This is a genomic window from Stenotrophomonas maltophilia, from assembly GCF_002799245.1.
GTDB lineage: Bacteria > Pseudomonadota > Gammaproteobacteria > Xanthomonadales > Xanthomonadaceae > Stenotrophomonas > Stenotrophomonas maltophilia_S.
In genome coordinates this window covers 1-56,703 of sequence record NZ_NEQV01000007.1, presented here as the reverse complement: position 1 = coordinate 56,703, position 56,703 = coordinate 1, and the positions used below count along the sequence as shown (strand labels likewise).

Below are 56,703 nucleotides of genomic sequence, written 5' to 3'. Positions count from 1 at the left end.
CACGCGTGGCGGCATTGTGGGACCCGATCCAGTCCGGATCGCCATCCCCCAACCCCGCCATGAACATGCTCCCGCTGACCGCCCTGCTCGTCGCCGTTGTCGCGTCCGCCAGCGCATCGCCTGCGCGCGCCGCCGATACCCCTTCCGCCACCAGTGACTGCGTCCAGCTGGGCAGCGATCAGCAACTGGTGCGCGCCGGCGCCTCGCGCAACATCCTGCTGCGCAATGGCCAGGACCACTACGTCGTGCATTTCCAGGACGACTGTTCGGCTGCAGGCTACTCGCGGAAACTGAGCTTCTCCACGGAAGGGCAGCAGGGCCTGCTGTGCGCCGCCGGCCGCAGCCAGCTGCACACCGACTCCGGCCGCTGCACCGTGGCGCAGATCGAGCCTGTCGACGAGGCCACCTTCAAGAAGAAGGCCCGCCAGCGCAGCCGTTGACGGCGCAGGCGACAAGGGCGGCCGAAGCCGCCCTTGTCATTGCAGGTCCACCGGGCCGGGCCCGGCATCAGCTCACTCCACCGTGGCCGGCAGCAGGCGCTCCGGCTCGGCCTGGGTTTCCACCACCAGTTCGTCGTCGCGCACGTCGATGCTGACCTTGCCGCCGTTGACCAGCTTGCCGAACAGCAGCTCGTCGGCCAACGGACGCTTGATCCTGTCCTGGATCACGCGGGCCATCGGGCGGGCACCCATCAGCGGGTCGAAACCGTGGTGGGCCAGCCAGTCGCGCGCGGTCGGCGTGGCCGACAGGCTGACGTGCTTGTCCTGCAGCAGCATCTCCAGTTCGATCAGGAACTTGTCGACCACGCGCAGGATGTGCTCGAAGCCCAGCGCCTGGAACTGCACCACCGCGTCGAGGCGGTTGCGGAATTCCGGGGTGAAGCTGCGGCGGATGGTCTCCATCGCGTCGGTGGCATGGTCCTGCTTGGTGAAGCCGATCGAGCGCCGCGAGGCCTGCGCCGCACCGGCATTGGTGGTCATCACCAGCACTACGTTCTTGAAGTTGGCTTCACGTCCATTGGTATCGGTCAGCACGCCGCGGTCCATCACCTGCAGCAGGATGTTGAAGATGTCCGGGTGCGCCTTCTCGATTTCGTCCAGCAGCAGCACGCAGTGCGGCGTCTTGACGATCTTCTCGGTCAGCAGGCCGCCCTGGTCGAAGCCGACGTAGCCCGGAGGCGCACCGATCAGGCGGCTGATCGAATGCGGCTCCATGTACTCGGACATGTCGAAGCGGACCAGCTCGATGCCCAGCTGCAGCGCCAGCTGCTTGGTCACCTCGGTCTTGCCGACACCGGTCGGGCCGGCGAACAGGAAGTTGCCGATCGGCTTTTCCGGATTGCCCAGGCCCGAGCGGGCCAGCTTGATCGCGGAGGACAGCGTCTCGATGGCCGGGTCCTGGCCAAAGATCACCATCTTCAGGTTGCGCTCCAGGTGCTGCAGCACATCCTTGTCGGTGGCACTGACCTGCTTGGTGGGGATGCGCGCCATCTTGGCGACGATCGCCTCGACTTCCTCGACGTCGATCAGCTCCTTGCGCTGGCCTTCCGGCAGCAGGCGCTGGCGGGCGCCCGCCTCGTCGATCACGTCGATGGCCTTGTCCGGCAGCAGGCGGTCGCCGATGTGCTTCACCGACAGGTCCACCGCTGCCTGCAGTGCCTCGTCGGAATAGGTCACGCCATGGTGCAGTTCGTACTTGGACTTCAGGCCCTGCAGGATCTCGTAGGTCTCGCCCACGGTCGGCTCGACAATGTCGATCTTCTGGAAGCGGCGGGCCAGCGCCCGATCCTTCTCGAAGATGCCACGGTATTCCTGGAAGGTGGTCGAGCCGATGCAGCGCAGTTCGCCGGAAGCCAGCGCCGGCTTGATCAGGTTGGACGCATCCATGGTGCCGCCCGACGCCGAACCGGCACCGATGATGGTGTGGATCTCGTCGATGAACAGCACCGCGTTGGGCACCTTCTTCAGCGAGGTCAGCACGCTCTTCAGGCGCTTCTCGAAGTCGCCGCGGTACTTGGTGCCGGCCACCAGCGCGCCCAGGTCGAGCGAATAGATCACCGCGTCGGCCAGCACCTCGGGCACCGAACCCTCGACAATGCGGCGGGCCAGGCCCTCGGCGATGGCGGTCTTGCCCACGCCGGCCTCGCCCACGTACAGCGGGTTGTTCTTGCGGCGGCGGCACAGGACCTGGATGGTGCGTTCGATCTCGTCAGCGCGACCGACCAGCGGGTCGATGCGGCCGGCGCGGGCCTGTTCGTTGAGGTTGCTGGCGAATTCGGTCAGGGCATCGCCCTTCGGCTCGCCCTCCCCGCCTTCCATGCGGCTCTCACCCTCGGAGGAAGAGGACGGCTGCTCGCCTTCCTCGCCCAGCTTGGCGATGCCGTGGGACAGGTAATTGACCACATCCAGCCGGGTCACATCCTGCTGGTTGAGGTAATAAACGGCGTGGGAGTCCTTCTCACCGAAGATGGCCACCAGCACATTGGCGCCGGTGACCTCCTTCTTGCCCGAAGACTGCACGTGGTACACGGCCCGCTGCAGCACGCGCTGGAAGCCCAGGGTCGGCTGGGTATCGCGGCCGTCATCTTCGGCCAGGCGCGACACGGAGGCCTCGATGGCCTGCTCCAGCTCCTGGCGCAGGCGTTCGGCGTCGGCACCACAGGCCTTCAGTACGGCCTGGGCGGACGGGTTGTCGAGCAGTGCCAACAGCAGGTGTTCGACCGTCATGAATTCATGCCGGGCCTCACGGGCGCGCTTGTAGCACTGGCCGATGGTGTGTTCGAGGTCTTTGCTGAACATGGATTACTCCGGCGGCAGATAGGGACAATATGCGGCCTGACTACGCGATTTCCATCACCCTAGCGGATTGCTGCGTTCAGATGGCGTTAGCAGTGCAAATCGCTTGATCTTCATTCACTCCAGGACAGCCCGCCCAGCATGAGCGAACCCTACCTGAGCCGCTGGCGATTGCGGCGTGATGGCCCGGCCATCCAGACGCCCCATGCCCGGCTCTGGCCGGTACTGACCCCCACCGGCGCGCCGGCGATGCTGAAGGTCAGCAGCGAAACCGAGGAGCAGAACAGCCATCGCCTGCTGCGCTGGTGGGACGGCGATGGCGCCGCCCGCCTGCTGGCCCACGAGGGGCCAGCGATCCTGATCGAGCGTGCCGGCGGCGATTCACTGCGGCAACGTTCGATCGAGGGCGACGATGACGCCTGCACCACGATCCTGTGCCAGGTCCTGCAGCGGCTGCACCGGCCACGGAGCGCGCCGCCAGCGGAACTGGTCTGCCTGCGTACATGGTTCGCCGACCTGCTGCTGCCAAGGGCCGTGCTGCCACCACTGCTGGAACAGTGCAGATCGCTGGCGGAGGGCGTGTTGCAGGAGGAACGGGAGATCCGGCCACTGCACGGCGATCTGCACCACGACAACGTGCTGGATTTCGGCCCGCGCGGCTGGCTGGCGATCGACCCGAAGCGGCTACTGGGTGATCGTACGTTCGATTACACGACGATGTTCAGCAACCCGGATCTCTGCGGACCGGGCATCCACGTTGCGACACGGCCCGAGCGCTTTGCCGCGCGGCTGCAACAGGTCAGTGCCCTGGCCGGGCTGGAACGCACGCGCCTGTTGCGCTGGATCACGGCCAGCGCCGGGCTGTCAGCGGTGTGGTTCAGGGATGATGGCGACCCCGCCGATGTCGACGAGGCGGTGGCACGGATGGCGCTGGAGGCATTGGCGGAAGCGTGAACCCTCTGCCTGCCCTGGTGGCTGCCCACCACCGTGGTGGGCACGCTCTCACGGAGTCGATACGCCCCTGCCCTGGTAGGTGCCCACCTTGGTGGGCACGCTCCATCCGGGGTCGATATGCCTCGGCGAACAGCAGCCGAGCATGGGCTCGGCTCTACAGGGTGCGCTTCATTCGGGGTCGATACGCCCCTGCCCTGGTAGGTGCCCACCTTGGTGGGCACGCTCCGTCCGGGGTCGATACGCCCCTGCCCTGGTAGGTGCCCACCTTGGTGGGCACGCTCCATCCGCGGTCGATACGCCCCTGCCCTGGTAGGTGCCCACCTTGGTGGGCACGCTCCGTCCGGGATCGATATGCCTCGGCGAACAGCAGCCGAGCATGGGCTCGGCTCTACAGGGTGCGCTTCATTCGGGGTCGATACGCCCCTGCCCTGGCAGGTGCCCACCTTGGTGGGCACGCTCCGTCCGGGGTCGATATGCCTCGGCGAACAGCAGCCGAGCATGGGCTCGGCTCTACAGGGTGCGCTTCATCCGGGATCGATATGCCTCTGCCCTGGCAGGTGCCCACCTTGGTGGGCACGCTCCGTCCGGGGTCGATATGCCTCGGCGAACAGCAGCCGAGCATGGGCTCGGCTCTACAGGGTGCGCTTCATTCGGGATCGATACGCCCCTGCCCTGGTAGGTGCCCACCTTGGTGGGCACGCTCCGTCCGGGGTCGATATGCCTCGGCGAACAGCGGCCGAGCATGGGCTCGGCTCTACAGGGTGCGCTTCATCCGCAATCGGACGGTGGGCGGTCAGGCCTTTTCCATCGTGCACAGCAGCGGATGCTGGTTCATCCGCGAGTACTCGTTGACCTGGGCAACCTTGGTTTCGGCCACTTCGCGGGTGAAGACCCCGCAGACGCCGCGGCCGCGGGTGTGGACGTGCAGCATCACCTGCGTGGCCTTGTCCAGGTCCATGCTGAAGAACTGCTGCAGCACATCCACCACGAAATCCATCGGGGTGTAGTCGTCGTTGAGCAGCATCACCTGGTAGAACGGCGGCGGCGCCACTTCCGGGCGCGCGGGTTCCACGGCAACGCCGTGCTCGTGCTGGGAATCGGGGGAGGACTCATGGGGCATCCGTCCATTATAAGGGCTCGGGCAAGCCTGCGTCGGCCCGCCGCAGATTGGACGGCACGCACGCCCACCGTCACAATTGCACCCTCTCTCAACACTGTTTCACAGGATCTTCATGAAAAGGACCCTTCTCCCCGCCCTGCTGATCGCGCTGGCCGCTGCCGGTTCCGCCGCCGCCGCGACCAGCGCCGACAAGTCCGTGGCCCGCCACCTGGACAAGCTGGGCTACACCTACGAAGTCGACGAGGATGGCGACTACCGCATGGTCTTCGACGTCGAGGGTGACCGCACCCAGATGGTCTACGTGCGCTCGGCGGTGGAAGATTTCGGCACCCACAACATCCGCGAGATCTGGTCGCCGGCCTATAGCGCCAAGACCAAGCAGTTCCCGGTGGCCGTGGCCAACCGCCTGCTGGAAGATTCGCAGGATGCCAAGATGGGTGGCTGGGTGAAGCAGGACACCACCGCCATGTTCGTGGTGAAGATCGACGCCGACGCCACCGCCGACCAGCTCAGCGACGCCATCGATGCGGCCATCCGCACCGCCGACGCGATGGAGCTGGAACTGACCAAGAAGGACGAGTTCTGAGTTGAACACCACGCCGGACCCGCGCTGGGCACCGCACGCCACCGTCGCCACCGTGGTGATCGACGGCGGCCGCGTGCTGCTGGTCGAAGAAACCATCGACGGCCGCCAGGTGCTGAACCAGCCGGCCGGCCACCTCGAGCCGGGCGAGAGCCTGGCCGAGGCCGCGCTGCGCGAGACCCTGGAGGAAACCGGCTGGACGGTGCAGCTGACCCACTTCGTGGGCTGCTACCAGTGGACCGCCGGTGACGGCACGCCTTTCCTGCGCTTCTGCTATGCGGCGCGCCCGGTCTCGCACGACCCGGCACGGCCGCTGGACACCGGCATCGACCGCGCGCTGTGGCTGACCCCGGCCGAGCTGCAGGCCGCCGGTGAACGCCAGCGCAGCCCGCTGGTGTGGCAGGTGGTCGCCGATTACCTGGGCGGCCAACGCTACCCGCTTTCCTTGGTCCGGGAGGTCGCATGAGCAGCCCGCGCGTGATGGTTGGCGTTTCTGGTGGCGTCGATTCCTCGGTCGCCGCCTGGCGGCTGGTGCAGCAGGGCGAGGCCGTGGCCGGCCTGTTCATGCAGAACTGGGCCGACGACGGCAGCGGCGACTGCCGCGCCGAGGATGACCGCCGCGATGCGGTCGCCGTATGCGGCCTGCTCGGCATCCCGTTCCACTTCCGGGACTTCTCCAGCGAATACTGGCAGGGCGTGTTCGAGCACTTCCTGGCCGAGTACGCGGCCGGCCGCACACCGAACCCGGACGTGCTGTGCAACCGCGAAGTGAAGTTCAAGCATTTCCTGGATGCCGCCCGCGAGCTGGGCGCCGAGCGCATCGCCACCGGCCACTATGCGCGGGTGACCCAGCGCGGCCACCAGTGGCTGCTGCTGCGCGGCGCCGACCGCTCCAAGGACCAGAGCTACTTCCTGCACCAGCTGGGCCAGGAACAGCTGGCGGCCACCCTGTTCCCGATCGGCGACCTGGAAAAGAGCGACCTGCGCCGGATCGCGCGCGACGTCGGCCTGCCGACCCACGCCAAGAAGGACTCCACCGGCATCTGCTTCATCGGCGAGCGCGACTTCCGTGAATTCCTCGGCCGCTACCTGCCGGCCAAGCCCGGCCAGATCCTCGACCCGGCCGACGGCAGCGTGATCGCTGAACACCCCGGGGTGTTCTATTTCACCCTGGGCCAGCGCGAGGGCCTGAACATCGGCGGCGTGCGTGGCCGCCCGGCCGCGCCGTGGTACGTGGTCGGCAAGGATGTGACCAGCAACGTGCTGTACGTCGACCAGGACCGCGACAGCAAGTGGATGCTGTCCGGCCGCCTGCGTTCGGAAACCGCGCACTGGATCGCTGGCTCGCCACCCGCGCGGCGCTTCGAATGCACCGCCCAGACCCGCTACCGCCAGCCTGATGAGCCGTGTACGGTCGACGTGCTGGACGATGGCAGCGTGCTGGTCACCTTCGCGCGCCCGCAGCGCGCCGTTACCCCCGGTCAATCGCTGGTGCTGTATGACGGTGATGTGTGCCTGGGTGGCGCGGTGATCGCCGCCACCGATGCGCCGCTGGAACAGCGCCTGCGCACCACCCCTTCCCCTTTTGAGGTAATCGCTGCATGAGTTTCACTGTCGACGACCGCGTCCTGGCCTTGGCCGGCATTGCCCAGGCCCTGCAGCAGGTACGCCGCATCGCCGATACCGGCCATTCCGACGCCGCCGCCGTGCGCACCGCCGTGGACAGCGTGTTCCGCGTCGATGCGTCCTCGCCGCAGGAGGTGTTTGGAGACCGCCACGCACTGAAAGCCGGGCTGCGCCTGCTGCACAACTACTTCCGCAGCCAGGGCCAGGACCCGATCCTGCCCAAGCTGGCCCTGTCGGTGCTGCAGCTGGAGCGCCGCTTCGTGCAGGACGGGGCGACCGTGAACAAGGTCGCCTCGGGCATCGAGCGCGCCCAGCGCCAGGCCACCGAACTGGGCGACAGCGGCCACCCGGACGTGCTGGCCAACCTGGGCAGCCTGTATGCCGACACCATCAGCCACCTGAAGCCGCGGGTGATGGTGCAGGGCAACCCGCACTACCTGGGCCAGGCCGGTGTGGTCGCCGAGATCCGCGCCCTGCTGCTGGCGGCGGTGCGCTCGGCGGTGCTGTGGCGCCAGCTGGGCGGCAGCTACTGGGACTTCCTGCTCAGCCGCAAGGCGATGATCGAGGCTGTGGACCGCCAGCTGGCCTGAGGGTGTGGGGTCAGAGCCCTTTTCCCTGGGAAAAGGGATCCGACCCCGCCGCCGGCCCACCCGGGGCCGGACCCCTTTCCTGCCGGGAAAGGGCTCTGACCCCGCCGCCGGCCCACCCGGGGCCGGCCCCCTTTCCTGCAGGGAAAGGGCTCTGACCCCAGAGCACCCGCCAGCGCCGGAAAACCGGCGCATTCAGAATGCACTTCGAGGCACATCGACGTTAAAGAGAAAGGGGGTACGGCCGATACATCCTCCGTGCACCTCCCGAGAACGTCCATGTACTCACGCATTTTCATCCGTCTGGCCGCCCCCCTGGCTTTGACCCTGCTGCTCCCCTTCGCCATCGGTTTCGAATGGCCGGCCGCCCTGCGCTGGGCGATCCTGACCACGATGACGCTGAGCTGGCTCGGCTTTGCGTGGTGGACCACCCGCGCCCAGGCGCACCGTTCCCCGGAACATGCCCGTGTCCTGCGTGAGCAGGACCAGCTGCTGACCGAACTGCGCAGCTTCGTTGGCAACGAGATCGACGGTTCGCGTGGTGAAGTGGAACGCGCCCGCGACCTGATCCGCCAGGCAGTCTCCAGCCTCGGCGGCAGCTTCGATGCGATGAACCGCAAGTCGCGCCAGCAGAGCCAGGCCCTGTCGCGCATCGTCGACCGCGCCGGTGATGAAGGCAATGCCGGCCTCGACGTTGCCCGTTTTGCCCAGCACGCCAGCCATCGCATGGAGCAGCTGGTGGAAGCGCTGGAACAGGTGAGCGGCCAGAGCAGCACCACCGTGCAGCACATCGACCAGATGGCGCAGCACCTGGATGGCATCTTCGCGCTGCTGGAAGACGTCAAGTCGATCGCCGACCAGACCAACCTGCTGGCGCTGAATGCCGCCATCGAAGCGGCGCGCGCCGGTGAAGCCGGCCGTGGCTTCGCGGTGGTTGCCGACGAAGTGCGCAACCTGTCCGAGCGCTCGACCACCTTCAACGAGCAGATCCGCAAGCTGGCGCACAGCTCCAAGGACGCCATCGCCAAGGTGCGCGAGACGGTCTCGCACATGGCCTCGCGCGACATGGACCGCTCGCGTGAAGCGCGCCAGGAAGCGGCGGCCATGCTCGACAACGTCGCGCAGATCAACGCTTCGCTGGGTGACGGCATGCGCGAAGTCTCCGAGTGCGCCCGTTCGATCGATGGCAGCGTGGCCGAAGCCGTGCGCGCCCTGCAGTTCGAAGACATCGCCACCCAGGCGCTGGGCGGCGTGCACACCCACCTGGACCGCCTGACCGCGATCAACCGCGAAGCGGTGGCCCTGCAGGAACTGCTGCACCGCAATGGCGGCGTGTTCGACGAAGAGATCGCCACCGCGCTGCAGCGCACCGGCAGCCGCCTGCGCGAACTGCGCAGTGAGTGGGAGCGCCCGCCGCACAAGCCGGTTGCCCAGCAGACCATGGGCGCTGGCACCGTCGAGCTGTTCTGATCCTGATGTCTGCTGCCGCTGCCGGCAGCCCGCAAGGCCCCGGTTCGTCCGGGGCCTTTGCCTGTGACCCGCCGTTGGATGCATCCTGTACGCGCACCATGACCCTGATCCGCGCCCTGCCCTCCCTCACCGACACCGAGCGCCCGCGCAACGCGAGCGTGCGTGAGCAGCTGCAGCAGCTGGAAGAGGTCGCCCGCGAAGAGATCCGCGAACTGCAGCAGCTGGCGGATGCGCGCCCGGCGCCGTCCCGTGCGGACGAGGCACTGCTGGGGCTGGCGTGGGACCTGGGGCTGGATGGGGAGGCGCTGAAAGGCGACTGATATTAGGATGCCGGTCACTCCTCAACGTGCAGGTGCTCCCGAATGACGCATATCCAGGTGAAGCAGATGCTGGGGCGAGGCAGAAGCTTCGCCGGACGCGACTGGTGGTACGACTTCAGGGCACTTCCGCAGTTCACCAAGGACGCTGAAGTGAAAGCGCGTTCCGGCGATCTCATGAGGCAGTTCTCTACGCTGACGAAGAACTGGAACTCCGACCTCAATTCCGAATGGGTGGTGCGGCACTTCTTTGCGGTCAAGATGGTGCTGGGGTCTTCCGTCATGGCCCAGAGCCTGCGGTATGCCGAAGCCAACAACCTGCGCCCGGTGGTCTCCTACCTGAGCTACTACACGGTCATGCACGCATTGAGGGCCATCCTGTTCACCAGCCCGCAGGCCAGATGGAACGACGGGGAAATACTCCAGACCACCCATACCAAGACCATCAACGTCGCCTGTGATGCGATCGCGCATCTCAACAAGGATCTGGCCAACCAGGTCAAGGCATCGACGCTGCACCTGAAAGCCTTCAGAGAGCTCATCTCCTATCGCGCGCCCTCCAGTGGAGACAACTTCGAGAAGCCGGACTTCGACGTGTACGCGTACTGCAGGCTGTTCCTGGAGATCGCCCAGATGCAATCCGAGTTGCTTGAGGCCTCGATCCAGAAGAACGTGACTGAAGCCTTCGAGCTCGACCAGAACTTCACGCAGCACGTGTACGACGTGGAAATGGATGGCGTCAGCTTCTTTGATCGCGAGGACTGGCATCGGATCGGCTATCTGGCGCGCAAGCATCCGGCGCCCCTCAACATCCTGCACATGATGTCAGACGGTCACGTCGAGGACTTCTTCGGATCATGGTGCGGGGAAGACGACGACCCTGCCGCGTTCAATCCGGACAACGACTGGCGCATTCTTTTCGACGTCCCCTGACATGCGGCTGCCCCACGGCAGCCCGGCACCCAGGCCGGCAGCCGAATGCCGCCGACGGATCCACACCGCCCGCTCACGGAACATCCTGCATGGCATGATGCCGCGGACATGTTCAAGGAAGACCGATGGCCATTGCCCTGATCGCCTTGATGCTGCTGGAACTCCTGCTGCTGTTGTTCTGGGCGCCACTGTTCTTCCGCACCGGCATCGTCCTGTTCAACCAGCGCATCGCCGCCTCTCCGGCTGAACTGGCCCAGCTGTCGCTGATCGGGCTGGAATATGACCTTCCCACCGACAAGTGGCTGAGCTTCGTGTTCCATGCGCTGCCCGACGGCAGCACGGCGTTCCGCGAGAGCTTCGCGCCCGGCTATGGTGGCCGCTACTTCCCGCTGATGCACGGCCAGCTGGTGGTCGACAAACGACGCCGCGAGGTGCGTGTGATCGGGCGTTGCAGCTGGTTTGCGCTGGCCCTGGCCTTGCTGGTACTACCGCTCATCCTGGTGCGCCCGATGGCGTGGCCGATGCTGGGCTTGCTACTGGTGTTCTACATGGGCTATCGCATCCAGCTGCGGCGCTATGCCGAAGTCGTCGAAGCCGTGCGCATTCGTGCCGACCAACGGTCGGCACCCACCAGAGCAGGTACCTGCATCTGAAGTAGATCCACGCCATGCGTGGATGATCGCATCCATGCCGACCAACGGTCGGCATCCACCGATGGTCGCGGGTGCAGGCATCCATGCCGACCAACGGTCGGCATCCACCGATGGTCGCGGGTGCAGGCATCCATGCCGACCAACGGTCGGCACCCACCGATGGTCGCGGGTGCAGGCATCCATGCCGACCAACGGTCGGCACCCACCGATGGTCGCGGGTGCAGGCATCCGTGCCGACCAACGGTCGGCACCCACCGGCACCCACCGGCACCCACTGGCACCCACCGATGGTCGGCACCTGCCAGAGCGGGTCCAGATGGATTCAGCGCAGCAGCACCGCTTCGCCGCTGGCGTCGGTGCACATCGGCATTGGGCGCTGCTGGCGCAGCCATTGCGCCAGGTCGCGCGGGCTGAGCGGGCGCGAGTACAGGTAGCCCTGGATCTCATCGCAGCCCTGGCGGCGCAGCATGTCTTCTTCCTGGTGCGTTTCCACGCCCTCGGCCACCACCTTCATGCCCAGCGCATGGCCCAGGTGCACGATGGCCTGGGTCACTTCCGCCGTGCCCGAGTCGTGCAGCATGCCCTGCACGAAGCTGCGGTCGATCTTCAGGCGGCCCACCGGGAAACGGTTGAGGTAATTGAGGTTGGAGAAGCCGGTACCGAAGTCATCCACCGCCAGCGGCACGCCGTGCCGTTCCAGCACGTCGAAGCAGTGGCGCAGGATGTCGGTGTCACGGATCAACGCCGACTCGGTCAGCTCCAGCTCCAGCCGCTGTGGCGGCCAGCCGTGGGCGTGGCAGATCTCGATCACGCGCTCGGCAAAGCCGCGGTCACGCAACTGCACCGCAGAGACATTCACCGCGATGCGGTCGAAGCGCAGTCCGGTGCGGTCCCAGGCGCTTGCCTGGCGGCAGGCCTCGTTCAGCACCCAGTCGCCGATACGCACGATCTCGCCGCATTTCTCGGCAATGGGAATGAATTCGGCCGGGCTGCAGTAGCCAATGCCGGGCCGATGCCAGCGCAGCAGCGCTTCGATCGCCGGTGGCTCGCCCTGGTGGGCGTGCAGCAGCGGCTGGTAGGCCAGGCTGAACTCCTCGCGCTCGATCGCGCCGTGCAGCGCGTGCTCAAGCTCCAGCTTGCGCTGGATGCGGGCCAGCGCGTCCTGGCTGTAGTACTGGTAGGTGTTGCGCCCCGCTTCCTTGGCGGCATACATCGCAGCGTCGGCGGCGCGCAGCAGTGAATCGAAGTCGGTCTGGGCATCGCCCAGCATCGCGATGCCGACACTGGCGCCGACCTTCAGCGTGGTCTCGCCACGGCGCAACGGCTCGGCCAGCGAGGCAATCAGCTTGCGGGCCACGTGCCCTGCATCTTCCGGCTCGGCCAGGTCGCGCAGCACGACGATGAATTCGTCGCCACTGAAGCGGCCGAACAGGTCGTTGTTGCGCAGGTTCTGGTGCAGGCGGGTGGCGGCGGCCTTCAGCAGCGCATCGCCGGTGGCGTGGCCGAAGCTGTCGTTGATGGTCTTGAAGCCATCCAGGTCGATGAACAGCATCGCCAGCGAGGTGCCGCGGTCGCGCGCCTCCTCGATGGCTTCGGCGGTCTGTTCGCCGAGCAGCACCCGGTTGGGCAGGCCGGTGAGCAGGTCGTAGTGGGCCAGCAGTTCGATGCGCTCGTTGGCCTCGCGTTCGCGGGTGATGTCACGGAACAGCACCACGAAGCGCGGCGGCAGCCCATCGCGACGATCCAGCTCGATCAGCACCTGCACCCAGACACGCAGGCCGGACTGGCGGTAGAAGCACAGGTCCAGCTGCTCGGGCAGGCCACCACCGGCGATGCGGACCAGCGCCGCCTCGAAGGCGTCGCGCGAGTCTTCGGTGTACAGCGCCATCGCCTGGTCGAGGGTGATCGGTTCCTTGCGCAGGCCATGGATGCGATAGCACTCTTCGGTCCACTGCATGTGCCGGGTCTGCACCTCGATCTCGCAGCCGCCGATGCGGCCCAGCGCGGAAACGCGGTTGAGCAGCTCGGTGCGCCAGCGGATCAACGCGTCGGTCTGATGCTGCTCGGTGATGTTCTGCACCTGGCCCAGCAGGCGCTTGGGCTGCCCGTCCATGTCCAGCAGCGGCTGCATCCACAGGCGCAGGTGCTGCGAAGGTTCATGGCCGCGGGTCAGCTCCAGCTCGAGATTGGCGGCGCGGCCATCGCGCCACAGGCGCCGCCATGCCGCGCGCAGCGCGCCACGCGAGCGCGGATGCAGCTGCTTCAGCCAGCGCCGCTGGCCGGGCACCGCACCCTGCTCCAGCGCGAGCAGCGAACGCAGTTCCGGCGACCACCAGAAATGCCCGCTGTTGGGATCGAACGACCAGCTGCCCATGCTGGCGATGCGCTGGGCCTCGCTCAGGTGCAGCTGCTGTTCCTGCAGCAGCGATTCGAGCTGCTTCTGCTGCTCGATATCGGTATGTGTACCGACCATGCGCAATGGCTGGCCGTCGGCGGTGCGCGCGACCACGCGGCCGCGATCGAGCACCCAGCGCCACTGCCCATCGGCCTGGCGGAAGCGGAACTGTGCGCTGTACTGCTCGCTGCGCCCACGCAGGTGCTCGTCGAGCGCGGCACGCACCTGGGTGATGTCGTCGCTGTGCACGCGCGACAGCATTTCGGTGGCGGTCTCGTCGCCCAGCGCCGGCGTGCGTGCCACCCGGTCACTGGGAATGTCCCAGTCCCACAGGCTGTGGCCGGCGCTGTCCAGTGCCAGTTCCCAGCGCCCACCGCCGTCGACCGGCACCGGCTCGGGAATGCTCAGGGTGAACGCCAGCAGGTTGCCGGCACCGTCGTGCACGGCGCGCAGGTGACCGTCGTAGTGCCCGCGTGGGCCGCCCGGCAGCGTGCAGGCCACGATGCCGCCGTCGGCAGCCATCAGGCGCAGATCCTCCAGCATCGGCGCATAGGCAGCCACGGTGGCCGGCAGGCCATGCTCGCGCGCGGCCGGATTGGCCGCCAGCGGGCGCCCGGTACGGTCGACGATGACCAGCGCCGACGCAAGCGGGTGCTGCAGCAGGCTGGCGATGATCCCTTGGTCCACGCGATCTTGCTCCGGATGACACGCCCGTCAGCGGGGCACGCAGTGGTTAACGGCGCCTGCGGCGGATAATTGAGTGGTCACGGCGCGCTGCGGGGTAAGATGGCCGGCGCCCCTTTCACCCGCCCCGTCCATGCCCGCAGAACCGACCGGCAACGCCCCAGTTCCCGACCCGCGGATGGCGCAGGCGCTGAGCCGTGACCGGCGACGGGTGGTGCTGAGCTACCTGGTGATGGCGCTGGCGTGGATGATCTCCACCGACAGCGTGGTGCAGGCGCTGGTGCCCGATCCGCAGCAGGCGGCCCTGTGGCAGGGCCTGAAGGGTTCGTTCTTCGCCCTGGCCAGCGCGGGCCTGCTGTATCTGCTGCTGCGCCCACTGGCCGAGCACGTGCTGCATACCCATGCCCGGCAGCAGGCCTCGGAACTGCGCCTGCGCCAGATGTTCGAGGGCAACCCCGGCCCGATCCTGGTCTATGACCTGGACACGCTGGCGATCCTCGACGCCAACCCCGCCGCCTGCGCCGCCTTCGGCTGGGACCAGGACGAACTGCTGGAGCAGACCATCGACGCCTTGTGGCCGCCGGGCCAGGACCAGGCGCTGCAGACCAAGCTGGAGGCCATCCGCGAGGCGCCCGAGGAGCTGTGCATCCTGCGGGCCCAGCTGCAGCTGCGCGATGGCTCGCTGCGGCAGATGGAACTGCGCTCCAACGCCATCAGTTACGACGGCCACAATGCGCGCCTGCTGATCGCCATCGATCGCACCGCGGAGGATCTGGCCCAGCTGCGCCGCGACCAGGCGCTGGCACGGGTGGAGGAAGCCCACGAGCTGGCCCGCATCGGTGCCTGGGAGCTGGACCCGTCCACCGGGCTGGGCCGCTATTCCAACCAGGTCTATCGCCTGCTCGGCCGCCGCCCGCCCGAGGCCCGCCGCTGGCACCGCTTCGACGAGCTGCTGGTGCCGGCCGACACGGCCACCGCCACCCAGACCGAACAGCTGCTGGCCGAGCTGTGCGGCGGGGAGCCGGTACAGGTGGACGTGCTGCTGCCACTGCTGTCGATGGACGGGCGTGCGTTGATGGTGCACCTGCGCGCCGCCAGTGGCATCGATGAAGCCGGCCGCAACCGCGTGCTGGGCACGCTGCAGGACGTGACCGAGCGCGAGCAGTCGCGGCGCCTGCTGCGCGAGCGCGAGGAGCAGTTCCGCGAGCTGGTGCGGGTATTGCCGGACGGCGTGGTGATCCTCTCCGACGAACATGTGCTGTACGCCAACGCCTGGGCCGCCGGCCTGTTCGGCTACGGCAGCCACACCCTGCTGGGCGAGCCCTTGTCGGCACTGGTCGCTGCCGCAGACCTGCCGCGGGTGCGCAACCAGCTGCGCGCTGGCCAGCCGCACCTGGGGCCAGGCCACAGCAGCGTGGTGGCCATGCAGCGTGGCGACGGCCGCAGCTTCCATGCCGGCCTGGCGGTGGGCGAAGTGCGCTACGGCGGCCGCGACTGCAAGCTGCTGATCGTACGCGACCTGAGCGATTCAGAACGCACGCGCAGCGCGCTGGAAACCAGCAACCGCGAACTGCAGGCGATGGCCGGGCGGCTGTTCTCGCTGCAGGAGGACGAGCGCCGTGCGATCTCGCGCGACCTGCACGATGACATCGGCCAGGCCATCACCGCGATCAAGCTGTCTGCGCATGCGGCGCAGGATGAGGACGATCCGCAGCGCCGTGGCGAGGACCTGGCGCAGATTGTCAGCCTGGCCGACACCACCGTGGCCAAGCTGCGCGACATTTCCACCCTGCTGCGCCCACCGCAGCTGGATGCACTGGGCCTGGAAGCGGCGCTGAGCTGGCAGGCGCGGGTGTTGTTCCGCTCCTCGCCGGTGGAGCTGCTGGCCGAGATCGAGCCGCTGCCGCACCGCCCCGACAACAGCATCGAACAGGCCTGCTTCCGCATCGCCCAGGAAAGCCTGACCAACGCGCTGCGCCATGCGCGCGCCAGCCAGGTACTGCTGCAGCTGCGCGATGTCGGCCAGCGCGGGCTGCACCTGCAGATCCGCGATGATGGCGAGGGCTTCGATCCGGACGGCCCGCGCGGCCTCGGCCTGATCGTGATGCGCGAGCGCGCGCAGAGCGTCGGTGGCCACGTGCGGATCGAATCCGCGCATGGCGAAGGCACCCTGATCGACGTCCATCTCCCCTACCAGGCGGCCAGCATGGCTGCCGTCGATTCACCGGAATACTGAGCCTATGTGGAATCCCAACCTGCCCCCGGTCAGCATCGATGATGCCCCCGACCGCCTTGGCGCCGGCAACCCCGAGCTGCAGGCGATGGTTGCCGAGGCGGCCTCCGGCGGCATCACGCTGATGTTGATGCATGTGGACATCGACCACTTCGCATCGGTCAACGAGAACATGAGTGCCGAAGTGGGCGACCAGGCACTGGTGCTGGTGGCGCAGCGCCTGCAGTCCTACCTGCGCGGGCGCGGCAAGCTGTGGCGGCATGGCAGCGACGAGTTCCTGATCGCGGTACCACGCACCGCAGACCTGCCGCTGCCGGAAGATTTCGCCGAAGAGATCCGCCAGCAGATGGAGCTGCCGCTGTCGGTGCTGCCGTACACGCTGTTCATGACCGGCAAGCTGGGCGTGAGCCTGTGCCCGGAGCATGCCAGCAGCGCCTCGCGCCTGCTCGACCATGCCGAGGATGCGCTGTACCAGGCCGCGCGCGAAGGCGGCAATGCCGTGCGCATCCATGCGGTGGACACCCCGCCGAGCGCGCACAGCGAGAGCATCATCGCGCGCCAGATCGTCGATGCCATTCCCAATGGCGAGCTGAAGCTGCGGTACCAGCCGCTGGTCAGCGCCCGTGACGGCCACGTAGTGGGCATGGAAGCGCTGCTGCGCTGGCAGTCGCCCACCCTGGGCATGCTGGTGCCGGAGCGCTTCATGCGCACCGCCGAGCGCCTGGGCATCATCGTGCAGATCGGTACCTGGGTGCTGGAAGGCGCGTTGAAGCAGGCGCGGCTGTGGCGCGACCAGGGCTTCGATGACTTCACCATTGCAGTGAACGTGTCCACGCTGCAGCTGCTGCGGCCGAACTTCTTCGCCGAGGTGATGTCACTGCTGCAGGCGGCAGGCGTACCGGCGCAGATGCTGACCCTGGAGATCAACGAGAGCGCGCTGACCAACAACGTCAATTTCGTCCATGAGACGCTGGCCAACCTGCGCAACGAAGGCATCAGCCTGAGCCTGGACAACTTCGGCACCGGCGACTCCAGCCTCAGCGCGCTGGTGCGCTACCCGGTGGACAAGCTGAAGATCGACCGCAGCTTCATCAAGAGCGCGCCGGCCGGCAATCGCGAAGCGGCCATCGCCCGCGCGATCATCGCCATGGGCCACCAGCTGGGCATGACCGTGATCGCCAACGGCGTGGAATCGCAGGCCCAGCTGGGCTTCCTGCGCCGCAACGACTGCGATGTGTTCCAGGGCTACCTGTTCGGCGAGCCGATGTCGGCCGATGCCGCCGGCATGACCCTGCGCCGCCGCTACCTGCGCCCGGAAGCCTTCGCCGAGACACGGCCGGACCGTACGCTGCTGCTGCTGGACGATGAGGAAAACGTGCTGCGCTCGCTGGTGCGCCTGTTCCGCCGCGATGGCTACCGCATCCTGGCGGCCGGCAACGTGCGCGATGCGTTCGACCTGCTGGCGATCAACGACGTGCAGGTGATCCTGTCCGACCAGCGCATGAGCGACATGAGCGGCACCGAGTTCCTGGGCCGGGTGAAGATGCTGTACCCGGATACGATCCGCCTGGTGCTGTCGGGCTACACCGATCTGAACACGGTCACCGATGCGATCAACCGCGGCGCGATCTATCGCTTCCTGACCAAGCCGTGGAACGACGACGAGCTGCGCAAGCACATCCACCAGGCCTTCCGCACCTACGAGGAACAGCGCCGCAGCAATGCGGGGCCAGCGCCTGCCGAGCCGGCAGACGGCGGCGAGGACCGACCGCTGCGGTGATGCCTCGGCCCGGTAGAGCCGGCCGCTGGCCGGCTGCTCCGGGTATCGGGTTCAACGAGGTTGCCGGCCAGCGGCCGGCACTACCCGAAGCGGTCAGCGCGGCTGTTTCACCGGCAGCACCACGCGGAAGCGCGAGCCCACGCTAGGGGTGCTGTCCAGGTCGATGCGACCGTGGTGCTTGTTGATGATGCTGTAGGAGATCGACAGGCCCAGGCCGGTGCCACTACCCACCGGCTTGGTGGTGAAGAACGGATCGAAGATGCGCTGGCGCAGTTCCGGCGAGATGCCACCGCCGGTATCTTCGAATTCAACCCACACATGATCGCCATCAACACCGGTACGCACCGTGATCGTGCCGCGCTCGGCGATGGCATGGCCGGCGTTGAGCAGCAGGTTCATGTAGACCTGGTTCAGCTCCGACGGCAGGCACTCCACCAACGGCAACTGGCCGAACTCGCGCACCAGGGTGACCTTGTACTTGAGTTCGTTCCAGATGATGTTGATGGTCGATTCCAGGCCCGCGTGCAGGTCGACCAGCTTCCATGATTCGTCGCGGCCGGAATACGAGAAGTCCTTCAGGTCGCGCACGATGCGGGTGACGCGCTCGATGCCTTCGCGCGACTCAGCCATCAGCTGCGGCAGGTCGCGGCTGATGAAATCGATGTCCAGGCGGTCACGGATGTCATCGATTTCCGGAATCAGCGCCTTCGGGTCCGGCGCGCGCAGGGCGCGCTCGTAGGCCTCGATCACGGTGAACAGGCTGCGCAGGTATTCCTGCAGGCTGCCCAGGTTGGAGTGCACGTAACCGATGGGGTTGTTGATTTCGTGCGCGACGCCGGCGGCCAGCTGGCCGATCGAGGCCATCTTCTCGGACTGCAGCAGTTTTTCCTGGGTGCCATTGAGGCGCAGGTAAGCCTGGCGCAGCTCGGCGTGGCGCTGCTGCAGTTCGCGTTCGTAGTCTTCCTGCCCTTCGATGTGGCGGAACAGGGCCAGGAAATGCCCTTCGCCCACCGGGCCATGGTGGTACAGATGGGCGATGACCACGCCCTCGCCCAGCGGCAGGCTGCCATTCCAGTGGCCATGCTGGCGCGCCTGTTCCAGCGCATCGGGGGGCAGCAGTTCGCGCAGGCGCTGCGGCGGCGGAAGCCCGCCGTCCTCGCCACTGGCCAGCAGGTTCTGTGCGGCCGGATTGGCCAGGGCCACCTGCCCGTCATCGGTGAACAGCAGCAGGCCTTCGCGCAGGCGCTCAAGCAGGGCCTGCAGCACCGGCTGCGGCGGAAGGGGGGCGGTAACCAGGGCGTTGGCAGCGGACACGGCGACTCGGGGCGTTCGAACAGGCGCCCAATATACGCGGTCATGCAGCGGGCTTCAGCCCGCCGGGAGAGGTTGTGCGACCGCCGTCGCGTCAGGCGACGGCGAGTGGCCGGCCGATACTGACCGTGTGCGACTGGCCCTTGGCATCGTAGGCCGAGGCGTCTTCGGTGCGGCCAAGCTGGCGCAGCGCCCAGTTCACCTCGCGGCGGCGGCGCGACAGCAGCACGCCGTTGGCGCGGTTGCGCTCGGCCAGTTCCTGCAGCTGTTCGCCCTCGCCCACCGGCGGCGCGCCTTCCAGCGCACGCAGCGCCTCCAGCTTGGCGCCGGTGGCCCGGATCAGGGCGTGCACGTCGTGCTCGACCAGGGCCTGGCGCTCAACGTCCAGGGCCTGGGCGAGACGCTGCAGCGGCTCGCTCATCGCCGCAGTCATCCGTGCAGCTGCTGGTCCAGATCGAGCATGCGCGATGCGATCGCGTCCGGATTGATCTTGTAGGTGCCGTTCTGCAGCGACTCGCGCACGGCCGCCACGCGCTGGGCATCGATCGCCGGGGCGGTGGTCAGCTCACGCTCGATGGCCTGCAGATTGGTCGCCTCGCCGGTCAGGCGCAGGCTGTCGGCCGCTTCGACCGGGCGCGCCGCCGCATCGGTGCTGACGCCGGGCTTGTTGGCCGGGGTCGTCACGCTGCGCAGTGCCTGGGGGACCTGCAGGTTGCCGTCGATTTTCTGGCTCATGGGGTGTCCTGGAGTTGCCGTTCACAAGGGATAACGACCGCAGGGCCGTGATCTTTAGGGATATTTTGCAGTAATTCAACGCGCCACGATTACGTCACCCGCGGCATCGACCGTGCCCTGCACGATCCGCCGCGAGGACAGGTTCTCGACCGAGACCCGTTCGTTCTCACCGGCATCACCCATCGCGCGGCCGGCAATGCGGACCTCGACCGAGCCGCGACGCGACACCAGGGCCACATTGTCTCCTCGCTTGATGAGACGCTGGACCACCAGGTCGTTGTTCGACAGCAGGGCTCCGGCCTGCAACGGACGGCGGGCGATGCGGCCGATCGCTGCGTTGGGATCGGCCAGCACCGCACCGGCGATCCGGGCGGCGTCACGCTGGGCAGTGGTGATATCGGCGGCGGTGAGGGTTTCTCCAGTACCGATTCCACGGTTGAGCACCAGCACGGTCTGGTTGCGCCGAACCTTCACCGGCACGAACAGGCGCCAGCCCCCCGCATCGGGGCAGCTGACTTCCACCGTGGTGTTGGCGGTGGGCTGCACCTGCAATGCACCGCCACATTTCGGCAGGCGCAGTGCATCGGCCACCTGCGCCTCGCCTTCACTGCCGGCCGGCAGTGTCGACAGCGCCGCAGTGCGGATGCTGGCCACTGGCTGCCAGTCCGCAGCCGCCGCCCATGGCGCGGCCATGGCGAGCGCGATGGCGAATAGAGATGTGACCCGGCGCATGGCGCCTCCTTGATTCAGCAGGAACTGGCCCTGGTGCGTGCAAGGGGTGTGCCAGAGCCCTGGCTTCGTGCAGCCGAGCGTGGCTCGGCTCTACATAAGCGGTGAACAGCACATCGGCATCACGCCGCCCTCAAGTTCCGCCGCCGGGGCGCCGATACAGCAGCCATGTCCCATGACCTGCTCAACCGGATCGACCAGCGGACCCGACTGGCCGGCCACAACCGCCTGGCGCTGCTCCTGTTCCGCCTCGGCGGACGTCAGCTTTTTGGCGTCAATGTCTTCAAGGTGCAGGAAGTCCTGCGGCGCCCGGAGCTGTTCCAGGTGCCCGGCCTGCCCAGCCAGTTCTCCGGCGTGGCCGACGTGCGCGGCCGCTCGGTACCGGTGCTGGACCTGGGCCTGGCCATCGGCCATCCCGAACGCGAGCCCGATGCGGATACCTCACCGGGCTACCTGGTCGTCACCGAATTCAACCGCTCGATCCAGGGTTTCCTTGTCAGCGGCGTCGAACGCATCGTCAACATCGCGGTGGAAGACATCCACCCACCGCCGGAGCTGGGCGCCGAGTCGAGCTACCTGACCGCAGTGACCCGCTTCCAGGGTGAGCTGATCCAGGTGATCGACGTTGAAAGCGTGCTGGCCGATATCGCCCAGGTACGCGGTGAAGCGGTACTCGACCCGGCGATGGCAATGCCCGCCGACGGCCCGCAGCTGCAGGTGCTGGTGGTGGACGACTCGCGCGTGGCCCGCCAGCAGATCCGCAGCGTGCTGGACCAGCTGGGCGTGGGTGCCACCCTGCTTTCCGACGGCAAACAGGCGCTGGACCACCTGCTGCAGATCCACGCCTCGGGCGAGAACCCGGCCGAGCGCTACGCCATGGTCATCTCCGATATCGAGATGCCGGCCATGGATGGCTACACGCTGACGACGGAAATCCGGCGCCACCCGGGCCTGGCCGGCCTGTACGTGCTGCTGCACACCTCGCTGTCGGGCGTGTTCAACAACGCCATGGTCGAGCGCGTCGGCGCCAACGCCTTTGTCGCCAAGTACTCGCCGCACGAGCTGGCCGATTTCGTGCTGGACCGCCTGCGCAAGGTGGCTCTGGCGGCGTAAGGCCGCCGCCGGGGTCGGATCCCCGAAGGGGCTCCGACCCCTTGCATCGATGCGTGGCCCTTAGGGGTCAGAGCCCCTGCGGGGATCCGACCCCGAGCCTTTGGCACACCCCTTGCAGCTTCCCGGGCAACGTTCCCGTGGGAGTGCATCGTGCGCAACCTGATTACCGACTACCTGGGCGTCCACGCCCAGGCCATGCCGTTGCGCGAACAGCGGATGAAGCTGATCGCCAGCAACCTCGGCAATGCCGACACTCCCGGCTACAAGGCCCAGGACCTGGACTTCGATGCCGCCCTGCGCCATGCCCAGGGGCAGGATGCCAACGGCCTGATGGCCACCACCCATGAGCAGCACTACGAGATCAGTAGTGGCCTGAACCCGTTCCAGATCGCGCGCGAAGGCGTGCAACCCAGCCTGGACGGCAACACCGTCGATCCCGATGCCGAGCGTGCCGCCTATGGCCGCGCCGCGCTCGAATACCGCGCCTCGCTCAGCTTCGTCGAGAGCAAGGTGCGTTCCATGCTGACCGCGATCACGGGGCAATAAGCCATGAGCAACCTGCCGATCTTCGATATCGCCGGTTCCGCGCTGCAGGCGCAGTCGGTGCGCATGAGCACCATCGCCTCCAACCTCTCCAACGCCGACACCGTCGCCGGTTCCGCCGACGCCGTGTACAAGCCGCTGGAACCGATCTTCCAGGCCGTCACCAGCAAGAACGACCCGAACATCACCTCGGTGAAGGTGAAGGAGATCACCCAGAGCGAGGCAGCGCCGATCAAGCGCTACGAGCCGGGTCACCCGCTGGCCGACGCCGATGGCTACATCTACCAGCCCGATGTCGATCCGGTGGCGCAGATGGTCAACCTGATCTCGACCTCGCGCAATTACCAGGCCGGCGTGGAGATGTTGACCACCGCCAAGGAACTGGCCCTGGCCACCCTGACCATGGGCCGCTGAGGCCCGCAGCACCGGATACCGCCATGACCACCGCCGTCAACAACCAGACCAGCCAGGACGTCTATTCCGCGCTGGGCCTGAACGCCCCCAACAGCAACGCCACGAAAAAGAAGAACACGCTCGACCAGGCCGACTTCCTGCGCCTGATGACCGAGCAGCTGCAGCACCAGGACCCGCTGAAGCCGATGGACAACACGCAGATGGTCGCGCAGATGGCGCAGATGTCCACCGTGCAGGGCATCACCGATCTGAACAAGACGGTGAAGGGTTTCCAGGAATCGATGGCCAGCGACCAGGTGCTGCGTGGCGCGGCCCTGGTGGGCCACCAGGTGCTGGTGCCGTCGGAAAAGCTGGTGCTGGAAAAGGAAGGGAGTGTTGAAGGCACGGTGGCTGCGCCGTCGGCCGGCATCATCACCGTGGACATCACCGATGCCAACGGCGCCAAGGTCACCTCGCTGAGCGTGGAAGCCAAGGCCGCCGGCGAAACCGCCTTCCAGTGGGACGGCAAGGACGCCAACGGCAAGCGCATGGAACCGGGCAAGTACTCCATCGTCGCCAACCATGTCGACACCGCCGGCAAGAGCACCAAGCTGTCCACCTATGTGCAGGCACCGGTGGAGAGCGTGACCGTCGGTTCCGACGGCCTGTACCTGAACCTCAAGGGCCTGGGCACGGCCCCGATCGACTACGTGCTCCGCGTCAGCTGAGCCGCACACCCCGTACTTACCAGGAGCATCCCATGGGCTTCAATGTCTCGCTGTCCGGCATCAATGCCGCCAACACCGACCTGAGCGTCACCGCCAACAACGTCGCCAACGTCAACACCACCGGCTTCAAGCAGTCGCGTGCAGAATTCGCCGACCTGTTCGCTTCGACCAGCTACGGCCTGTCGAAGAACCAGACCGGCTCGGGCGTGCGCGTTTCCAACGTCGCCCAGCAGTTCATCCAGGGCGACAACGAACAGACCGGGCGCAGCCTGGACATGGCCATTTCCGGTGAAGGCTTCTTCACCATGAACATGAATGGCTCGCGCGTGTACTCGCGTGCCGGCAACTTCCAGACCGATTCGTCCGGTTACGTGGTCAACCCGCAGGGTGCACGCCTGCAGGTGTTCGCGCCGAATGCCGATGGCACCAACTTCGATTCCGGCCGCCTGGTCGACCTGCAGCTGCTGACCACCGACAGCCCGCCGAAGCAGACCAGCGAAGTGAAGGTTGGCTTTACCCTGCCGGCCAACGCCAAGCAGCCGACGGTGGCGACCTTCGACCCGGCCGATTCCAACAGCTACAACTTCTCCAGCGGTGGCATCACCGTGTACGACTCGCTGGGCGTGAGCCACATCCAGGTCTCGTACTTCGTGAAGGGCGCCAACCCCAACGAATGGACCGTGCGCAACTATGTCGATGGCCAGCCGGCCGGCACACCGACCCCGGTCACCTTCGACAACAGCGGCAAGCTGGTCGCACCCGCCAACGGCAAGGTCAGCCTCGGCACCTTCACCCCGACCACCGGTGCCGGCCAGCTGAACATGACGCTGGATATCAGCGGCTCGACCCAGTACGGCGAGAAGTTCGCGCTGCGCAACACCCAGCAGGACGGCTATGCCGCCGGCAAGCTCAACGAAGTGACGGTGTCCGAATCCGGCGTGGTCTACGCCCGCTATTCCAATGGCGACGACAAGCCGCTCGGCCAGGTCGCACTGACCACCTTCAACAACACCCAGGGCCTGGAATCGAAGGGCAACAACCTGTGGGTGGAGACCTTCGAATCGGGCACCCCGCGCACCGGCATGCCGGACACGTCCAACCTGGGCAAGATCCAGGCCGGCTCGCTGGAAGCCTCCACCGTCGATCTCACCGAGCAGCTGGTCAACATGATCACCGCGCAGCGCAACTTCCAGGCCAACGCGCAGATGATCACCACCCAGGACCAGATCACCCAGACCGTCATCAACATCCGTTGATGAGCTGCTGACCCTGCCACGGAACTCCCCGCATGGATAAAGCCCTTTACGTGGCGATGACCGGTGCCCGCGCCTCCCTGCAGGCGCAGGGAACGCTCAGCCACAACCTCGCCAACTCGGACACCCCCGGCTTCAAGGAAGCGCTGGCCAACACCGAAGCCTTCCCGATCCGTGGCCCGGGCTTTGCCTCGCGGGTGGATGCGCTGCACGTCGATGCCGGCTTCAACCGCCGGCCCGGCGCGCAGCACATCACCGGCAAGCCGCTGGACCTTGCGCTGCAGAGCGGCACCTGGCTGGCGGTGCAGGCCAGCGATGGCAGCGAAGCGTATACGCGCGGCGCCGCCCTGTCGGTAACCCCGAACGGCCAGCTGGTGACCTCCGGCGGCCGCACCGTGCTGGACGACAACAACAACCCGATCGCCATTCCTCCCTACCAGGCGATGGAGATCGGCGGCGACGGCACGATCTCGATCATCCCGCAGGGCGAAGGCCCGCAGACGATGGCGCAGATCGGCCGGATCAAGGTGGTACAGGCGCCGGACGAGCGCCTCGAGCGCGGCCTGGACGGCCTGTTCCGCAACACCGACCCGCGCCAGCCGTTCGCTCCTGCGCAGGGCACCGCCGTGCACAGCGGCCAGCTGGAAGGCAGCAACGTCGATGCCGCCGGTGCACTGGTGCAGATGATCCAGCTGCAGCGCCAGTACGAAATGCAGGTGCAGGTGATCAAGCACGGCGATGACAACGCGCGCAGTGCCAACAGCCTGCTGCGCCTGGGCAGCTGACGGATTTCCGGCGTCGCCCGAGCGCGGCGCTGGCACAGCGCTTGCACACCCGCTACCAAGGGCCGCATCGCGCGGCCGGCTTCACCCAGACAGGACACCGAAGATGAACCAGGCATTGTGGATCGCGAAAACCGGACTGGATGCGCAGCAGATGCGCATGTCGGTGGTTTCCAACAACCTCGCCAACACCAACACCACCGGCTTCAAGCAGGACCGTGCCAGCTTCGAGGACCTGCTGTACCAGCAGGTGCGCCAGCCTGGTGGCTCTTCGTCGGCACAGACCCAGTTGCCGACCGGCCTGCAGCTGGGCACCGGTGTGCGTGTCGTTGCCACTGCCAAGAATTTCGAGCAGGGTGGCCAGCAGCAGACCGGCCGCGCGCTGGACGTGATGGTCAACGGCCGCGGCTTCTTCGAAGTGCAGATGCCCGACGGCAGCTCCGCGTATACCCGTGATGGCTCGTTCAAGATCAACCAGGACAGCGAGCTGGTCACCAACAGCGGCTACCCGGTGCAGCCGGGCATCCAGATTCCCGAGGGCGCGCAGTCGGTGACCATCGGCAGCGACGGCACCATCAGCGTGAAGATGGCCGACAACGCTGCGTCGGTGGAAGTGGGTGCACTCACCCTGACCGACTTCGTCAATCCGGCGGGCCTGCAGGCACGCGGCGAGAACCTGTTCCTGGAGACCACCGCATCGGGCCCGGCGCAGAACGGCAACCCCGGCCTGAACGGCCTCGGCACCGTGGTGCAGGGTGCGCTGGAAGGCAGCAACGTCAATGTGGTCGAAGAGCTGGTGTCGATGATCGAAACCCAGCGCGCCTACGAAATGAATGCCAAGGCGATCTCCACCACCGACTCGATGCTCGGCTATCTCAACAACAAGATCTGACCGGCCCAACCGGGAAACCGCCATGTCGCCCATTTCCAACTTCATCCGCACTGCCCTCGCCTGCGCCGTGGTCGCCCTGCTCGGTGGCTGCGTGATCGCCGGCGACGTGCGCCCCTACGCGGCGATGGCGCCGATCCAGCCGATCATGCCGCCGCAGGCCGCGCCGACCGCCGGTGCGATCTACGCCGCCGGCCCGACCCTGCAGCTGTACTCGGACCGCCGCGCACGCGATGTCGGCGACCTGCTGACCATCACCCTGCTGGAAAACACCACCGCGCAGACCAGTGCCAACACCGCCACCAACAAGGAATCCAACCTGAGCCTGGGCACCCCGTCCATCCTCGGTGCGCCGGTGACCCTGGGCGGCAAGGACATCCTCAGTGCCACGGCGGCAGGCAAGCGTGACTTCACCGGCAAGGGCAACAGCGCGCAGAGCAACCGCCTGCAGGGCAGCGTAACGGTCACGGTGATCCAGCGCCTGCCCAACGGCAACCTGGTGGTGCAGGGGCAGAAGAACCTGCGCCTGAACCAGGGTGATGAACTGGTGCAGGTGCAGGGCATCGTGCGCCCGGGCGACATCAGCCAGGACAACACCATTCCTTCCAGCCGCGTGGCCGAAGCCCGCATCGTCTACGGCGGCCGCGGCCCGGTCGCGCAGTCCAACGCGATGGGCTGGCTGAGCCGCTTCTTCAATTCCGGCCTGACGCCGTTCTGAGTATGGCCATGAAATCTCTCTTCTCTTCAGTGTGGCAGCGGCGCATGGCGTCGCTCTACGGATCGTTCTTGCTGGTGATGGCGGTGGTCGCGCCAGCCAGTGCCGAGCGCATCAAGGACCTGGCCCAGGTCGGCGGCGTGCGTGGCAATGCACTGGTGGGCTACGGCCTGGTGGTCGGCCTGGACGGCAGCGGCGACCGCACCAGCCAGGCACCCTTCACCGTGCAGAGCCTGAAGAACCTGCTCGGCGAGCTGGGCGTGAACGTGCCGCCGAACGTCAACCCGCAGTTGAAGAACGTCGCGGCCGTTGCGATCCATGCCGAGCTGCCGCCGTTCGCCAAGCCGGGCCAGCCGATCGACATCACCGTGTCCTCGATCGGCAACGCGGTGTCACTGCGCGGCGGCTCGCTGCTGATGGCCCCGCTGCGCGGCGCCGACGGCCAGATCTATGCCATCGCCCAGGGCAACCTGATCGTGGGTGGCTTTGGTGCGCAGGGCAAGGATGGCTCGCGCGTGTCGGTGAACGTGCCCAGTGTCGGCCGCATTCCCAATGGCGCGACGGTCGAGCGTGCCCTGCCCGATCCGCTCGCCAATGGCGGCGACATCACCCTGAACCTGCACAACAACGATTTCACCACCGTCTCGCGCATGGTCGCCGCGCTCAACAACGCCTTCGGTGAGGGCGCGGCACGCGCCGTCGATGGCGTGACCGTGGCCGTCACCGCGCCGACCGACCCTGGCGCACGCATCGGCCTGCTGGCGCGCATCGAGAACCTGGAACTGACCCCGGGCAGTGCTCCGGCCAAGGTCGTGGTCAATTCACGCACCGGCACCGTGGTCATCGGCCAGCAGGTGCGGGTCGGCCCGGCCGCCATCTCGCATGGCTCGCTGACGGTGACGATCCAGGAAAACACCAATGTCAGCCAGCCCAATGCCCTGTCCGGCGGCCGTACCGTAGCCAGCCCGCAGTCGACCATCACCGCCACCAACGACGGCAGCCGCATGTTCAAGTTCAGCGGCGGCACCACCCTGGACGAGATCGTGCACGCGGTGAACGCCGTGGGCGCGGCACCGGGCGACCTGATCGCGATCCTGGAAGCCCTGAAGCAGGCCGGCGCACTCAGTGCCGAGCTCGAGGTGATCTGACATGCGCATCAATCCCGCATTCGACCTGCACCCGGCGCAGCAGAACGACCCGGCCAGGATCGACAAGGTCGCGCGCCAGCTGGAAGGCCAGTTCGCACAGATGCTGGTCAAGAGCATGCGCGATGCCAGCTTCGGCGACTCGCTGTTTCCCGGCGAGAACAAGATGTTCCGCGACATGTACGACCAGAAGATCGCCGAGGCGATGACCCGCGGCAAGGGGCTGGGCCTGTCCGGCATGATCTCCCGCCAGCTGTCCGGCCAGGCCGCCGAAGGTCCGGCGCTGGATACCCGCGTGGATCCGGCCAAGGCCAGCCGCGCCTATCAGCTCAATGCGCCGGCCGCGCCCGCACCGTCGCTGCCGCTGGAAGATGGCAGCCAGGCCGTGCGCATGCTGCAGCAGATGGCGGCCGGAGCACAGCACGGCGCACAGGCCGCGCTGGCACCGATGGAACAGGCACTGGACCTGATCGCCGGCCGCGAAAGCAGCAGCCTGCACCGCTCGCTGGGCACCGAGGACCCGTACATCGGCGGCCTGCAGGGCGAGGACTGGTCCGCCAGCAACGACCAGTGGTCGGCGACGGCCAGCAATCGCGGAACGGCGATGAGCCCGGCCGACGCGATGGCCACCCGAACCGCAGTCGCCCAGCTGGGCGCACACACGCCGGAGGGCTTCGTCGCCAGCATCTGGCAGCACGCACAGAGCGCGGCCAAAGAACTGGGCGTGGATGCCCGAGCGCTGGTCGCCCAGGCAGCGTTGGAAACCGGCTGGGGCAAGCGCCACATCCGCCAGTCCGACGGCAGCACCTCGCACAACCTGTTCGGCATCAAGGCCACCGGCTGGAGCGGCCAGCGCGTTGAAGCCGGCACCCACGAGTACGTGGATGGCGTGCGCCGCAACGAAACCGCCAGCTTCCGCGCCTACAGCTCGCCGGCCGAGAGCTTTGCCGACTACGTGCGCCTGCTGAAAACCAGCCCGCGCTACCAGCAGGCCCTGCAGGCCGGCACCGATGTGCAGGGCTTCGCCCGTGGCCTGCAGCGCGCCGGCTATGCCACCGACCCGCGCTACGCCGCCAAGATCGCCGCGATCGCCGGTGGCCCGACCATCGAGCGCGCCGTGGCCGCCGTGGCCGACGCCGGCTCGCGCCTTGGCCAGACCTTCGCCAGCACCGCAACCGCGGCGCTGGGTATCACTCGTCGTTGAGGAACACCATGTCCAGCGTACTTTCCACCGGTACCGGAGCCCTGCTCGCCTTCCAGCGTGCGTTGGCGACCACCAGCCACAACGTGGCCAACCTCAATACGCCCGGCTACAGCCGGCAGAAGGTCAACTTCGCCACCGCCGATCCACAGAACTACGGCTATGGCACGGTCGGCAACGGCACCCGCATCACCGACATCCGTCGCACCGCCGACCAGCTGGCGATCTCGCGCCTGCTCGACAGCAGCGGTGAACTGGCGCGCCTGAAGCAGCTTTCGGGCATGGCCGACCGGGTCAATGCCCTGTTCTCCGATGCGGCCACCAACGTCGCCGGCGTCTGGTCGAACTTCTTCGATTCGGTCAGTGGCCTGTCATCCAACGCGGCCGGCACCGCCGACCGCCAGAACATGCTCGACGGTGGCAAGGCCCTGGCCAACCGCTTCGTGCAGCTCAACACGCACCTGAACAACCTCAACGGCGAGGTCAACAACGGCCTGCTGGCCGGTGCCACCGAGGTGAACCGCCTTGCGCAGGAAATCGCGCAGATCAACGGCGCCATCGGCACCAACATTGCCTCTGCCGCACCGGACCTGCTCGACCGCCGCGACCAGCTGATCACCCAGCTGATCGGCTACACCGGTGGCACGGCGGTGATCCAGGACGGCGGCATCATGAATGTCTACACCGCCGGCGGCAACGCGCTGGTGGTTGGCACCACGGCGACCAAGGTCACCACCGTGGCCGATCCGTACCAGCCCGAGCGCCTGCAGCTGGCGCTGGAGACCCAGGGCAATACCATCCGCCTCGACCCGAAGGCGGTCGGCGGCCAGATCGGTGGCCTGCTGGAGTTCCGCGACACCGTGCTGACCCCGGCCCAGGCCGAACTGGGCAAGCTGGCGGTGGGCCTGGCGGAGAGCTTCAACCAGGCCCATCACCAGGGCGTCGATCTGTATGGCCAGATGGGCGGGGACTTCTTCAACATCGGCAACCCGCGCGTCACCGGCAACAACAGCAATACCGGCACCGCTACCCTCAGCGCGACCTATGGCGACCTGGGCAAGCTGGACGCACAGAATGTGGTACTGCAGTTCGATGGCACCAACTGGAAGGCCAGCCGTGCCGACACCGGTGCCAGCATTCCGCTGACCGGCACCGGCACCGCCGCTGACCCGCTGGTGATCAACGGTGTGCAGCTGGTCGTGGGCGGCACGCCGGCGGCCAACGACCGCTTCCTGCTGCAGCCGACCGCCGGCGTGGCCGGCAGCCTGGAAATGGCCATCACCGATCCGTCGCGCATCGCCGCCGCCGCTGCCGTGAAGGGCGCAGCTGCCACCGCCAATACCGGCACCGGCAAGCTGAGCGGCGTGACCGTCACCGATTCGACCAACGCCAACCTGCGCAATCCGTCGGCGATCGTGTTCACCTCGGCCACCACCTACACCATCGACGGTGGCCCGCCGCAGACCTATACGCCCGGCCAGACCATCAGTGCCAACGGCTGGAGCTTCGTGCTGGACGGTGCGCCGAAGGTGGGCGATACCTTCAACATCACCCCGACCCCGGCCGGCTCGTCGGACAACAGCAACGCCTCCAAGCTGGCCAAGGTGGAAAGCGCGAAGGCGTTCAACGCCGGAACGGTGACGCTGAACGGTGCACTGGGCGGCCTGACCACCCAGGTCGGCGCCGCCGCCCGCTCCGCCGAGTACTCGCTCGACGCGCAGCTGGTGATCAATGACAAGGCGCAGGAGGCCCGGGATGAAGTATCCGGGGTGAACCTGGACGAAGAAGCCGCCGACATGCTGCGCCTGCAGCAGGCCTACCAGGCCGCCTCGCAGCTGATCTCCACCGCCGACAGCATGTTCCAGACCATCCTGGGAGCCGTCCGCCGATGAGCAGCCGCATCTCCACCAGCATGATGTTCAACCAGTCCGTGTCGCTGATGATGGCCAAGCAGGCCAAGCTCAGTCACCTGGAACAGCAGATCGCGACCGGCAGCAAGATCGTCAGCGCCAAGGACGATCCGGTGGCCGCCGGCACTGCGGTCGGCCTTGACCGCAGCCTGGCCGCATTGGATCGCATGAAGCTCAACGCCGGCAACGTGCAGAACCGCCTGGGCGTGCAGGAAAACACCCTGGCCCAGGTCAACGACCTGATGGCGCGCGTCAACGATCTGACCATCCAGGCCAGCAATCCGGCGCTGAGCGCTGCGGACAAGAAGACGCTGATCACCGAGGTCAACCAGATCCGCGACGGCCTGCTGTCGCTGGCCAACGCCGACGATGGTACCGGCCGCTACGTGTTCGGTGGCACCAACGACGGTGACCCGCCGTTTGCCAAGATCAACGGCAAGGTGGTCTACCGCGGCGACCAGACCCAGCGCCAGGTTGAAGTCGGCCCCGATACCTATGTGCGCGATGCCCTTCCCGGCAGCGAGATCTTCATGCGCATTCCCACCGGCGATGGCTTTGTTGACGGCAGCGCCGCTGCCGGCAACACCGGCAACGGCGTGCTGACCAACGTCACCCGCGACGGCAGCGACAGCTGGAGCGGCCAGGGTTTCAGCGTCCGCTTCACCACCGGCACCCAGTACGAGGTGGTGGATGGTGCGGGCAACGTGACCGGCACCGGCACCTACAAGGCCGGCGACGACCTTGAGGTGAACGGTGTGCGCCTGCGCATCACCGGCGCTCCGGCGGCGGGTGACAGCTTCAACGTGCAGGCGGCCAGCAGCCGCGACATCTTCTCCACCATGGACAACCTGGTGGCGGCGCTGGGTGCCGACACGGGTACCACTGCACAGATGACCGCGCAGCAGAACCAGCTGCAGAGCGCACTGCGCGACGTGGCACGCGCCTCCGAGCGGATGATCGATTCGCGTGCTGCAGGGGGCGCGCAGTTGAAGGCGCTGGACAACGCGGCCGACATGCGCGAGGCCAATGGCGTGACCCTGAAGACCACGCTGTCGCAGATGCGTGACCTGGATTACGCCGACGCGCTGAGCCAGTACCAGCTGCAGAGCACCGCGTTGCAGGCGGCGCAGACGATCTTCTCGCAGATGCAGTCCATGTCACTGTTCAACAAGCTGCGCTGACGCCTCTCCCGCGTCACCCCTGAAAGGCCGCGATGCCCTGCATCGCGGCCTTTTTCGTTTGCGCGGCTGCCTGCCGCCGTACTCGCCGGGCATGGCAGCGCGATGCCGCCATCGGGCCCTTCGCGGGCGATTTTCCGTGATTCCCCTTCAAGCCCGGCCCCACCCCGCCGATACCTTCATCAGCGCTGGTCAGGCCCTGCCCGACCGCCCCTTCCGGGGCCGCTTCCACCCCGGCAACCGGGCGGAAAACCCCGGAAAAACAGCTTCAGGCAACGATTTCCGGCTCCAGCGGAATTCACGGCTAAAGGTTGTTGACAAAGCGCCGTTATTCATTTGGCAACGGCGGAGCACACAGCCACACAAAAAAACAGGCGGCGCTTCGTTTCATTCACCAACGGGTTCCACATAAGAGGAGACGACCCCATGGCACAGGTAATCAACACCAATACGATGTCGCTCAACGCTCAGCGCAACCTGAGCACCAGCGGCAGCTCGCTCGCTACCACCATCCAGCGCCTCTCGTCCGGCCTGCGCATCAACAGCGCGAAGGACGACGCGGCCGGCCTGGCCATCAGCGAGCGCTTCACCACCCAGATCCGTGGTCTGGACGTGGCCATCCGCAACGCCAACGACGGCATCTCGCTGGCCCAGGTCGCCGAAGGTTCGCTGAACGAAGTCGGCAACAACCTGCAGCGCATCCGCGAACTGGGCGTGCAGGCCTCCAACGCCACCAACTCGGCCAGCGACCGCAAGGCCCTGCAGGCCGAAGTGACCCAGCTGGTCAGCGAGATCGACCGCGTCGCCAAGCAGGCCGACTTCAACGGCACCAAGCTGCTGGACGGCAGCTTCACCAGCCAGCTGTTCCAGGTTGGCGCCAACGCCGGCCAGGCCATCGCCATCAACAGCGTGGTCAACGCCAAGGCCGATTCGCTGGGCGCCGCGACCTTCGCCAACGGCTACACCGGCACCAGCCTGGCAGCGGCCGACAAGGCAACCGCCGACACCACCTACTCCGGCCTGCAGGTCTCGGTGACCCCGCCGGGCGGCACCGCCACCACGGTCACCATCAGCGACTTCACCGTGAAGGCCGGCGAATCGATCACCTCGGCCACCGCTGCGGCGATCAACAACAAGCTGGGTGAAACCGGCGTGGTGGCCTCGGTCAATGCCGGCGTCATCAGCCTGGCCTCGGTCAAGGATGGCCAGACCTTCGCCCTGGGTGTCAGCGCGGCGACCCCGCCGGCCGGCGCCACCGCCGCGACCATCGCCGGCCTGGGCCTGACCGAGACCAGCACCAATGGCGGCACCCTGACCGGTGCAGCGGCCAGCTTCGTCAAGGACCTGAACGTCACCACCGCCGAAGGCGCACAGAAGGCGATGTCGATCGTCGACAAGGCCCTGGAATCGGTCAACAGCGTCCGCGCCGACCTCGGCGCGATCCAGAACCGCTTCACCTCGGTGGTGGCCAACCTGCAGACCTCCTCGGAGAACCTGTCCGCATCGCGCAGCCGCATCCGCGATACCGACTTCGCCAAGGAAACCGCCGAACTGACCCGCACCCAGATCCTGCAGCAGGCCGGCACGGCCATGCTGGCCCAGGCCAACCAGGTACCGCAGAACGTGCTCAGCCTGTTGCAGCGCTGACATGAGCCGCCCCCGGGGCACGTCGGGGGCGTCTAACCCAACTCACGTGCAACCGCTCAAGGACCTCTCCTCATGGCACAAGTCATCAACACCAATACGATGTCGTTGAATGCTCAGCGTAACCTGAGCACCAGCGGCAGCTCGCTGGCCACCACCATCCAGCGCCTGTCCTCCGGTTCGCGCATCAACAGCGCCAAGGACGACGCCGCCGGCCTGGCGATCTCCGAGCGCTTCGGCACGCAGATCCGCGGTACCGACGTCGCCATCCGCAACGCCAACGACGGCATCTCGCTGGCCCAGGTCGCCGAAGGTTCGCTGACCGAAATCGGCAACAACCTGCAGCGCGTCCGCGAGCTGTCGGTGCAGGCCTCCAACGCCACCAACTCGGCCAGCGACCGCAAGGCGCTGCAGGCCGAAGTGACCCAGCTGGTCTCGGAAATCGACCGCGTCGCCAAGCAGTCGGACTTCAACGGCACCAAGCTGCTGGACGGTTCGTTCTCCAGCCAGCTGTTCCAGGTTGGCGCCAACGCCGGCCAGGCCATCGCCATCGACAAGACCATCGATGCCAAGGCCAATGCCCTGGGTGGCGCCAAGTTCGACACCAACTCGCTGGCCCTGGCCGACCCGGGTACCAACGCTGATTTCAGCACCAGCGGCCTGCAGATCAACGGCGTTGCCATTGCCGATGTCTCGGTCAAGCAGGGCGCTGACGCCGCTGCCACCGGCAAGGCCTCGCGTGAGGCACTGGTGACCGCGATCAACGCCAAGATCGGCGAGACCGGCGTCTACGCCGAAGTGAACGGCACCGCTGGCGTGACCCTGACCTCGGTCAAGGACAGCGTCAACGCCGATGGCTCGTTCAAGGCCATCACCGCGACCCCGGGCACCTGGACCGGCGCCACCGCGCCGACCTTCACCGCCACCACCGCTGCTGCGGCGCCGGCCGCGAAGTACGCCAGCAACCTGGACGTGAGCACCGTGAAGGGCGCCCAGCAGGCGATGGAAATCGTCGACAAGGCCCTGGGTGCGATCAACAGCACCCGCGCCGACCTCGGTGCGATCCAGAACCGCTTCACCTCGGTCGTGGCCAACCTGCAGACCTCGTCGGAAAACCTGTCGGCATCGCGCAGCCGCATCAAGGACACCGACTTCGCCAAGGAAACCGCCGAACTGACCCGCACCCAGATCCTGCAGCAGGCCGGTACGGCCATGCTGGCCCAGGCCAACCAGGTGCCGCAGGGCGTGCTCAGCCTGCTGCGCTGATCCGCTCGCTGATCGACCTCCGGGCGCCGCATGAGGCGGCGCCCGGATCCTGAAACACGTTCCACCTTCGCCAAAGGAAAATCACCATGGCACAAGTCATCAACACCAACACCATGTCCCTGAATGCTCAGCGCAACCTGAGCACCAGCGGCAGCTCGCTGGCCACCACCATCCAGCGCCTGTCCTCCGGCTCGCGCATCAACAGCGCCAAGGACGACGCCGCCGGCCTGGCGATCTCCGAGCGCTTCGGCACGCAGATCCGCGGTACCGACGTCGCCATCCGCAATGCCAACGACGGCATCTCGCTGGCCCAGGTCGCCGAAGGTTCGCTGACCGAAATCGGCAACAACCTGCAGCGCGTCCGCGAGCTGTCGGTGCAGGCCTCCAACGCCACCAACTCGGCCAGCGACCGCAAGGCGCTGCAGGCCGAAGTGACCCAGCTGGTCTCGGAAATCGACCGCGTCGCCAAGCAGTCGGACTTCAACGGCACCAAGCTGCTGGACGGCACCTTCTCCAGCCAGCTGTTCCAGGTTGGCGCCAATGCCGGCCAGGCCATCGCCATCGACAAGACCATCGATGCCAAGTCCGGCTCGCTGGGCACCTCGACCTTCGCCACCGGTGCAACCGCTGCCCTGACCGCCAGCACCGACGGTGCCCGCTTCTCCGGCACGGTAATGGGCGTGGACATCGGCACGGTTGAAGTGAAGGCCGGCGCCACCACGGCCGATGCATCGAAGGCTGTCGCCACCGCCATCAATGCCAAGATCGGCGAGGCCGGCATCTACGCCGAAGCCAATTCCGATGGCACCCTGAAGCTGAGCTCGGTGAAGGAAGGCAAGGCCGTTGCCACTGCCGATATCGCCCTGATGCGCAGCGACTACGACGCGACCGCCAAGACCTGGGGCACCGCGGCGGCTGCGGGCGCCTACACCGCCGGCACCGATACCTCGGCCAACGTGCAGAAGCTGGACGTGAGCACCGTGCTCGGCGCCCAGCAGGCCCTGGAAGTGGTCGACAAGGCCCTGGGTGCGATCAACAGCACCCGCGCCGACCTCGGTGCGATCCAGAACCGCTTCACCTCGGTCGTGGCCAACCTGCAGACCTCGTCGGAGAACCTGTCGGCATCGCGCAGCCGCATCAAGGACACCGACTTCGCCAAGGAAACCGCCGAGCTGACCCGCACCCAGATCCTGCAGCAGGCCGGTACGGCCATGCTGGCCCAGGCCAACCAGGTGCCGCAGGGCGTGCTCAGCCTGCTGCGCTGATCCACGGCAAGAAGGCGCCGCTACCGTCGGATCGAACCGACGGTAGCGGCAACCGGGAAGCCACGATGCACGAAGGCGCGGGCCATGCCCGGCCCGGGATCACTCCCGAACCGGCTTGGTATCGCCCGCTCCTGCGGACCTCTCTTTCAGCGCTGTACCTTTGACTGTACGTACCGGGCGGCTTCGTCTCCCCCCGATTGTCAGTAGCCTGATCCCTCCCCTGCATTGGGGGAGGGCTTTTTGCAGACTCCCGGCAGCCCGCGGTGAACCTACCCGCACCCTGCCCCAACCCTCCTGCAACCTGCGTGCCAGAACCCGCGCCAGGCGATTGGCACGGCACATGCATCAACGAAGTCCTCAAGACCCAGCGGCGCAGGCCGCTATTTTCGTTGACGACGGGCTGCCGCACGACGGACAGGCCCGGATACCAGGAGAAACGACGTGGCAGACTTTGGATACGGTGGCATCGGCTCGGGGCTGGATATCTCCAGCATCGTCAACCAGCTGGTCGCAGCAGACCGCAAGCCCGCCGACAATGCGCTGAACCTGCAGCAGTCCAAGGCCAAGATGCAGCTGTCGTCGATCGGCACCGTCACTGCTGCCTTCGACAAGCTGAAGACGGCGCTGACCGCGCTGAAGGCCACCACGGCATTCGATACCCGCACGGTGACCGCCAGCGGCAAGGCACAGCCCGCCAACACCGAAGATGTACTCACCGCATCGGTAGCGCTGTACGACCTCGGCACGACCAAGGCGGCTGCGTCCAACGGCACCCACCAGGTGGAGGTCACCTCGCTGGCCACCGCGCACAAGCTGATTGCCGACACCTCGTTCCCGAAGACCGACACCTTCGGTGCCGGAACCTTGACGCTGACCGTTGGCGTCGGCGACAAGGCCAAGACCATGAACGTGGCGGTGGAGGACGGCGATACGCTGACCACCATCCGCAACAAGATCGACGCAGCCGGCCGCAAGGAAGGCGTGCAGGCCACGCTGATCACCTCCGGCGACAACCAGTACCTGTCGATCGCCCAGGAGAAGACCGGCGCCGCCAACGCGATCAAGCTGGAGTACGGCGGCAGCGACCCCAAGCTGGGCGCATTGGTCGGCAGCCTCAAGCAGAACACCGCTGCGGCCGATGCCGAACTGACCATCGATGGCGTGAAGGTGGTCAGTGCGAGCAACACCGTGGCTGACGCGGTGCCGGGCCTGACCCTGAACCTCAAGGTTCCCGGCAAGAGCACGGTGGTGATCAGTACCGACACTGCCGCCGCGACCAAGGTCATGCAGGAGTTCGTGACCGCCTACAACGCAGCGATCGCGGCGATCAACACGGAAACCAAGTACGACGCCAAGACCAAGGAAGCCGCCACGCTGACCGGCGACGCGCAGATGCGCGGCGCCTCCAGCCAGCTGCGTTCCATGATGTCGGGCGTGCTGAAGGAGCTTTCCGCCGATGGCCTGGACCCGAAGGTGCTGGGCCTGCAGACGCGCGGCTACCCGAACGCGGACGGCAGCCTGGTGCTGGACACCACCAAGTTTGCCGCAGCGCTGGCCAGCCAGCCTGAGAAGATCCGCTCGGCCATCACCGGCGACACCGGCGGCGCCGGCACGCTGTACACCATGGTCGACGGCTACGTCAGCACCACGGTCGGCAAGGAAGGTGCGTTCGTCGCCCGTACCAAGGGCCTGAACACCACGCTGGACAACATCGACAAGCGCCGCAAGGACCTGGACACGCGCATGAAGAGCGTGGAAGAGCGCTACAAGAAGCAGTTCATCGCGCTGGACAGCCTGATGGGCAAGCTGCAGCAGAGCAATACGTCGCTGCAGCAGCAGCTGGCACAGTTGAACCGCTGACGATGCGTGCGCGGCACTCAAGTTTGCCGCGCAACGCACCGATAACGGACGCAACAGCAATCATCGCCGCACCGTCGGTACCGATCCCCACGATCACCCGGCGGCACCCCGCGCAAGGAGAATCACGAATGTACGGTTCCAGCCGTCAATATGCCGAACAGTACCGCCAGGTGGGAGTGACCAGTGCGGTCGCCGATGCCGATCCGCACAAGCTGGTGGCGATGCTGCTGGCCGGTGCGCTGGAGCGCGTGCGTCGCGCCCTGGCCAGCCTCGAGCGCGGCGACCAGGCCGGCAAGGGCAAGGCGATCGGCGAAGTCTGCGCGATCGTCGGCCACCTCAACGGCTCGCTGGACCATGAGGCCGGCGGCGAGATCGCCGGCAACCTGTCGGCCCTGTACGACTACGTGCTGCAGCGCCTGACCGAAGCCAATCTGCACAACGACCGTGCCGCACTGGATGAATCGCTGCAGCTGCTGGGCGAGATCGACAGCGCCTGGAACGCGATCCCGCACGAACAGCGCCGCCCGGCCGCGGTGGCACCATGAGCCTGCCGGAACTGCACGCGCAGCTGGACGCCTTCGAGAAGGCGCTGGGCGATGATGCCCTCGACCAGGCCGACAGCCTGCTCGACGGCCACGACAGCACCCTGCATGCCCTGCTCAGCCAGCCGCTGAGCGCCGCCGACCACGCTCCGCTGAGCGCCCTGTTCGAGCGCCAGCAGAGCCTGCTGGGCCTGCTGCGCCAGCGCCGCGATGCCGTGGCCGCGCAGATGAACGATGGCCAGCGCTCCCTTCGCGCGGCGCATGCCTACCTGCAGGCAGAATCACTGGCATGACCTCGCTGCCGACCACCTCGCTGCACCATCCTGCCGAAAGCGAGCTGTTCGACGAGATGCTCAGCTGCGAACTGGCCCTGCCGGCCGAATTCCAGGCCGGCAGCGCGGCCGGGCGTACCAGCAGCGCCGAAGGCCTGCTGCGCAGCCTGGCACTGGTCGAGGACAGCCGCGTTGACGAGCACGACGAACGCAACGAGGCCAGCCTGCAGCTGCAACGCCTGGAAGCAAAACTGGACCTGGCGATGGTGCTGCTCGGCCGGCTGGTGCGCCAGCAGGGCCAGGAGCTGACCCTGCGCCCGGTGCGCTGGTCGCGCCGTGGCATCCGCCTGCAGCTGGGCCCGCGCAGTGGCGCCAGCCCCGGCCAGGCCGGCGTGGTGCGGCTGCAGCCCAGCGACTGGCTGCCCGACCATATCGACCTGCCGGTGGAAGTCATCGCCGAGGCGGCTGACGGCGGTGGTGGCCACTTCCTGTGGCTGCGCTTCCAGCGCCTGGGCGACGGCCTGGAGATGGCGATGGAGCGGCACTTGTTCCGCCTGCACCGCCGCCAGGTGGCCGAGGCGCGCCGCGCACGTTGAAACCCACCACCCTGGCACTGCACGGCCGACCCTTGGCGCGCCCGTTCAGCTAAGTTAAGGTGGACTCCCCTACACGGATCCGTTGCGTGCCTGTGCGAGTTCTCATCGTCGACGATCACACCCTCGTCCGCGCCGGCCTGGCGCGGCTGCTGCAGGGGTTTGCCGACGTGCAGCTCGTCGCCGAAGCCAGCAACGCCGAACAGGCACTGCAGCTGGCCCTGCAGCACGCGCCGGATGTGGTGCTGATGGATCTCTCGCTGCCGGGCCGTACCGGCCTGGAAGCACTCAGCGACATCCGCCTGCGCGCTCCCGGTACCCGGGTGGTGATGATGACCATGCACGACGACGCCGCCCACGTACGCGATGCACTGGATCGTGGCGCGGTCGGTTTCGTGGTGAAGGATGCAGCACCGCAGGAGCTGGAACTGGCGCTGCGCGCCGCGCACGCCGGCCAGGTGTTCCTGAGCCCGCAGATCTCGGCCAAGATGCTGGCACCCATGCTGGGCCGCGAGAAGCCGACCGGCATCGCCGCACTGTCGCCGCGCCAGCGCGAGATCCTGCGCCGCATCGGCAAGGGTGAAAGCAACAAGGAAATCGCCGCCGATCTCGGCATCAGCGTCAAGACGGTGGAGACCCACCGTGCACGCATGATGGAGTCGCTGGGCTGCCGCCGCGCCAATGATCTGTTGCTGCTGGCTGCGCGCCACCAGCACGAGCTGGAGTAAGCATCGCTGGGGTCAGATCCCTTTCCGGCGGAAAGGGATCTGACCCCGTCGTCCGCGCCGGACGCATCGGCGACGACATCCCGTCACCCCGACACTCCCCGACAGGAATCCGTACGCGACGATCCGTCGCTCCGCGCGGCCGGCAACGACGAATCAATGACTTGGCGGCGCCCCTCGTCAATATCCCGCGCCAATGTAGGGGAAATCCCTACATCCTGTCAGGACAACCACGAGGCGCCTCAGGAACCCCCCGATTCCGCCCCCGCCGGATGAAAAGCAAGATGCGTTCCACAAGGCGCCGGGGAGCGGCGCCGGGGAACCACGATGAAGGCTGCACTCTCGACCCAGCTGGGCCAACAACTTCACCTTACCCCGCAGCTTCTGCAGTCGATCCGGCTGCTGCAGCTCGATGGCCTGCACCTGGAGCAGGAGATCCAGCGCCTGCTGGACTCCAACCCGCTGCTGGAGATCGAAGAGGCCGAAGCACCCGTGGCCGATGCCACCGAAGCGAGTGCCACCACCATCGACACCGCCGCCTTCGACGAACTGCCCGAGTCGTCGATGTGGGACGTGGCCGGTGCCAACTGGCAGGACGGAGACGACGACCGCATGGCGCGCATCGCAGCCGCCGAGTCGACCGACCCGCAGCTGCGCGTATTGCAGCGCCTGTCGCTGGACATGGACGACCGCCAGCTGGCGGTGGCCGCGTTCTGGCTGGACCACTGCGATGAAGCCGGCTACCTGCAGGCGCCGTTGGCCCAGCTGCAGCTGCTGGCCAGCGCCCAGTTCGACATCGCCGCCGACGGCGTGGAGTCCATCCGCCAGCAGCTGCTGCACGGCGAGCCCGCCGGCATGGCCGCGCAGGACCTGCGCGAAGGCCTGCAGGCGCAGCTGCGCTGCCTGCAGGGCGTGGTGCCGGCCCGCCACCTGGCCGCGCGCATCCTGGGCGGCGCGCTCGACGCCCTGGCCGCACACGACTACCCCGCCCTCGCCCGCCAGCACGACGCCGAGATCGACGACGTGCGCGAGGCGGTGCGCCTGATCCTCTCGCTGCAGCCGCGCCCCGGCGACAGCCTGCTGCCCGAACGCAACGCCGTGGTGGTGCCCGACGTGGTCGCCTGGCACGCCGATGGGCAGTGGAAGGTCGCACTGAACCCGGCCACCAGCCGCCGCGTGTCGATCAACAGCCAGTACGAACAGGCCCTGGCCGAAACCAGCGAAGCCGCCCCGGCGCTGCGCGAGATGCTGCAGGAGGCGCGCTGGTTCAGCCGCGGCCTGTCGATGCGCTACGACACCCTGCTGCGCACCGCGCGGGTGATCGTCGAACGCCAGGCCGCCTTCCTGGTCCGTGGCGAAGAAGCCATGGCCCCGCTGACCCTGAAGGAAGTGGCCGAGGAAATCGGCATGCACGAATCCACCGTCTCGCGCATCACCACCGGCAAGTTCCTGCAGACCCCCCGCGGCACCTACGAACTGAAGCACTTCTTCGCCGTGCGCCTGGAAGGCGCCAGCGTCTCGGGCCAGGCGGTGAAGGCCATGGTCCGCCGCCTGATCGATGCCGAACCGGCCGGCCGGCCGCTGGCCGATGAGGCCATTGCCGGCCTGCTGTCACGCCAGGGGGTGAACATTGCCCGCCGAACCGTCGCAAAATACCGAGAACAACTGGATATCGCCCCGGCCCGCGAACGGCGCCGGCTCAGCGCCAGGCAACCCCAGCTGGCCCGGGTGGGCTGAAAAGGATGTTGGACATGAACAAGCTCACGGTCCTGCTGGTCGATGACCACGAGGGCTTCATCAACGCGGCGATGCGCCATTTCCGCAAGATCGACTGGCTGCAGATCGTCGGCAGCGCCGGCAACGGCCTGGAAGCGATCGAGCGCTCGGAAACGCTGCGCCCGCAGGTGGTGCTGATGGACCTGGCCATGCCGGAAATGGGCGGCCTGCAGGCCACCCGCCTGATCAAGTCGCAGGACGATGCACCGTACATCGTGATCGCCAGCCACTTCGACGACGCCGAGCACCGCGAACACGCGCTGCGCGCCGGCGCCGACAACTTTGTCAGCAAGCTGTCCTACATCCAGGAAGTCATGCCGATCCTGGAAGGCCTCAGGGAGGATCGATCGTGAGCGAATCGCGCATCCTGGTGCTGGACAACGACGCCGTGCGTGCAGAGCGCACCGTTGCCCTGCTGGAATTCATGGACTTCAACCCGCGCTGGGTTTCCGACGCAGCCGACTTCGACCTGGGCCGCCAGCGCCAGAACGACTGGATGGCCGTGATCGTCGGCAGCCTGGACGACAGCGCTGCCAGCACCGCGCTGTACCACTGGCTCGGCGGCAGCAGCCTGCCGCCGCCGGTGCTGCTGGCCGATGGTGACGCTGCAGCGTTTGCCCAGCAGCACGGGCTGCACGAGGCCAACATCTGGCCACTGGAAACGCCGCTGCGCCACGCGCAGATGGAAGCCCTGCTGCGCCGCGCCAGCCTCAAGCGCCTGGATGCCGAGCACCAGGCCGGCGCCGCCCAGGACCAGGGGCCGACCGGCAACGGCCCGGCCGTGACCGGGCTGCGCACCATGATCGAACAGGTGGCCGCGTTCGATACCACCGTGCTGGTGCTGGGCGAGTCCGGTACCGGCAAGGAAGTGGTGTCGCGCGCCATCCATCAGCGCTCGCCGCGCCGCGATGGCCCGTTCGTGGCGATCAACTGCGGCGCGATTCCGGCGGACCTGCTGGAAAGCGAACTGTTCGGTCACGAAAAGGGCGCCTTCACCGGTGCCCTGACCGCGCGCAAGGGTCGTTTCGAAATGGCCGAGGGCGGCACCCTGCTGCTCGACGAAATCGGCGACATGAGCCTGCCGATGCAGGTGAAGCTGCTGCGTGTGCTGCAGGAACGCAGCTTCGAGCGCGTCGGCGGCAACCAGACCATCCGCTGCAATGTCCGCGTCGTGGCCGCGACCCATCGCGACCTGGAAACCCGCATTGCCGAGGGCAAGTTCCGCGAGGATCTGTTCTATCGCCTCAACGTGTTCCCGATCGACGTGCCCGCCCTGCGCGAGCGCCGCGAGGATCTTCCGGCGCTGGTGGAAACCATCGCCGCGCAGCTGGCCCGTACCGGCCGCGGTGAAGTGCGCTTCACCCCGGAAGCCCTGCAGGCCCTGGCCGGCTACGAGTGGCCGGGCAACGTACGCGAGCTGACCAACCTGGTCGAGCGCCTGGCGGTGCTGCACCCGGGTGGCTCGGTGCGCGTGCAGGACCTGCCGGCCCGCTACCGTGGCGATGCCGCGCTGGCCGTCCCCGCGCCGGCACCTGCCGCGCCGGTCGCCAGCGAAGAACGCCTGGACCTGCGCAGCTTCTCGTTCCACACCCCGGGCAGTGGCAGCCAGCCGGCCCTGGAGCACGGCATCGCGGTCAATCGCGCAGCAGCCCCGGCGGCACTGCCCGACGACGGCCTGGACCTGCGCAATCACATGGCCAACATCGAACTGGGCCTGATCAACGAAGCGCTGGAGCGCACCCAGGGCGTGGTCGCCCACGCCGCCCAGCTGCTTGGCCTGCGCCGCACCACCCTGGTGGAAAAGCTGCGCAAGTACGGCATCGAGCGCGAACAGGCCGAACTGGCCAGCTGAACCGCGCTGACAGCATGAAGGGGGCACGAACGCCTGGGCTTGCCCAGGCGTTGGTGTTTGTGGCCCCCCCATCACCGCCGCCTGCACGGGGTCAGATCCCTTTCCAGCGGAAAGGGATCTGACCCCTCTGCATTTACCCCGCTGCATTTGCAGGTTTTCTCCAGGACACCGCCGCCGTGCTGCGGAAGATGGCAGGGACACCCCAAGGAAGACCCGCCATGCATCGTTTTGCCCTGCTCGCCGCCCTGTCCTGCCCGGCCCTGGCCACCGCCGCCGACTGCACCCTGCCCGCCACGCTGGAACAGCGCCGGTTCACCAACCTCAGCGATCCGCTCTACGCGCCCGACAACCCCAACGCCGGGCGCATGGTGCAGGTCAGCTTTGCCGGCACCCGCTACACGCTGGACATCCTCGGCACCGACCTGCGCATCAACGGCAGCTACAGCTACCAGCGTCTGGCGCGGCACATCGCGGAAGTCCAGATGGTTGAAGACCACCCGGCCGGCACCGCCCGCTACACCCTGCTGCTGGCCTGCCTGGGCGACCACCAGGGCCGCTTCATCTACACCCAGCACGACGGCCCCATCACACCGCGCCAGCGCCAGAATTCCGGCCGCTGGACCCTGCAACCCTAGGCCAGAAAACCGACGCCGGTTAAATGGCGCCTCCAATGGGGCCAGAGCCCGTTGCATCGCAACGGGATCCGACCCTGTGCCGTAAACGCACGCTCCACGCATGGCGTGGATCAAACCTGTCGACCAGGGTCGACACCTACCGGGGACGGTCCGTGCCGTCCCCTCAGATCGCGGGAAACTGACGAAGACAGGGCGCAGCCCTGCCAGCACACCTCCACCCTCACCTCACTGAATCGAAAACCGGTTTCGGCACGGCACTTGCAACTGCTCCAGCAGACAACCCCATCCCCTGTTTCTGGAACCGTTGCAGATGTCCCACTCCGTCACTTCGATCCTTTCGCAGATCCGCTCCTATCAGACCCAGATGGGACAGCCGGCGCTCAACCCGCTGGGCGAAACGCCGCGCAGCAATGCCCTGCCGGGCACGGTGCTGGACGCGCCGCAGGTGCAGCCGGCCAGCTTCACCGAGACCCTGCGTGGTGCGATTGCCGGCGTCAACGATGCGCAACAGAAGTCCGGCGCCCTCGCCAAGGCGTTCGAAATGGGCGACCCCAGTGCCGACCTGGCCAAGGTGATGGTCGCCTCGCAGCAGTCCCAGATCGCCTTCCGCGCCACCGTGGAAGTCCGCAACCGTCTCGTCCAGGCTTACCAGGACGTGATGAACATGCCGCTGTAAGGAACGTTGACGCATGGCACTGACGCTCTCCAAGGACAGCCTGAACGCCGAGAAGGCCGGGCAATGGTTCGATCGCCTGCAGAGTCTGCAGATCACCCGTCGGCTGGGCCTGATGGCGATGATCGCAGTGGCGGTGGCGGCAGGCCTGTCCGTGTTCTTCTGGTCGCAGAAGCCGGGCATGGTGCCGCTGTACACCGGCCTGGACCAGAAGGCGACCGCCGAGGCGACCGACCTGCTGCGCGCCGCGCAGATTCCGTTCGCGCTCGACCCGGCCACCGGTGGCATCACCGTGCCGGAAAAGAACCTGCACGACGCCCGCCTGAAGCTGGCCGGCTCCGGCCTGACCGACAGCGGCAAGCTTGGCTTCGAGCTGATGGAGCGCGATCCGGGCTTCGGCGTCAGCCAGTTCGTGGAGAGCGCACGCTACCAGCACGCGCTGGAAACCGAGCTGTCGCGCACCATCAACACGCTGCGCCCGGTGCGCGACTCACGCGTGCACCTGGCCATTCCCAAGCCCAGCGCCTTCACCCGCCAGCGTGACGTGGCCAGCGCCTCGGTCACCCTGGAGCTGCGTGGCGGCCAGCAGCTGGAACGCAGCCAGGTCGATGCGATCGTGCACATGGTCGCGGCCAGCATTCCGGACCTCGCTCCGGAACGGGTTACCGTGGTCGACCAGAGCGGGCGCATGCTCAGCATCACCGACCCGAACAGCGAGGCCGCGGTCAACGCTGCCCAGTTCGAGCAGGTGCGCCGCCAGGAAACCTCGTTCAACCAGCGCATCCGCGAGCTGCTGGAGCCGATGACCGGCCCCGGCCGCGTCAACCCGGAAGTGAGCGTGGACATGGACTTCTCGGTGACCGAGGAAGCCCGTGAGCTCTACAACGGTGAACCGCAGAAGCTGCGCAGCGAGCAGATGAGCGAGAACACCACCAGCACCCCGGGCCCGCAGGGCGTGCCGGGCGCGACCAGCAACAGCCCGCCGGGCCAGCAGGCCGCACCGGCCACCGCGCAGACCCCGACAGAAAGCAGCAAGAACGCCACCCGCAACTACGAGCTGGACCGCACCCTGCAGCACACCCGCCAGCCGGCTGGCCGCATCAAGCGCGTCTCGGTGGCGGTGCTGGTGGACAACGTGCCGCGTGCCGGCGCCAACGGCAAGCTCAGCCCGCAACCGCTGTCGGCCGCCGAGCTGACCCGCGTCGAGGCACTGGTCAAGCAGGCCGTCGGCTTCAACGCCGAGCGTGGCGACACCGTGTCGGTGATGAATGCCCCGTTCGTGCGCGAGACCACGCCCGAACAAGGCCCGGCCTGGTGGGAACTGCCGTGGGTGCACGATGCCGGCCGCATGCTGCTCGGCGCGGTGGTGGTGCTGGCGCTGCTGTTCGGCGTACTGCGCCCGGCGCTGCGCGCGATCACCGGGCAGAGCAGGAAGAACGACGAGCAGGCACTGGAACCGCATACCGCGGACGTGCAGCTGGTCGATGACGATGGCACCCCGCTGCCGGCGCTGGGCGCCGACCGGACGAGCCTGGGCGGGCCGGATGCGCTGGCCCTGCCGGTGGATTCATATGAGGAACGACTGCGGATGGCGCGTGAAGCCGTGAAGACCGACTCCAAGCGCGTGGCCCAGGTGGTCAAGGGTTGGGTGGCCAATGACTGAGGCCGCATTGACTGGCGTGCAGCGCGCCGCCGTGCTGCTGCTTTCGCTGGGTGAGCTGGACGCGGCCGAAGTGCTGCGCCACATGGAGCCCAAGGAGGTGCAGAAGATCGGCATCGCCATGGCCACCATGACCGACATCACCCGCGAGCAGGTGGAGCGGGTGATGGACCAGTTCGGCCAGGAGCTGGGTTCGAAGACCTCGCTGGGCGTGGGCTCGGACGACTACATCCGCAACATGCTGGTGCAGGCACTGGGCAGCGAGAAGGCCGGCAACCTGATCGACCGCATCCTGCTCGGCCGCAACACCACCGGCCTGGACGCGCTGAAGTGGATGGACCCGCGTGCGGTGGCCGACCTGGTGCGCAACGAGCACCCGCAGATCATCGCCATCGTGATGGCGCACCTGGAAACCGACCAGGCCGCCGACGCGCTGAAGCTGCTGCCCGACCGTACCCGCGTCGACGTGCTGCTGCGTATCGCCACCCTCGACGGCATTCCGCCGAACGCGCTCAATGAACTCAACGAGATCATGGAACGCCAGTTCGCCGGCAACCAGAACCTGAAGTCGTCCAACATCGGCGGCGTGCAGTGCGCGGCCAACATCCTGAACTTCATGGACAGTGGCCAGGACCAGGCGATCCTGGGCGAAATCGCCCGCATCGATGCGCCATTGAGCAACCGCATCCAGGACCTGATGTTCGTGTTCGACGACCTGGTCGACCTCGATGACCGCGAAATGCAGCTGGTGCTGCGCGAGGTGAGCGGCGAGCGCCTGGGCCTGGCCCTGCGCGGTGCCGACATCAAGGTGCGCGACAAGATCACCCGCAACATGTCGCAGCGTGCGGCCGAAATCCTGCTGGAAGACATGGAGGCCCGCGGACCGGTGCGCCTGTCCGACGTGGAAGGCGCGCAGCGCGAGATCCTGGCCATCGTCAAGCGCATGGCCGATGAAGGCACCGTCACCATCGGTGGCAGCGCGGAGGCCATGCTGTGAGCAACGTCGTGCGCTGGCTTGCCCCGGACCTGCTGGCCCAGCCCGAACCGGCGCTGGAGCGGGAGGACGCATTCGAACTCACCGAGCCGGACCCGGAACACGAACCGGAGCCGCCGCTGCAGCTGCCGACCCTGGAGGAAATCCAGGCGATCCAGGACAGCGCCGAGAAGGAAGGGTTCGATCAGGGCCATGCCGACGGCTACGGCCAGGGCCAGGCCGAGGTGCGTCGCCTCGCCGCGCAGATCGAAGGCATCCTGGACAACTTCAGCCGGCCGCTGGTGCGGCTGGAGAACGAAGTGGTCGGTGCACTGGGCGAACTGGCGGTGCGCATTGCCGGCGCGCTGGTCGGCCGCGCCTACGAAGCCGAGCCGGCGCTACTGGCACAACTGGTCGGCGAAGCGATCGACGCAGTGGGCGGCAGTACCCGCGAGGTGGAAGTGCGGCTCCACCCGGATGACATCGCCGCCCTCGCCCCACTGCTGAACCTGTCGCCGCAGCAGCGCCTGGTGCCCGACACCAGCCTCAGCCGTGGCGACCTGCGCGTGCACGCCGAAGCCGTGCGCATCGATGGCACCCTGGAAGCCCGCCTGCGCGGCGCGCTGGATGCGGTGATCCGCCAGACCGGAGCCATCGCATGAGCGCCGAAGCGCAACCGGCGGCGCCGCCGGCCGACTGGGCGGTGGCCCGCAACCTGCGCCTGGCCCGGCGCCTGGATGGCCTGCGCGTGGATACCGCGCATGGTCGCGGCCTGATCCGCGAGGGCGTGCTGCGCCGCGCGGTCGGGCTCACCCTGGAAGCGGTCGGCTGCGAGGCGCCGCTGGGTGCCAGCTGCAAGGTGGAAGTGGTCGATGGTGGCTGGGTCGATGCCGAAGTGGTCGGCTTCGCCGGCGAACGCACCTACCTGATGCCCAGCGCCGAACTGCATGGCCTGCTGCCCAACGCCCGGGTGGTGCCATCGGCGCGACGCGGCGGCGTGGAAGTGGGCGAAGGCCTGCTCGGCCGCGTCATCGACAGCGACGGCGTGCCGCTGGATGGCAAGGGCCCGATCCGCGCAGAAGGCCACGTCGGCATGGCCGGCGTGTCGATCAATCCGCTGGCGCGTGAACCGATCACCCAGCCGCTGGACGTGGGCGTGCGCGCGATCAACGCGTTGCTGCCGATCGGCCGCGGCCAGCGTGTGGGCCTGTTCGCCGGCTCCGGCGTCGGCAAGTCGACGCTGCTGGGCATGATGACCCGTTACACCGCCGCCGACGTCATCGTGGTCGGCCTGATCGGTGAACGTGGCCGCGAAGTGCGCGATTTCGTCGAGACCACGCTGGGCGAGGAAGGCCTGCGCCGCGCCGTGGTGGTTGCCAGCCCTGCCGACCGGCCGCCGCTGGCGCGCCTGCACGGCGCCTACCGCGCCACGGCCATTGCCGAGTGGTTCCGCGACCAGGGCCTGAACGTGCTGCTGCTGATGGACTCGCTGACCCGCTTCGCCCAGGCGCAACGCGAGATCGGCCTGTCGGTCGGCGAACCACCGACCACCCGCGGCTACCCGCCCTCGGTGTTCGCCAAGCTGCCGGCACTGGTCGAACGCGCCGGCAACGGCGCCAAGGGCCGTGGCTCGATCACCGCGTTCTATACCGTACTGACCGAAGGCGATGATCCGCAGGATCCGATCGCCGACGCCGCGCGCGCGATCCTCGACGGTCACATCCTGCTGTCGCGCCGCGTGGCCGACAGCGGCCTGTACCCGGCCATCGACGTCGAATCGTCGGTCAGCCGCGTGGTCACGGAAATCGCTGACGAACCGTGGCGCCTGCGCATCCGCAAGTTGAAGCGACTGGTCTCGGCCTACTCGGCCAACCGTGACCTGATCGCGATCGGTGCCTACCAGCGCGGCAACGACGCGGCCACCGACGAAGCCCTGGAACGCTGGCCGGAAATCATGGAGTTCCTCGGCCAGGACGTTGCCAAGGCCGCAGATCTCCCGCACAGCCAGGCGGCGCTGCAGCGCCTGGTGGAACAAGAGAGTTAAGCCATGAACCAGTCCAAGCGCATCGATCCCCTGCTCAAGCGGGCCCAGGAACACGAGGACGCAGTCGCCCGCGACCTGGCCGAACGCCAGCGCGTGCTCGACACCCATCTATCGCGATTGGACGAACTGCGCCGTTATGCCGAGGAGTACGCCAACGCCCAGATGGCGGCGACCAGCCCGGCGCAGCTGCTGAACCGCCGCGCCTTCCTCGATCGCCTGGACAGTGCGGTCGAGCAGCAGCAGGCCACGGTCAACGGCAACCGCGAAAAAGTGGAAGCCGAGCGCGCCCGCCTGATCCTGGCCAGCCGTGACAAGGCCGTGCTGGAGCAGCTGGCCGCCAGCTACCGCGCGCAGGAAAAGGTGGTGACCGACCGCCGCGACCAGCGCGAGATGGACGACATTGGTGCGCGGCGCGCACGCCTGGTGCAGGCCGAGGACCAGGACGGCGCCGAGCAGGGAGGCCGCTCGTGATGCCCGCCCCGCTCGCCGGCGGTGCCAACACGGCCACACCCGCCACCAGCAACAGTGCCGCGCGTGCCTCACGCAGCGAGGGCGGAAAGGACTTCAGCCAGCTGCTGCAGGGCGGCGCGCCCCCTGCGCCTGCCGCGGGCGGCAACGCAGCCACGCCGACCCCGCCTGCCACCACGCCGGGCCAGCCGTCGACCGCCGACAGCAATGGCCAGGCACCGGGCGAACGCAACGCGGACGCCGAAGCGACAACAGCGGAAACGCCGCCACTGCCGCCGGTTGCCGTGACCCCTGCGGGACCCGGCACCGACAAGGACAAGCCTGCCGCGCCCGAGGACGCCCCGTGGCCACCGCTCGGCCTGGCCGGCCTGGTGCTGGCGATGCCGACGCCCGCCGATCCGGCCGCCGCTCTGCCCACTGCCGCTGCGCCGTTGCTGGCCAGCGACGGCACGGCGCTGCCCGCTGGCGCCGCCGCGAACCCGGCACTGCCGGCAGCCGCGCCGGCCGCCGCTGCCGCTGCCGCACCGGCGGCCAACAGCAAACCGGCGGCGGCCGGCGCTGACGATGCCACCGCGCTGCCATTGCCGGAGACGATCCTGCCCGGCAAGCGCAGCGAGCGTGGCGAAGGCAGCGACGTGGCTGCCGTCGGCGACCGCGCCGGTGCACCGCTGCTGCACGCACCGGCCGCGGCCGCCGTACAGGACCTGAAAGCGGCGCTCGCCACCGGCAACGCGATCTTCAATGGCGAACCCACGCCGAAGCCGGTGCTGGGGGACGATGGCTTCGATCAGGCCATGGGCGCTCGCCTGGGCTGGCTGGCCGACCAGAAGATCGGCCACGCCCACATCCGCCTGAGCCCGGACGACATGGGCCCGGTCGATGTGCGCCTGCAGTTGAACGGCGACAAGGTGCACGCCAGCTTCAGCAGCCCGCACGTGGATGTTCGGCAGGCGCTGGAAAGCAGCCTGCCGCGCCTGCGCGAGCTGCTGGGCGAACAGGGATTCCAGCTGGCCCACGCCGATGTCGGCCACCAGGCGCCCGGCGGTGACGGCAATGCATCGGGATCGCCGGGTGGCGGCGGCATGGCCGGCGACGGAGAACCGACGCCGGGCGAGGCCAGCGTGTCGCCCGCACAGTTGATCCGCCAGCGCGGATTGCTGGACGCGTACGCCTGACAGCGCGTGCCGGCCAAGGCCGGCACCTGCCGAACCGGGCCTCCGACGGAATTCCGTCGCACCGCGCCGCGCCGCCTTCGGCACACCCCTTGCATATCCCGGTGAAGCAACCCTCAGGAGCTTCACCCCGTGGCCGCAGCCGCTGACAAAACCAAGAAGACCGCCGAGAAGGACAAGGCCGCCAAGCCGCGCAGTCCGATCCTGATCACCGCACTGGTGGCCGTACTGGCCGCCGCTGCCGCCGGTGGCGGCGTGTGGTTCTTCACCCAGCCCAAGCACGAAGACAAGGCCGCGCAGGCGCCGAAGAAGAGCGCTACCCCGGCCCCGGCACAGTACTTCGCGCTGGACCCGGCGTTCGTGGTCAACCTCAATGGCCCGCTCGACGGCCCGCGCTACCTGCAGCTGGAGGTTCAGCTGATGACCCGCGACCCGGCCGCGCTGGAAGCGATCAAGACCCACGCCCCGGCCATCCGCGCGCGCCTGCTGATGTTGTTCTCGCAGGTCAGCCCGGACCAGATCGCCGATGTCGCCGGCAAGCAGAAGCTGCAGGCCGATTCGCTGGCCGAGGTGCAGAAGGTGCTCAAGGCCGAGACCGGCAGCAACGGCGCCGACGATCTGCTGTTCACCAGCTTCGTGACCCAGTAAGGGCCCACCGATGAATGATCTGCTGTCCCAGGACGAGATCGATGCCCTGCTCCATGGCGTGGACAGTGGCGCGGTCGAGACCGATGCGGAACCCCCGTCAGGCGAAGCGCGTTCGTACGACTTCGCCAGCCAGGACCGCATCATCCGTGGTCGCATGCCGACCCTGGAAATGGTCCACGAGCGCTTTGCGCGCTTGTGGCGGATCGGCCTGTTCAACCTGATCCGCCGCTCGGCCGAGCTGTCGGTGCGCGGCATCGAACTGATCAAGTTCAACGATTACATGCACTCGCTGTATGTGCCGACCAACCTGAACCTGATCCGCTTCAAGCCGCTGCGCGGCACCGGCCTGATCGTGTTCGAGCCGACCCTGGTGTTCGCCATCGTCGACAACTTCTTCGGCGGCGACGGGCGCTACCCCACCCGCATCGAGGGGCGCGAGTTCACTGCCACCGAAATGCGGGTGATCCACCTGCTGCTGAAGCAGACCTTTGCCGACCTGCGCGAAGCGTGGGCGCCGGTGATGGATGTCGACTTCGAGTACATCAACTCGGAGATCAACCCGCATTTCGCCAACATCGTGACCCCGCGCGAATACGTGGTGGTGTGCCGCCTGCATGTCGAGCTCGACGGTGGCGGCGGTGACATCCACGTCACCCTGCCGTACTCGATGCTGGAGCCGATCCGCGAACTGCTCGACGCCGGCATCCAGAGCGACCGCAACGACCGCGACGAGAGCTGGGGCAAGACCCTGCGTGAGCAGCTCAACATCGCCGAAGTCACCCTGTCCAGCGTGCTGGCCAGCAAGCGCATGACCCTGCGCGACCTGACCCAGCTGAAGGTCGGCGACATCCTGCCGATCGACCTGAGCCCGCAGGTGCCGCTGTGCGTGGAGAACATCCCCGTGTTCACCGGCGAGTTCGGCATCGCCAACGGCATGAACGCCGTGAAGATCACCGCTACCCATCCGCCGGGTTCCCGCCCGCGCGTACCCGTCATCCAGGAAGACCCGCAATGAACGATATCGACGCCCTCGAACCGACCCCGGCCCAGTTCAGCAGCCTGCAGGCCGATGAGGCGAATGGTCCGGACCTGAACCTGGACGTGATCCTCGATGTGCCGGTGACCCTGTCGCTGGAAGTCGGTCGTGCCCGCCTGCCGATCCGCAACCTGCTGCAGCTCAACCAGGGTTCGGTGGTGGAACTGGAGCGCGGTGCCGGCGAATCGCTGGACGTGTTCGTCAACGGCACCCTGATCGCACACGGCGAAGTGGTGGTGATCAATGACCGCTTCGGCGTGCGCCTGACCGACGTGGTCAGCCCGAGCGAGCGGATCCGGAGACTGCGTTGAGCCTGCTGGCCTCCACCCTGCTGGCGGTCGGCAAGACCGCCGCGCCGATCGGCCCGCAGGTCGGCCAGCACGCGGCCGCTGCACCGAGCCTGTTCGGCGCGGTGCTGGCGCTGCTGGCGGTGCTGGCACTGGTGATCGGCCTGGGCTGGTTGCTCAAGCGCATGCCCGGCAGTGGCTTCCGCCCGGCCGAAGGCATGAAGCTGGTGGCCAGCCTCAGTGTCGGCGCCAAGGAGCGCGTGGTGGTGGTGGAGGTCAACGGCCAGCAACTGCTGCTGGGCGTCACCGCCGGCGGCATCAACACCCTGCATACCCTGCCCGAGCCGCTGCCGCCACCGGCTCCGGTACGCGTGCCGGACTTCAAGAACCTGCCGAATTTCGCCCAGCTGCTGCAGCAGCGGCTGCGCAAGGATCCCTGACATGCGTGTCACCCGTACCCGTCTTGCCACCCTGATGCCGTGGCTGCTGTTGCTTGCCCTGTGCCTGTTGCCGGCGCTGGCGTTCGCCGCGCCCGGCGCGCAGGCCACCCCGCTGCCGGACGTCAACGTCGGCAAGATCGGCGGCCAGCCGGTCAGCCTGCCGCTGCAGACCCTGCTGCTGATGACCGCGATCACCCTGATCCCGTCGATGCTGCTGGTGCTGACCTCGTTCACCCGCATCATCATCGTGCTGGGCCTGCTGCGCCAGGCACTGGGAACCGGCCAGACGCCGTCCAACCAGGTACTGCTGGGCCTGGCCCTGTTCCTCACCGCAATGGTGATGATGCCGACCTGGGACAAGGCGTGGAGCGCGGGCATGGCGCCCTACCTCAATGGCGACATCGACTTCCAGACCGCCTGGACGTTGACCACGCAGCCACTGCGCGGGTTCATGCTGGCGCAGATCCGCGAGACCGACCTGATGACCTTCGCCGGCATCGCCGGGCACGGCACCTACGCCAGCCCCGATGCGATCCCGTTCCCGGTGCTGGTCGCTTCGTTCGTCACCAGCGAACTGAAGACCGCGTTCGAGATCGGCTTCCTGATCTTCATCCCGTTCGTGATCATCGACCTGGTCGTCGCCAGCGTGCTGATGTCGATGGGCATGATGATGCTGTCGCCGATGCTGGTGTCGGCACCGTTCAAGATCCTGCTGTTCGTGCTGGTGGATGGCTGGGTGCTGACCGTGGGTACGTTGGCGGCGAGCTTCAACCCGGCGTGATTTAGAGGCAGTCGAGCAGGGCTCGACTCTACATAAGCAGATGGAACCCGAATGACTCCCGAACTTGCCTTGACCGAACTGCGTGGCGGCCTGATCACCGTGTTGTGGGTGGCCGGCCCGCTGCTGCTCACCGTGCTGGTGGTGGGTGTGGTGGTGGGTGTGGTGCAGGCGGCGACCCAGCTCAATGAACCGACCATTGCCTTCGTCGCCAAGGCGGCGGCGCTGACCGCGGTGCTGTTCGCGCTGGGCAGCCTGCTGATCGGCCACCTGGTTGAATTCACCACGCTGCTGTTCCAGCGCATTCCGCACCTGATCGGCTAGGACGCGCGCTTCGATGGACGCCGCCACCCAGATGGCTGCCGACGGCCTGCAGGCCTTCGGCATGATCGGCACCGTGCCGTGGACCATGCTGCGCATCGGCGCGGTGGCCATGGCCATGCCCATGGTCGGTACCCGTGCGGTACCGTCGCGGGTGCGCGTGGTGCTGGCCGGCACCCTGGCCATCGCGCTGGCCCCGCTGCTGCCACCAGTACCGGACTGGACCGGCTTCGACGCTGCCACCGTGCTGACCATCGCCCGCGAGCTGGCCATCGGCGTCTCCATCGGCTTCATGCTGCGGCTGGTATTTGAAGCCGGTGCGATGGCCGGCGAACTGATCGCGCAGGGCACCGGCCTGGCCTTCGCGCAGATGAGCGATCCGCTGCGTGGCGGCACCTCCGGCGTGATCGGGCAGTGGTTCTACCTGCTGTTCGGCCTGTTGTTCTTCACCGCCAATGGCCACCTGGCGTTGATCTCGCTGCTGGTGGACAGCTATCGCGCGCTGCCGATCGGCGCTCCGCTCCCGGACCCGCATGCCTTCTTCAGCATCGCCCCGACCTTCCTGCTCACCGTGCTGCGTGGCGCGTTGACGCTGGCCATTCCGCTCACCGTGGCGATGCTGGCCGTGAACCTGGCCTTCGGCGTACTGGCGCGTGCCGCCCCTGCACTGAATCCGATCCAGCTGGGCCTGCCGGTCTCGCTGTTGCTGGGCCTGTTCCTGCTGGCGCTGCTGGCCGGGGAAATGGGGCCGCCGGTACAGCGCCTGTTCGATGCTGCCTTCCAGGCTGCGGACGCGGTCACACGCTGACCCGTTCATCACCTTCGTGCACGCATTTCTGTAGAGCGGAGCCCACGCTCCGCTGCAGCTTCGGCCAAAGGCAGCCGAGCATGGGCTTGTATGTTCCTCCCGGCTCCTACGAGGTATGTAGGAGCCAGGGTGGAGGGACCGTCAACATGATATCTGCGGGTACCAGCCGACAGACGAGCCGAGCGATCCCCATCCCGCACCTTAACGTCG

At 67.4% G+C, this 56,703-nt stretch carries 57 protein-coding genes; 50 read left to right on the top strand and 7 right to left on the bottom strand.

The window, feature by feature from the left end:
- Positions 1–59 precede the first annotated feature (59 nt).
- A complete protein-coding gene (locus B9Y64_RS18700) occupies positions 60–440 on the top strand; it encodes a hypothetical protein (protein WP_100441989.1) in 381 nt (126 codons plus the stop codon).
- Positions 441–512: 72 nt separating this feature from the next.
- Here the strand turns inward: B9Y64_RS18700 and clpA are convergent, their stop codons facing one another.
- Positions 513–2,798, bottom strand: a complete 2,286-nt coding sequence (gene clpA, locus B9Y64_RS18695; protein ID WP_100441988.1) for an ATP-dependent Clp protease ATP-binding subunit ClpA — start codon at positions 2,796–2,798, stop codon at positions 513–515.
- Between the two features lie 138 nt (positions 2,799–2,936).
- Between clpA and B9Y64_RS18690 the strand changes: the two genes are divergently transcribed.
- Positions 2,937–3,749 (top strand): APH(6) family putative aminoglycoside O-phosphotransferase, encoded by an 813-nt coding sequence (locus tag B9Y64_RS18690; RefSeq protein ID WP_100441987.1) that lies wholly within the window; start codon positions 2,937–2,939, stop codon positions 3,747–3,749.
- 793 nt (positions 3,750–4,542) lie between these two features.
- Here the strand turns inward: B9Y64_RS18690 and clpS are convergent.
- Positions 4,543–4,869, bottom strand: a complete 327-nt coding sequence (clpS, locus tag B9Y64_RS18685) for an ATP-dependent Clp protease adapter ClpS (RefSeq protein WP_005416477.1) — start codon at positions 4,867–4,869, stop codon at positions 4,543–4,545.
- Between the two features lie 112 nt (positions 4,870–4,981).
- Here clpS and B9Y64_RS18680 point away from each other — a divergent pair, with 112 nt between their 5' ends.
- The 8 genes from B9Y64_RS18680 to B9Y64_RS18645 all read left to right on the top strand — a co-directional run bounded on the left by B9Y64_RS18680 (position 4,982) and on the right by B9Y64_RS18645 (position 11,038).
- Positions 4,982–5,455: a hypothetical protein gene (locus B9Y64_RS18680; RefSeq protein ID WP_100441986.1), complete on the top strand. Its 474-nt coding sequence runs from the start codon at positions 4,982–4,984 to the stop codon at positions 5,453–5,455.
- A gap of 1 nt (position 5,456) precedes the next feature.
- Positions 5,457–5,918 (top strand): NUDIX hydrolase, encoded by a 462-nt coding sequence (locus B9Y64_RS18675; protein ID WP_100441985.1) that lies wholly within the window; start codon positions 5,457–5,459, stop codon positions 5,916–5,918.
- Entirely contained in the window at positions 5,915–7,057 is a 1,143-nt protein-coding gene (mnmA, locus tag B9Y64_RS18670) for a tRNA 2-thiouridine(34) synthase MnmA (RefSeq protein ID WP_100441984.1), read from the top strand. The genes B9Y64_RS18675 and mnmA overlap by 4 nt, the downstream gene beginning before the upstream one ends.
- Complete coding sequence (gene hflD, locus B9Y64_RS18665; protein ID WP_100441983.1) at positions 7,054–7,668, top strand: high frequency lysogenization protein HflD; 615 nt, start codon at positions 7,054–7,056, stop codon at positions 7,666–7,668. Before mnmA ends, hflD begins: the two co-directional genes overlap by 4 nt.
- Positions 7,669–7,944: 276 nt before the next feature.
- On the top strand, positions 7,945–9,135 hold the full coding sequence (locus tag B9Y64_RS18660; protein WP_049445390.1) for a methyl-accepting chemotaxis protein: 1,191 nt from the start codon (positions 7,945–7,947) through the stop codon (positions 9,133–9,135).
- Positions 9,136–9,233: 98 nt separating this feature from the next.
- Positions 9,234–9,455, top strand: a complete 222-nt coding sequence (locus B9Y64_RS18655) for a hypothetical protein (protein WP_100441982.1) — start codon at positions 9,234–9,236, stop codon at positions 9,453–9,455.
- Between the two features lie 42 nt (positions 9,456–9,497).
- The gene (locus B9Y64_RS18650; RefSeq protein WP_100441981.1) at positions 9,498–10,385 is read left to right on the top strand and encodes a hypothetical protein; all 888 of its coding nucleotides are present in this window, start codon (positions 9,498–9,500) and stop codon (positions 10,383–10,385) included.
- A gap of 125 nt (positions 10,386–10,510) precedes the next feature.
- Positions 10,511–11,038, top strand: a complete 528-nt coding sequence (locus B9Y64_RS18645) for a hypothetical protein (protein WP_100441980.1) — start codon at positions 10,511–10,513, stop codon at positions 11,036–11,038.
- 322 nt (positions 11,039–11,360) lie between these two features.
- Here the strand turns inward: B9Y64_RS18645 and B9Y64_RS18640 are convergent, their stop codons facing one another.
- Positions 11,361–14,120, bottom strand: a complete 2,760-nt coding sequence (locus B9Y64_RS18640) for a bifunctional diguanylate cyclase/phosphodiesterase (RefSeq protein WP_100441979.1) — start codon at positions 14,118–14,120, stop codon at positions 11,361–11,363.
- A gap of 130 nt (positions 14,121–14,250) precedes the next feature.
- Between B9Y64_RS18640 and B9Y64_RS18635 the strand changes: the two genes are divergently transcribed.
- Together B9Y64_RS18635 and B9Y64_RS18630 are read left to right on the top strand one after the other, a co-directional pair.
- Positions 14,251–16,353: a PAS domain-containing sensor histidine kinase gene (locus tag B9Y64_RS18635; protein ID WP_100441978.1), complete on the top strand. Its 2,103-nt coding sequence runs from the start codon at positions 14,251–14,253 to the stop codon at positions 16,351–16,353.
- Positions 16,354–16,357: 4 nt separating this feature from the next.
- Positions 16,358–18,130 (top strand): EAL domain-containing protein, encoded by a 1,773-nt coding sequence (locus B9Y64_RS18630; RefSeq protein WP_100441977.1) that lies wholly within the window; start codon positions 16,358–16,360, stop codon positions 18,128–18,130.
- Between the two features lie 93 nt (positions 18,131–18,223).
- Here B9Y64_RS18630 and B9Y64_RS18625 read toward each other — a convergent pair whose 3' ends face one another.
- From B9Y64_RS18625 to flgA, 4 genes are all read right to left on the bottom strand, one after another.
- Positions 18,224–19,444: an ATP-binding protein gene (locus B9Y64_RS18625; protein ID WP_100441976.1), complete on the bottom strand. Its 1,221-nt coding sequence runs from the start codon at positions 19,442–19,444 to the stop codon at positions 18,224–18,226.
- A 91-nt stretch (positions 19,445–19,535) separates the two neighbouring features.
- Complete coding sequence (locus B9Y64_RS18620; RefSeq protein ID WP_014037132.1) at positions 19,536–19,874, bottom strand: FlgN family protein; 339 nt, start codon at positions 19,872–19,874, stop codon at positions 19,536–19,538.
- Positions 19,871–20,176: a flagellar biosynthesis anti-sigma factor FlgM gene (flgM, locus tag B9Y64_RS18615; RefSeq protein ID WP_005409579.1), complete on the bottom strand. Its 306-nt coding sequence runs from the start codon at positions 20,174–20,176 to the stop codon at positions 19,871–19,873. Before flgM ends, B9Y64_RS18620 begins: the two co-directional genes overlap by 4 nt.
- A gap of 75 nt (positions 20,177–20,251) precedes the next feature.
- Positions 20,252–20,908 (bottom strand): flagellar basal body P-ring formation chaperone FlgA, encoded by a 657-nt coding sequence (gene flgA / locus B9Y64_RS18610; RefSeq protein WP_100441975.1) that lies wholly within the window; start codon positions 20,906–20,908, stop codon positions 20,252–20,254.
- Positions 20,909–21,073: 165 nt separating this feature from the next.
- Here flgA and B9Y64_RS18605 point away from each other — a divergent pair, with 165 nt between their 5' ends.
- From B9Y64_RS18605 to fliR, 38 genes are all read left to right on the top strand, one after another.
- Entirely contained in the window at positions 21,074–22,018 is a 945-nt protein-coding gene (locus tag B9Y64_RS18605) for a chemotaxis protein (RefSeq protein ID WP_053449684.1), read from the top strand.
- A 150-nt stretch (positions 22,019–22,168) separates the two neighbouring features.
- A complete protein-coding gene (gene flgB, locus B9Y64_RS18600) occupies positions 22,169–22,564 on the top strand; it encodes a flagellar basal body rod protein FlgB (protein WP_005409576.1) in 396 nt (131 codons plus the stop codon).
- A 3-nt stretch (positions 22,565–22,567) separates the two neighbouring features.
- On the top strand, positions 22,568–22,975 hold the full coding sequence (gene flgC, locus B9Y64_RS18595; RefSeq protein WP_005416461.1) for a flagellar basal body rod protein FlgC: 408 nt from the start codon (positions 22,568–22,570) through the stop codon (positions 22,973–22,975).
- 23 nt (positions 22,976–22,998) lie between these two features.
- Positions 22,999–23,682, top strand: a complete 684-nt coding sequence (locus tag B9Y64_RS18590) for a flagellar hook capping FlgD N-terminal domain-containing protein (RefSeq protein WP_087922494.1) — start codon at positions 22,999–23,001, stop codon at positions 23,680–23,682.
- A gap of 32 nt (positions 23,683–23,714) precedes the next feature.
- Complete coding sequence (gene flgE / locus B9Y64_RS18585; protein WP_100441974.1) at positions 23,715–24,938, top strand: flagellar hook protein FlgE; 1,224 nt, start codon at positions 23,715–23,717, stop codon at positions 24,936–24,938.
- Between the two features lie 32 nt (positions 24,939–24,970).
- Positions 24,971–25,720, top strand: a complete 750-nt coding sequence (locus B9Y64_RS18580; protein ID WP_049467791.1) for a flagellar basal body rod protein FlgF — start codon at positions 24,971–24,973, stop codon at positions 25,718–25,720.
- Between the two features lie 103 nt (positions 25,721–25,823).
- Entirely contained in the window at positions 25,824–26,609 is a 786-nt protein-coding gene (flgG, locus tag B9Y64_RS18575; protein WP_005416457.1) for a flagellar basal-body rod protein FlgG, read from the top strand.
- A 22-nt stretch (positions 26,610–26,631) separates the two neighbouring features.
- Positions 26,632–27,324 carry a flagellar basal body L-ring protein FlgH gene (gene flgH, locus B9Y64_RS18570; RefSeq protein WP_100441973.1) on the top strand — a complete coding sequence of 231 codons (693 nt, stop codon included), beginning with the start codon at positions 26,632–26,634 and terminating at the stop codon, positions 27,322–27,324.
- Positions 27,325–27,326: 2 nt separating this feature from the next.
- On the top strand, positions 27,327–28,469 hold the full coding sequence (locus B9Y64_RS18565; RefSeq protein ID WP_100441972.1) for a flagellar basal body P-ring protein FlgI: 1,143 nt from the start codon (positions 27,327–27,329) through the stop codon (positions 28,467–28,469).
- Position 28,470: 1 nt separating this feature from the next.
- Entirely contained in the window at positions 28,471–29,670 is a 1,200-nt protein-coding gene (flgJ, locus tag B9Y64_RS18560; protein ID WP_100441971.1) for a flagellar assembly peptidoglycan hydrolase FlgJ, read from the top strand.
- A gap of 8 nt (positions 29,671–29,678) precedes the next feature.
- Complete coding sequence (gene flgK, locus B9Y64_RS18555) at positions 29,679–31,559, top strand: flagellar hook-associated protein FlgK (protein ID WP_100441970.1); 1,881 nt, start codon at positions 29,679–29,681, stop codon at positions 31,557–31,559.
- Positions 31,556–32,758, top strand: coding sequence for a flagellar hook-associated protein FlgL (gene flgL / locus B9Y64_RS18550; RefSeq protein ID WP_100441969.1), 1,203 nt, complete (start codon positions 31,556–31,558; stop codon positions 32,756–32,758). The genes flgK and flgL overlap by 4 nt, the downstream gene beginning before the upstream one ends.
- A gap of 423 nt (positions 32,759–33,181) precedes the next feature.
- On the top strand, positions 33,182–34,402 hold the full coding sequence (locus B9Y64_RS18545) for a flagellin (protein ID WP_049442737.1): 1,221 nt from the start codon (positions 33,182–33,184) through the stop codon (positions 34,400–34,402).
- A gap of 72 nt (positions 34,403–34,474) precedes the next feature.
- A complete protein-coding gene (locus B9Y64_RS18540; protein WP_100441968.1) occupies positions 34,475–35,665 on the top strand; it encodes a flagellin in 1,191 nt (396 codons plus the stop codon).
- A gap of 86 nt (positions 35,666–35,751) precedes the next feature.
- Positions 35,752–36,930 carry a flagellin gene (locus B9Y64_RS18535; protein ID WP_100441967.1) on the top strand — a complete coding sequence of 393 codons (1,179 nt, stop codon included), beginning with the start codon at positions 35,752–35,754 and terminating at the stop codon, positions 36,928–36,930.
- 441 nt (positions 36,931–37,371) lie between these two features.
- Positions 37,372–38,790 carry a flagellar filament capping protein FliD gene (gene fliD, locus B9Y64_RS18530; RefSeq protein WP_100441966.1) on the top strand — a complete coding sequence of 473 codons (1,419 nt, stop codon included), beginning with the start codon at positions 37,372–37,374 and terminating at the stop codon, positions 38,788–38,790.
- 128 nt (positions 38,791–38,918) lie between these two features.
- The gene (gene fliS / locus B9Y64_RS18525) at positions 38,919–39,335 is read left to right on the top strand and encodes a flagellar export chaperone FliS (protein WP_005416447.1); all 417 of its coding nucleotides are present in this window, start codon (positions 38,919–38,921) and stop codon (positions 39,333–39,335) included.
- Entirely contained in the window at positions 39,332–39,625 is a 294-nt protein-coding gene (locus B9Y64_RS18520; protein WP_100441965.1) for a hypothetical protein, read from the top strand. Before fliS ends, B9Y64_RS18520 begins: the two co-directional genes overlap by 4 nt.
- A complete protein-coding gene (locus B9Y64_RS18515) occupies positions 39,622–40,200 on the top strand; it encodes a PilZ domain-containing protein (protein WP_100441964.1) in 579 nt (192 codons plus the stop codon). Before B9Y64_RS18520 ends, B9Y64_RS18515 begins: the two co-directional genes overlap by 4 nt.
- A gap of 92 nt (positions 40,201–40,292) precedes the next feature.
- Positions 40,293–40,925, top strand: coding sequence for a response regulator (locus B9Y64_RS18510; RefSeq protein WP_005413261.1), 633 nt, complete (start codon positions 40,293–40,295; stop codon positions 40,923–40,925).
- Between the two features lie 324 nt (positions 40,926–41,249).
- Complete coding sequence (gene rpoN / locus B9Y64_RS18505) at positions 41,250–42,659, top strand: RNA polymerase factor sigma-54 (RefSeq protein WP_100441963.1); 1,410 nt, start codon at positions 41,250–41,252, stop codon at positions 42,657–42,659.
- Positions 42,660–42,673: 14 nt separating this feature from the next.
- The gene (locus B9Y64_RS18500) at positions 42,674–43,051 is read left to right on the top strand and encodes a response regulator (protein WP_010485922.1); all 378 of its coding nucleotides are present in this window, start codon (positions 42,674–42,676) and stop codon (positions 43,049–43,051) included.
- On the top strand, positions 43,048–44,550 hold the full coding sequence (locus B9Y64_RS18495) for a sigma-54 dependent transcriptional regulator (RefSeq protein WP_100441962.1): 1,503 nt from the start codon (positions 43,048–43,050) through the stop codon (positions 44,548–44,550). The genes B9Y64_RS18500 and B9Y64_RS18495 overlap by 4 nt, the downstream gene beginning before the upstream one ends.
- A gap of 218 nt (positions 44,551–44,768) precedes the next feature.
- On the top strand, positions 44,769–45,185 hold the full coding sequence (locus B9Y64_RS18490) for a hypothetical protein (protein WP_100441961.1): 417 nt from the start codon (positions 44,769–44,771) through the stop codon (positions 45,183–45,185).
- A gap of 310 nt (positions 45,186–45,495) precedes the next feature.
- Positions 45,496–45,861, top strand: a complete 366-nt coding sequence (gene fliE / locus B9Y64_RS18485; protein WP_014037113.1) for a flagellar hook-basal body complex protein FliE — start codon at positions 45,496–45,498, stop codon at positions 45,859–45,861.
- A gap of 13 nt (positions 45,862–45,874) precedes the next feature.
- Complete coding sequence (gene fliF / locus B9Y64_RS18480) at positions 45,875–47,521, top strand: flagellar basal-body MS-ring/collar protein FliF (RefSeq protein WP_100441960.1); 1,647 nt, start codon at positions 45,875–45,877, stop codon at positions 47,519–47,521.
- A gap of 7 nt (positions 47,522–47,528) precedes the next feature.
- Positions 47,529–48,515 carry a flagellar motor switch protein FliG gene (gene fliG / locus B9Y64_RS18475; RefSeq protein ID WP_024958226.1) on the top strand — a complete coding sequence of 329 codons (987 nt, stop codon included), beginning with the start codon at positions 47,529–47,531 and terminating at the stop codon, positions 48,513–48,515.
- Positions 48,512–49,153: a FliH/SctL family protein gene (locus B9Y64_RS18470; protein ID WP_100441959.1), complete on the top strand. Its 642-nt coding sequence runs from the start codon at positions 48,512–48,514 to the stop codon at positions 49,151–49,153. Before fliG ends, B9Y64_RS18470 begins: the two co-directional genes overlap by 4 nt.
- Positions 49,150–50,535 (top strand): FliI/YscN family ATPase, encoded by a 1,386-nt coding sequence (locus B9Y64_RS18465; protein ID WP_100441958.1) that lies wholly within the window; start codon positions 49,150–49,152, stop codon positions 50,533–50,535. The genes B9Y64_RS18470 and B9Y64_RS18465 overlap by 4 nt, the downstream gene beginning before the upstream one ends.
- A gap of 3 nt (positions 50,536–50,538) precedes the next feature.
- Positions 50,539–51,006 (top strand): flagellar export protein FliJ, encoded by a 468-nt coding sequence (gene fliJ / locus B9Y64_RS18460; RefSeq protein WP_005416437.1) that lies wholly within the window; start codon positions 50,539–50,541, stop codon positions 51,004–51,006.
- The gene (locus B9Y64_RS18455) at positions 51,006–52,178 is read left to right on the top strand and encodes a flagellar hook-length control protein FliK (RefSeq protein WP_100441957.1); all 1,173 of its coding nucleotides are present in this window, start codon (positions 51,006–51,008) and stop codon (positions 52,176–52,178) included. The genes fliJ and B9Y64_RS18455 overlap by 1 nt, the downstream gene beginning before the upstream one ends.
- A 129-nt stretch (positions 52,179–52,307) precedes the next feature.
- Positions 52,308–52,823 carry a flagellar basal body-associated FliL family protein gene (locus B9Y64_RS18450; protein WP_100441956.1) on the top strand — a complete coding sequence of 172 codons (516 nt, stop codon included), beginning with the start codon at positions 52,308–52,310 and terminating at the stop codon, positions 52,821–52,823.
- 10 nt (positions 52,824–52,833) lie between these two features.
- Positions 52,834–53,838 (top strand): flagellar motor switch protein FliM, encoded by a 1,005-nt coding sequence (gene fliM / locus B9Y64_RS18445; RefSeq protein ID WP_100441955.1) that lies wholly within the window; start codon positions 52,834–52,836, stop codon positions 53,836–53,838.
- Positions 53,835–54,170, top strand: a complete 336-nt coding sequence (gene fliN / locus B9Y64_RS18440) for a flagellar motor switch protein FliN (RefSeq protein WP_005409543.1) — start codon at positions 53,835–53,837, stop codon at positions 54,168–54,170. The genes fliM and fliN overlap by 4 nt, the downstream gene beginning before the upstream one ends.
- Positions 54,167–54,586: a flagellar biosynthetic protein FliO gene (gene fliO / locus B9Y64_RS18435; RefSeq protein ID WP_014037105.1), complete on the top strand. Its 420-nt coding sequence runs from the start codon at positions 54,167–54,169 to the stop codon at positions 54,584–54,586. Before fliN ends, fliO begins: the two co-directional genes overlap by 4 nt.
- A 1-nt stretch (position 54,587) precedes the next feature.
- The gene (fliP, locus tag B9Y64_RS18430; RefSeq protein WP_100441954.1) at positions 54,588–55,367 is read left to right on the top strand and encodes a flagellar type III secretion system pore protein FliP; all 780 of its coding nucleotides are present in this window, start codon (positions 54,588–54,590) and stop codon (positions 55,365–55,367) included.
- Positions 55,368–55,418: 51 nt separating this feature from the next.
- Entirely contained in the window at positions 55,419–55,688 is a 270-nt protein-coding gene (locus tag B9Y64_RS18425; RefSeq protein ID WP_012510965.1) for a flagellar biosynthetic protein FliQ, read from the top strand.
- A 13-nt stretch (positions 55,689–55,701) separates the two neighbouring features.
- Positions 55,702–56,493, top strand: coding sequence for a flagellar biosynthetic protein FliR (gene fliR / locus B9Y64_RS18420; RefSeq protein ID WP_100441953.1), 792 nt, complete (start codon positions 55,702–55,704; stop codon positions 56,491–56,493).
- Positions 56,494–56,703 lie beyond the last annotated feature (210 nt).

Bases quoted from the DNA above. Each gene is read 5' to 3' on its own strand.
- B9Y64_RS18700 (WP_100441989.1), top strand. From the start codon at position 60: ATGAACATGCTCCCGCTGACCGCCCTGCTCGTCGCCGTTGTCGCGTCC.
- clpA (WP_100441988.1), bottom strand. From the start codon at position 2,798: ATGTTCAGCAAAGACCTCGAACACACCATCGGCCAGTGCTACAAGCGC.
- B9Y64_RS18690 (WP_100441987.1), top strand. From the start codon at position 2,937: ATGAGCGAACCCTACCTGAGCCGCTGGCGATTGCGGCGTGATGGCCCG.
- clpS (WP_005416477.1), bottom strand. From the start codon at position 4,869: ATGCCCCATGAGTCCTCCCCCGATTCCCAGCACGAGCACGGCGTTGCC.
- B9Y64_RS18680 (WP_100441986.1), top strand. From the start codon at position 4,982: ATGAAAAGGACCCTTCTCCCCGCCCTGCTGATCGCGCTGGCCGCTGCC.
- mnmA (WP_100441984.1), top strand. From the start codon at position 5,915: ATGAGCAGCCCGCGCGTGATGGTTGGCGTTTCTGGTGGCGTCGATTCC.
- hflD (WP_100441983.1), top strand. From the start codon at position 7,054: ATGAGTTTCACTGTCGACGACCGCGTCCTGGCCTTGGCCGGCATTGCC.
- B9Y64_RS18660 (WP_049445390.1), top strand. From the start codon at position 7,945: ATGTACTCACGCATTTTCATCCGTCTGGCCGCCCCCCTGGCTTTGACC.
- B9Y64_RS18655 (WP_100441982.1), top strand. From the start codon at position 9,234: ATGACCCTGATCCGCGCCCTGCCCTCCCTCACCGACACCGAGCGCCCG.
- B9Y64_RS18650 (WP_100441981.1), top strand. From the start codon at position 9,498: ATGACGCATATCCAGGTGAAGCAGATGCTGGGGCGAGGCAGAAGCTTC.
- B9Y64_RS18645 (WP_100441980.1), top strand. From the start codon at position 10,511: ATGGCCATTGCCCTGATCGCCTTGATGCTGCTGGAACTCCTGCTGCTG.
- B9Y64_RS18635 (WP_100441978.1), top strand. From the start codon at position 14,251: ATGCCCGCAGAACCGACCGGCAACGCCCCAGTTCCCGACCCGCGGATG.
- B9Y64_RS18630 (WP_100441977.1), top strand. From the start codon at position 16,358: ATGTGGAATCCCAACCTGCCCCCGGTCAGCATCGATGATGCCCCCGAC.
- B9Y64_RS18620 (WP_014037132.1), bottom strand. From the start codon at position 19,874: ATGACTGCGGCGATGAGCGAGCCGCTGCAGCGTCTCGCCCAGGCCCTG.
- flgM (WP_005409579.1), bottom strand. From the start codon at position 20,176: ATGAGCCAGAAAATCGACGGCAACCTGCAGGTCCCCCAGGCACTGCGC.
- flgA (WP_100441975.1), bottom strand. From the start codon at position 20,908: ATGCGCCGGGTCACATCTCTATTCGCCATCGCGCTCGCCATGGCCGCG.
- B9Y64_RS18605 (WP_053449684.1), top strand. From the start codon at position 21,074: ATGTCCCATGACCTGCTCAACCGGATCGACCAGCGGACCCGACTGGCC.
- flgC (WP_005416461.1), top strand. From the start codon at position 22,568: ATGAGCAACCTGCCGATCTTCGATATCGCCGGTTCCGCGCTGCAGGCG.
- B9Y64_RS18590 (WP_087922494.1), top strand. From the start codon at position 22,999: ATGACCACCGCCGTCAACAACCAGACCAGCCAGGACGTCTATTCCGCG.
- flgE (WP_100441974.1), top strand. From the start codon at position 23,715: ATGGGCTTCAATGTCTCGCTGTCCGGCATCAATGCCGCCAACACCGAC.
- B9Y64_RS18580 (WP_049467791.1), top strand. From the start codon at position 24,971: ATGGATAAAGCCCTTTACGTGGCGATGACCGGTGCCCGCGCCTCCCTG.
- flgG (WP_005416457.1), top strand. From the start codon at position 25,824: ATGAACCAGGCATTGTGGATCGCGAAAACCGGACTGGATGCGCAGCAG.
- flgH (WP_100441973.1), top strand. From the start codon at position 26,632: ATGTCGCCCATTTCCAACTTCATCCGCACTGCCCTCGCCTGCGCCGTG.
- B9Y64_RS18565 (WP_100441972.1), top strand. From the start codon at position 27,327: ATGGCCATGAAATCTCTCTTCTCTTCAGTGTGGCAGCGGCGCATGGCG.
- flgJ (WP_100441971.1), top strand. From the start codon at position 28,471: ATGCGCATCAATCCCGCATTCGACCTGCACCCGGCGCAGCAGAACGAC.
- flgK (WP_100441970.1), top strand. From the start codon at position 29,679: ATGTCCAGCGTACTTTCCACCGGTACCGGAGCCCTGCTCGCCTTCCAG.
- flgL (WP_100441969.1), top strand. From the start codon at position 31,556: ATGAGCAGCCGCATCTCCACCAGCATGATGTTCAACCAGTCCGTGTCG.
- B9Y64_RS18545 (WP_049442737.1), top strand. From the start codon at position 33,182: ATGGCACAGGTAATCAACACCAATACGATGTCGCTCAACGCTCAGCGC.
- B9Y64_RS18540 (WP_100441968.1), top strand. From the start codon at position 34,475: ATGGCACAAGTCATCAACACCAATACGATGTCGTTGAATGCTCAGCGT.
- B9Y64_RS18535 (WP_100441967.1), top strand. From the start codon at position 35,752: ATGGCACAAGTCATCAACACCAACACCATGTCCCTGAATGCTCAGCGC.
- fliS (WP_005416447.1), top strand. From the start codon at position 38,919: ATGTACGGTTCCAGCCGTCAATATGCCGAACAGTACCGCCAGGTGGGA.
- B9Y64_RS18520 (WP_100441965.1), top strand. From the start codon at position 39,332: ATGAGCCTGCCGGAACTGCACGCGCAGCTGGACGCCTTCGAGAAGGCG.
- B9Y64_RS18515 (WP_100441964.1), top strand. From the start codon at position 39,622: ATGACCTCGCTGCCGACCACCTCGCTGCACCATCCTGCCGAAAGCGAG.
- rpoN (WP_100441963.1), top strand. From the start codon at position 41,250: ATGAAGGCTGCACTCTCGACCCAGCTGGGCCAACAACTTCACCTTACC.
- B9Y64_RS18500 (WP_010485922.1), top strand. From the start codon at position 42,674: ATGAACAAGCTCACGGTCCTGCTGGTCGATGACCACGAGGGCTTCATC.
- B9Y64_RS18490 (WP_100441961.1), top strand. From the start codon at position 44,769: ATGCATCGTTTTGCCCTGCTCGCCGCCCTGTCCTGCCCGGCCCTGGCC.
- fliE (WP_014037113.1), top strand. From the start codon at position 45,496: ATGTCCCACTCCGTCACTTCGATCCTTTCGCAGATCCGCTCCTATCAG.
- fliF (WP_100441960.1), top strand. From the start codon at position 45,875: ATGGCACTGACGCTCTCCAAGGACAGCCTGAACGCCGAGAAGGCCGGG.
- B9Y64_RS18465 (WP_100441958.1), top strand. From the start codon at position 49,150: ATGAGCGCCGAAGCGCAACCGGCGGCGCCGCCGGCCGACTGGGCGGTG.
- fliJ (WP_005416437.1), top strand. From the start codon at position 50,539: ATGAACCAGTCCAAGCGCATCGATCCCCTGCTCAAGCGGGCCCAGGAA.
- B9Y64_RS18455 (WP_100441957.1), top strand. From the start codon at position 51,006: ATGCCCGCCCCGCTCGCCGGCGGTGCCAACACGGCCACACCCGCCACC.
- fliM (WP_100441955.1), top strand. From the start codon at position 52,834: ATGAATGATCTGCTGTCCCAGGACGAGATCGATGCCCTGCTCCATGGC.
- fliN (WP_005409543.1), top strand. From the start codon at position 53,835: ATGAACGATATCGACGCCCTCGAACCGACCCCGGCCCAGTTCAGCAGC.
- fliP (WP_100441954.1), top strand. From the start codon at position 54,588: ATGCGTGTCACCCGTACCCGTCTTGCCACCCTGATGCCGTGGCTGCTG.
- B9Y64_RS18425 (WP_012510965.1), top strand. From the start codon at position 55,419: ATGACTCCCGAACTTGCCTTGACCGAACTGCGTGGCGGCCTGATCACC.
- fliR (WP_100441953.1), top strand. From the start codon at position 55,702: ATGGACGCCGCCACCCAGATGGCTGCCGACGGCCTGCAGGCCTTCGGC.